The organism is Kitasatospora sp. NPDC057595 (genome assembly GCF_042800875.1).
Classification (GTDB): Bacteria; Actinomycetota; Actinomycetes; order Streptomycetales; family Streptomycetaceae; genus Kitasatospora.
Genome location: NZ_JBHVGL010000009.1, coordinates 170,681 through 227,277 on the forward strand (window position 1 = coordinate 170,681; position 56,597 = coordinate 227,277).

Annotated in this window: 49 protein-coding genes and 2 tRNA genes (2 of these 51 running past the window's edge); 24 read left to right on the forward strand and 27 right to left on the reverse strand. The window is 73.7% G+C overall.

All coding sequences use genetic code 11. The features are described 5' to 3' along the window. Both ACFU9E_RS16475 and ACFU9E_RS16480 read left to right on the forward strand, forming a co-directional pair. Nucleotides 1–1,358, forward strand: the 3' portion of a protein-coding gene (locus ACFU9E_RS16475; protein ID WP_380683321.1) for a protein kinase. It extends 37 nt beyond the left edge of the window; 1,358 of the gene's 1,395 nt are visible here — the last part of the coding sequence; its start codon lies off the left edge, out of view; its stop codon occupies nt 1,356–1,358. Nucleotides 1,359–1,468: 110 nt separating this feature from the next. Next, nucleotides 1,469–3,295, forward strand: coding sequence for a protein kinase (locus ACFU9E_RS16480; RefSeq protein ID WP_380715088.1), 1,827 nt, complete (start codon nt 1,469–1,471; stop codon nt 3,293–3,295). Nucleotides 3,296–3,304: 9 nt separating this feature from the next. Here ACFU9E_RS16480 and ACFU9E_RS16485 read toward each other — a convergent pair whose 3' ends face one another. Both ACFU9E_RS16485 and ACFU9E_RS16490 read right to left on the reverse strand, forming a co-directional pair. After that, complete coding sequence (locus ACFU9E_RS16485; protein ID WP_380688785.1) at nt 3,305–4,393, reverse strand: phosphotransferase enzyme family protein; 1,089 nt, start codon at nt 4,391–4,393, stop codon at nt 3,305–3,307. A 62-nt stretch (nt 4,394–4,455) separates the two neighbouring features. Further along, a complete protein-coding gene (locus tag ACFU9E_RS16490; protein WP_380688787.1) occupies nt 4,456–5,118 on the reverse strand; it encodes a response regulator in 663 nt (220 codons plus the stop codon). Nucleotides 5,119–5,498: 380 nt separating this feature from the next. Here ACFU9E_RS16490 and pdhA point away from each other — a divergent pair, with 380 nt between their 5' ends. Genes pdhA through ACFU9E_RS16505 form a run of 3 tightly spaced genes read left to right on the forward strand, consistent with a single transcriptional unit; the run spans nt 5,499 to nt 9,109 of the window. After that, a complete protein-coding gene (gene pdhA, locus ACFU9E_RS16495) occupies nt 5,499–6,665 on the forward strand; it encodes a pyruvate dehydrogenase (acetyl-transferring) E1 component subunit alpha (RefSeq protein WP_380688789.1) in 1,167 nt (388 codons plus the stop codon). Beyond that, nucleotides 6,665–7,639 (forward strand): alpha-ketoacid dehydrogenase subunit beta, encoded by a 975-nt coding sequence (locus ACFU9E_RS16500; RefSeq protein WP_380688791.1) that lies wholly within the window; start codon nt 6,665–6,667, stop codon nt 7,637–7,639. The genes pdhA and ACFU9E_RS16500 overlap by 1 nt, the downstream gene beginning before the upstream one ends. A 15-nt stretch (nt 7,640–7,654) precedes the next feature. Further along, on the forward strand, nt 7,655–9,109 hold the full coding sequence (locus ACFU9E_RS16505; protein ID WP_380715090.1) for a dihydrolipoamide acetyltransferase family protein: 1,455 nt from the start codon (nt 7,655–7,657) through the stop codon (nt 9,107–9,109). 79 nt (nt 9,110–9,188) lie between these two features. Here ACFU9E_RS16505 and ACFU9E_RS16510 read toward each other — a convergent pair whose 3' ends face one another. Further along, nucleotides 9,189–9,860, reverse strand: coding sequence for a hypothetical protein (locus ACFU9E_RS16510; protein WP_380685165.1), 672 nt, complete (start codon nt 9,858–9,860; stop codon nt 9,189–9,191). A gap of 387 nt (nt 9,861–10,247) precedes the next feature. On the opposite strand from ACFU9E_RS16510, the gene ACFU9E_RS16515 reads away from it, so the two are divergent. Together ACFU9E_RS16515 and ACFU9E_RS16520 are read left to right on the forward strand one after the other, a co-directional pair. Continuing rightward, complete coding sequence (locus ACFU9E_RS16515; RefSeq protein WP_380685163.1) at nt 10,248–11,483, forward strand: M64 family metallopeptidase; 1,236 nt, start codon at nt 10,248–10,250, stop codon at nt 11,481–11,483. 109 nt (nt 11,484–11,592) lie between these two features. Beyond that, entirely contained in the window at nt 11,593–12,945 is a 1,353-nt protein-coding gene (locus ACFU9E_RS16520; protein ID WP_380685161.1) for a nitrate/nitrite transporter, read from the forward strand. On the opposite strand, the gene ACFU9E_RS16525 is transcribed toward ACFU9E_RS16520, so the two are convergent. Then, nucleotides 12,834–13,190, reverse strand: coding sequence for a hypothetical protein (locus tag ACFU9E_RS16525; protein ID WP_380685159.1), 357 nt, complete (start codon nt 13,188–13,190; stop codon nt 12,834–12,836). The genes ACFU9E_RS16520 and ACFU9E_RS16525 overlap by 112 nt on opposite strands. Nucleotides 13,191–13,340: 150 nt before the next feature. Then, nucleotides 13,341–14,162, reverse strand: coding sequence for a maleylpyruvate isomerase family mycothiol-dependent enzyme (locus tag ACFU9E_RS16530; RefSeq protein ID WP_380685157.1), 822 nt, complete (start codon nt 14,160–14,162; stop codon nt 13,341–13,343). Nucleotides 14,163–14,336: 174 nt separating this feature from the next. Between ACFU9E_RS16530 and ACFU9E_RS16535 the strand changes: the two genes are divergently transcribed. The 3 genes from ACFU9E_RS16535 to ACFU9E_RS16545 all read left to right on the forward strand — a co-directional run bounded on the left by ACFU9E_RS16535 (nt 14,337) and on the right by ACFU9E_RS16545 (nt 17,211). Then, a complete protein-coding gene (locus ACFU9E_RS16535) occupies nt 14,337–15,134 on the forward strand; it encodes a carbon-nitrogen family hydrolase (RefSeq protein ID WP_380685155.1) in 798 nt (265 codons plus the stop codon). 238 nt (nt 15,135–15,372) lie between these two features. After that, complete coding sequence (locus ACFU9E_RS16540) at nt 15,373–16,446, forward strand: GntR family transcriptional regulator (protein ID WP_380685153.1); 1,074 nt, start codon at nt 15,373–15,375, stop codon at nt 16,444–16,446. A 117-nt stretch (nt 16,447–16,563) separates the two neighbouring features. After that, on the forward strand, nt 16,564–17,211 hold the full coding sequence (locus ACFU9E_RS16545; protein ID WP_355362592.1) for a hypothetical protein: 648 nt from the start codon (nt 16,564–16,566) through the stop codon (nt 17,209–17,211). 73 nt (nt 17,212–17,284) lie between these two features. Here ACFU9E_RS16545 and ACFU9E_RS16550 read toward each other — a convergent pair whose 3' ends face one another. After that, entirely contained in the window at nt 17,285–18,070 is a 786-nt protein-coding gene (locus ACFU9E_RS16550) for an SLATT domain-containing protein (RefSeq protein WP_380685151.1), read from the reverse strand. A 470-nt stretch (nt 18,071–18,540) separates the two neighbouring features. Here ACFU9E_RS16550 and purD point away from each other — a divergent pair, with 470 nt between their 5' ends. The 4 genes from purD (at nt 18,541) to ACFU9E_RS16570 (ending at nt 24,752) form a co-directional block, all read left to right on the forward strand. Next, on the forward strand, nt 18,541–19,788 hold the full coding sequence (purD, locus tag ACFU9E_RS16555; RefSeq protein WP_380685149.1) for a phosphoribosylamine--glycine ligase: 1,248 nt from the start codon (nt 18,541–18,543) through the stop codon (nt 19,786–19,788). 621 nt (nt 19,789–20,409) lie between these two features. Next, nucleotides 20,410–21,978 (forward strand): hypothetical protein, encoded by a 1,569-nt coding sequence (locus ACFU9E_RS16560; RefSeq protein ID WP_380684314.1) that lies wholly within the window; start codon nt 20,410–20,412, stop codon nt 21,976–21,978. Nucleotides 21,979–22,206: 228 nt separating this feature from the next. Further along, entirely contained in the window at nt 22,207–23,745 is a 1,539-nt protein-coding gene (locus ACFU9E_RS16565; protein ID WP_380684315.1) for a N,N-dimethylformamidase beta subunit family domain-containing protein, read from the forward strand. Between the two features lie 107 nt (nt 23,746–23,852). Next, nucleotides 23,853–24,752, forward strand: a complete 900-nt coding sequence (locus ACFU9E_RS16570) for a phosphoribosylaminoimidazolesuccinocarboxamide synthase (protein ID WP_380684316.1) — start codon at nt 23,853–23,855, stop codon at nt 24,750–24,752. Nucleotides 24,753–24,786: 34 nt separating this feature from the next. On the opposite strand, the gene ACFU9E_RS16575 is transcribed toward ACFU9E_RS16570, so the two are convergent. The 7 genes from ACFU9E_RS16575 to ACFU9E_RS16605 all read right to left on the reverse strand — a co-directional run bounded on the left by ACFU9E_RS16575 (nt 24,787) and on the right by ACFU9E_RS16605 (nt 29,511). Then, nucleotides 24,787–25,407: a response regulator gene (locus tag ACFU9E_RS16575; protein WP_380684317.1), complete on the reverse strand. Its 621-nt coding sequence runs from the start codon at nt 25,405–25,407 to the stop codon at nt 24,787–24,789. A 130-nt stretch (nt 25,408–25,537) separates the two neighbouring features. Then, a complete protein-coding gene (locus tag ACFU9E_RS16580; protein ID WP_380684318.1) occupies nt 25,538–26,785 on the reverse strand; it encodes a sensor histidine kinase in 1,248 nt (415 codons plus the stop codon). Nucleotides 26,786–26,893: 108 nt separating this feature from the next. Beyond that, nucleotides 26,894–27,721 (reverse strand): ABC transporter permease, encoded by an 828-nt coding sequence (locus ACFU9E_RS16585; protein WP_380684319.1) that lies wholly within the window; start codon nt 27,719–27,721, stop codon nt 26,894–26,896. Continuing rightward, the gene (locus ACFU9E_RS16590) at nt 27,718–28,722 is read right to left on the reverse strand and encodes an ABC transporter ATP-binding protein (protein ID WP_380684320.1); all 1,005 of its coding nucleotides are present in this window, start codon (nt 28,720–28,722) and stop codon (nt 27,718–27,720) included. Before ACFU9E_RS16590 ends, ACFU9E_RS16585 begins: the two co-directional genes overlap by 4 nt. A gap of 150 nt (nt 28,723–28,872) precedes the next feature. Further along, nucleotides 28,873–28,948, reverse strand: a tRNA-Gly gene (locus ACFU9E_RS16595). 40 nt (nt 28,949–28,988) lie between these two features. Next, nucleotides 28,989–29,061: transfer RNA gene (locus tag ACFU9E_RS16600), tRNA-Gly, on the reverse strand. Nucleotides 29,062–29,193: 132 nt separating this feature from the next. Next, complete coding sequence (locus ACFU9E_RS16605) at nt 29,194–29,511, reverse strand: Lsr2 family protein (protein ID WP_030304494.1); 318 nt, start codon at nt 29,509–29,511, stop codon at nt 29,194–29,196. 468 nt (nt 29,512–29,979) lie between these two features. Here ACFU9E_RS16605 and purS point away from each other — a divergent pair, with 468 nt between their 5' ends. From purS to ACFU9E_RS16625, 4 genes are all read left to right on the forward strand, one after another. After that, a complete protein-coding gene (purS, locus tag ACFU9E_RS16610; protein WP_030304493.1) occupies nt 29,980–30,234 on the forward strand; it encodes a phosphoribosylformylglycinamidine synthase subunit PurS in 255 nt (84 codons plus the stop codon). Continuing rightward, nucleotides 30,231–30,908 carry a phosphoribosylformylglycinamidine synthase subunit PurQ gene (gene purQ / locus ACFU9E_RS16615; RefSeq protein ID WP_380684321.1) on the forward strand — a complete coding sequence of 226 codons (678 nt, stop codon included), beginning with the start codon at nt 30,231–30,233 and terminating at the stop codon, nt 30,906–30,908. The genes purS and purQ overlap by 4 nt, the downstream gene beginning before the upstream one ends. Beyond that, nucleotides 30,908–33,163 carry a phosphoribosylformylglycinamidine synthase subunit PurL gene (gene purL, locus ACFU9E_RS16620; RefSeq protein WP_380684322.1) on the forward strand — a complete coding sequence of 752 codons (2,256 nt, stop codon included), beginning with the start codon at nt 30,908–30,910 and terminating at the stop codon, nt 33,161–33,163. Before purQ ends, purL begins: the two co-directional genes overlap by 1 nt. A 72-nt stretch (nt 33,164–33,235) precedes the next feature. After that, a complete protein-coding gene (locus ACFU9E_RS16625) occupies nt 33,236–34,048 on the forward strand; it encodes a sterol carrier family protein (protein WP_380690161.1) in 813 nt (270 codons plus the stop codon). Between the two features lie 24 nt (nt 34,049–34,072). On the opposite strand, the gene ACFU9E_RS16630 is transcribed toward ACFU9E_RS16625, so the two are convergent. From ACFU9E_RS16630 to fbaA, 3 genes are all read right to left on the reverse strand, one after another. Further along, nucleotides 34,073–34,987: a DUF3152 domain-containing protein gene (locus ACFU9E_RS16630; protein ID WP_380690159.1), complete on the reverse strand. Its 915-nt coding sequence runs from the start codon at nt 34,985–34,987 to the stop codon at nt 34,073–34,075. Between the two features lie 201 nt (nt 34,988–35,188). Continuing rightward, nucleotides 35,189–35,602, reverse strand: a complete 414-nt coding sequence (locus tag ACFU9E_RS16635) for a DUF3151 domain-containing protein (RefSeq protein WP_380689886.1) — start codon at nt 35,600–35,602, stop codon at nt 35,189–35,191. 66 nt (nt 35,603–35,668) lie between these two features. Then, nucleotides 35,669–36,691: a class II fructose-bisphosphate aldolase gene (gene fbaA, locus ACFU9E_RS16640; RefSeq protein ID WP_380689888.1), complete on the reverse strand. Its 1,023-nt coding sequence runs from the start codon at nt 36,689–36,691 to the stop codon at nt 35,669–35,671. A gap of 355 nt (nt 36,692–37,046) precedes the next feature. Between fbaA and ACFU9E_RS16645 the strand changes: the two genes are divergently transcribed. Continuing rightward, nucleotides 37,047–37,769, forward strand: coding sequence for a DedA family protein (locus tag ACFU9E_RS16645; RefSeq protein WP_380689890.1), 723 nt, complete (start codon nt 37,047–37,049; stop codon nt 37,767–37,769). Between the two features lie 95 nt (nt 37,770–37,864). Here the strand turns inward: ACFU9E_RS16645 and pyrE are convergent, their stop codons facing one another. The 5 genes from pyrE to ACFU9E_RS16670 all read right to left on the reverse strand — a co-directional run bounded on the left by pyrE (nt 37,865) and on the right by ACFU9E_RS16670 (nt 43,824). Beyond that, entirely contained in the window at nt 37,865–38,401 is a 537-nt protein-coding gene (gene pyrE, locus ACFU9E_RS16650; protein ID WP_355360886.1) for an orotate phosphoribosyltransferase, read from the reverse strand. A gap of 30 nt (nt 38,402–38,431) precedes the next feature. Further along, on the reverse strand, nt 38,432–39,511 hold the full coding sequence (locus ACFU9E_RS16655; RefSeq protein ID WP_380686760.1) for a hypothetical protein: 1,080 nt from the start codon (nt 39,509–39,511) through the stop codon (nt 38,432–38,434). Nucleotides 39,512–39,885: 374 nt separating this feature from the next. Further along, on the reverse strand, nt 39,886–41,451 hold the full coding sequence (locus ACFU9E_RS16660) for a polyamine aminopropyltransferase (protein ID WP_380686770.1): 1,566 nt from the start codon (nt 41,449–41,451) through the stop codon (nt 39,886–39,888). 221 nt (nt 41,452–41,672) lie between these two features. After that, nucleotides 41,673–42,200, reverse strand: a complete 528-nt coding sequence (locus ACFU9E_RS16665; RefSeq protein ID WP_380686762.1) for a DUF2617 family protein — start codon at nt 42,198–42,200, stop codon at nt 41,673–41,675. 454 nt (nt 42,201–42,654) lie between these two features. Next, nucleotides 42,655–43,824, reverse strand: coding sequence for a pyridoxal phosphate-dependent aminotransferase (locus ACFU9E_RS16670; RefSeq protein WP_380686764.1), 1,170 nt, complete (start codon nt 43,822–43,824; stop codon nt 42,655–42,657). A gap of 227 nt (nt 43,825–44,051) precedes the next feature. On the opposite strand from ACFU9E_RS16670, the gene ACFU9E_RS16675 reads away from it, so the two are divergent. After that, on the forward strand, nt 44,052–44,567 hold the full coding sequence (locus tag ACFU9E_RS16675; RefSeq protein ID WP_380686766.1) for a hypothetical protein: 516 nt from the start codon (nt 44,052–44,054) through the stop codon (nt 44,565–44,567). Beyond that, nucleotides 44,560–45,618, forward strand: a complete 1,059-nt coding sequence (locus tag ACFU9E_RS16680) for a peptidase (RefSeq protein ID WP_380686768.1) — start codon at nt 44,560–44,562, stop codon at nt 45,616–45,618. The genes ACFU9E_RS16675 and ACFU9E_RS16680 overlap by 8 nt, the downstream gene beginning before the upstream one ends. A gap of 86 nt (nt 45,619–45,704) precedes the next feature. Here ACFU9E_RS16680 and ACFU9E_RS16685 read toward each other — a convergent pair whose 3' ends face one another. The 3 genes from ACFU9E_RS16685 to ACFU9E_RS16695 all read right to left on the reverse strand — a co-directional run bounded on the left by ACFU9E_RS16685 (nt 45,705) and on the right by ACFU9E_RS16695 (nt 50,157). Beyond that, entirely contained in the window at nt 45,705–46,268 is a 564-nt protein-coding gene (locus ACFU9E_RS16685; RefSeq protein WP_380687849.1) for a YbjN domain-containing protein, read from the reverse strand. 181 nt (nt 46,269–46,449) lie between these two features. Further along, nucleotides 46,450–49,056 carry an ATP-dependent chaperone ClpB gene (gene clpB / locus ACFU9E_RS16690; protein ID WP_380687847.1) on the reverse strand — a complete coding sequence of 869 codons (2,607 nt, stop codon included), beginning with the start codon at nt 49,054–49,056 and terminating at the stop codon, nt 46,450–46,452. A 72-nt stretch (nt 49,057–49,128) separates the two neighbouring features. Next, entirely contained in the window at nt 49,129–50,157 is a 1,029-nt protein-coding gene (locus ACFU9E_RS16695; RefSeq protein ID WP_380687845.1) for a LysR family transcriptional regulator, read from the reverse strand. Nucleotides 50,158–50,228: 71 nt separating this feature from the next. On the opposite strand from ACFU9E_RS16695, the gene ACFU9E_RS16700 reads away from it, so the two are divergent. From ACFU9E_RS16700 to ACFU9E_RS16710, 3 genes are all read left to right on the forward strand, one after another. Continuing rightward, the gene (locus tag ACFU9E_RS16700; RefSeq protein ID WP_380687843.1) at nt 50,229–51,347 is read left to right on the forward strand and encodes a TDT family transporter; all 1,119 of its coding nucleotides are present in this window, start codon (nt 50,229–50,231) and stop codon (nt 51,345–51,347) included. Nucleotides 51,348–51,956: 609 nt separating this feature from the next. After that, nucleotides 51,957–52,988, forward strand: coding sequence for a LuxR C-terminal-related transcriptional regulator (locus ACFU9E_RS16705; RefSeq protein WP_380684794.1), 1,032 nt, complete (start codon nt 51,957–51,959; stop codon nt 52,986–52,988). Then, nucleotides 52,975–53,904, forward strand: coding sequence for a helix-turn-helix domain-containing protein (locus tag ACFU9E_RS16710; RefSeq protein WP_380684795.1), 930 nt, complete (start codon nt 52,975–52,977; stop codon nt 53,902–53,904). Before ACFU9E_RS16705 ends, ACFU9E_RS16710 begins: the two co-directional genes overlap by 14 nt. Nucleotides 53,905–53,911: 7 nt before the next feature. Here ACFU9E_RS16710 and ACFU9E_RS16715 read toward each other — a convergent pair whose 3' ends face one another. The 3 genes from ACFU9E_RS16715 to ACFU9E_RS16725 all read right to left on the reverse strand — a co-directional run. Further along, entirely contained in the window at nt 53,912–54,538 is a 627-nt protein-coding gene (locus ACFU9E_RS16715; RefSeq protein WP_344335757.1) for a hypothetical protein, read from the reverse strand. Nucleotides 54,539–55,103: 565 nt separating this feature from the next. Continuing rightward, the gene (locus ACFU9E_RS16720; RefSeq protein WP_380684796.1) at nt 55,104–56,105 is read right to left on the reverse strand and encodes a LuxR family transcriptional regulator; all 1,002 of its coding nucleotides are present in this window, start codon (nt 56,103–56,105) and stop codon (nt 55,104–55,106) included. A gap of 216 nt (nt 56,106–56,321) precedes the next feature. After that, a protein-coding gene (locus ACFU9E_RS16725) for a heat shock protein transcriptional repressor HspR (protein WP_380684797.1) crosses the window boundary here: on the reverse strand, nt 56,322–56,597 show its 3' portion. Its footprint extends 240 nt past the window's final position; the window shows 276 of its 516 coding nt (coding positions 241–516); its start codon lies beyond the right edge, outside the window; it ends in the stop codon at nt 56,322–56,324.

The following is a 56,597-nucleotide window of genomic DNA, read 5'->3' on the forward strand; positions in this document are numbered from 1 at the left end:
CCCTGGGCAACGGGCGGTACGTGCTGCAGCGGGTGCTGGGCGAGGGCGGCATGGCCTCGGTCCACCTCGCGTACGACAGCGTGCTGGACCGTCAGGTCGCGCTCAAGAGCATGCACGCCGAGCTGGGCCGGGACGACTCGTTCAAGGAGCGGTTCCGCCGCGAGGCGCAGGCGGTGGCCCGGCTGGAGCACCCCAACATCGTCACGGTGTACGACAGCGGCGAGGACATCGCCCCGGACGGGTCCAGCACCCCGTACATCGTCATGCAGCTGATCGACGGCAAGGGCCTGCGGGACGCCATCAACGAGGCGGTCGCCCAGCAGGGCGCGATCCCGGCCGAGGAGGCGCTGCGGGTCACCGTCGGCGTGCTGAACGCGCTGGAGGCCTCGCACGACATGGGCCTGGTGCACCGCGACATCAAGCCCGGCAACGTCATGTTCGACCGCAAGGGCAACGTCAAGGTCATGGACTTCGGCATCGCCCGCGCGCTGGAGAGCGGGGTCACCTCGATGACCCAGACCGGCATGGTGGTCGGCACCCCGCAGTACCTCTCGCCCGAGCAGGCGCTCGGCAAGCCGGTGGACGCCCGCTCCGACCTCTACTCGGTCGGCGTGATGCTCTTCGAGATGCTCACCGGCCAGCTGGTCTTCGACGGCGACTCGGCGTTCTCGATCGCTTACAAGCACGTGCAGGAGGCGCCGCCGGCGCCGTCGACGCTCAACCCGCGGATCACCCCGGCGGTCGACGAGTTCGTGGCCAGGGCGCTGCGCAAGGACCCGGCGCACCGCTTCCCGAGCGCGGCCGCGATGCGCGACGAGGCGGAGCGGCTGATCGGCGCGGCCAAGGGCGGCGGCAGCCCGCTGGCGGCCAGCAACCCGCTGGTGATCACCGACGGTCCGCGTTCGGTGCACGCGGCGCCGCAGGTCCCGCAGACCCCGCAGCCGTTCGCGGCGCCGCAGCAACAGCCGTTCCAGACCCCGCCGCCCGCCTTCCAGGCCCCGCAGACCCCGCAGCCGTTCGCGGCGCCGCAGCAGCAGCCGTTCCAGACCCCGCCGCCCGCCTTCCAGGCCCCGCACACCCCGCAGCCCTTCCCGCAGCAGGCGCACACCCCGCCGCCGCACCCGATGCCGGCGCCGCCGTTCCAGCCGGCCCCGGCCTCCAGCGGCGGCGGCTGTTCGACCGCGCTGGTCATCGTCGGCATCATCGTCGGCGTGATCGTGCTGGCGGTGATCATCATCGCGATCGTGGTCAACCGGGCCGAGCGGGACACCAAGACCGGTCCCAACTCGCGGGTCTCGGGCCAGACCACCACGGTGCTGCGCCTCGACGGTCCGGCCGACCGGAATGGCCTGCTCTGACGCGTTCCGTCCGGATCGCGCGTGCCACAGGGGTCGGTCGGAGACGGTAGCGTTCGGGGATACGAGCGACAGGGCACCGCGATCCGAGCGAAGGCCCGGGGCGAGGAGCGATGGCACAGACGCAGCATCCGGGCGACGACGACGGGGCCTGGGCGACCGGTCCGGCCGGCGGGGCCCCGAGGCCCGAGCCCGGTAGCGACGCCGCCACGACCGCACTTCCGCCGTACGGCGGCCCGCAGACGCCCGGCCGGGGCACCGCGGCCCCGCTGGGCACGGTCGGCGACGGCCGCTACCGGCTGACCCACCGGCTCGGCCGGGGCGGCATGGCCGAGGTGCTGGCCGCCCAGGACGTCCGGCTCGGCCGGACCGTCGCGGTGAAGCTGCTCCGCGGCGAACTGGCCCAGGACGAGATCGCCCGGCTGCGCTTCACCAGGGAGGCGCACGCCGTCGCGGCGCTCAACCACCACGCGATCGTCTCGGTGTACGACACCGGCGAGGAGTACGTCGGCGAGGAGTCGACGCCGTACATCGTGATGGAGCTGGTCGAGGGCCGGACCGTCCGCGAGCTGCTGGTGGACGAGACGGCGCCGCCGCCGGTCGACCAGGCGCTGATCATCATCGCCGGGGTGCTGGAGGCGCTGTCCTACAGCCACCGGCACGGCATCGTGCACCGCGACATCAAGCCGGCCAACGTCATCATCACCACCAACGGCGCGGTCAAGGTGATGGACTTCGGCATCGCCCGGGCGCTCACCGGCACGGCCTCGACGATGACCCAGACCGGCATGGTCATGGGCACCCCGCAGTACCTCTCGCCGGAGCAGGCGCTGGGCAAGCCGGTCGACCACCGCTCCGACCTGTACGCGGCCGGCTGCATGCTCTACGAACTGCTGACGCTGCGCCCGCCGTTCACCGGTGACACCCCGCTGTCGGTGGTCTACCAGCACGTGCAGGACCAGCCGGTGCCGCCCTCGCAGGCCAACCCGCGGGTGCCGGCCGGCCTGGACCCGCTGGTGCTGCGCTCGCTGGCCAAGAACCCGGACGACCGCTTCCAGGACGCCGACGAGTTCCGCGCGCACATCGAGCACGCGCTGCGCGAGCTGACCGGCGGCACCGGCGGCTGGGCCGTCGGTGCCGCGCCGGTGCACGGCGGCGGGCTGCCGCCGGTCGGCACGGACGAGACGGCGGTGCTCGGAGCCGGCGTCCCGGGCGATTCGACGACGGTGCTGCCCTACCAGGTGCCGGGTGGCCCGCACACGCCGGCCTCGCCCTACCCGGCGGCCGGCGGGCCGTACGGCGGCGACTCCGGTGACGGGCACGAGGGCGGCGGGCACGGGCACGGCTCCGGCAAGCGCGGGCCGTGGCGCTGGGTGGCCGGGATCGTGGCGGTGGTGGTCGCGGCCAGTGCCGGCATCGCGCTGGCGCTCAGCGGCGGCGACGACGCCCCGAAGGGGACGCCGGGCGGGACCAGCCCGTCCGCCGGGGTGGTCTCGACGGCGCCGGAGACCACCGCGCCCAGCTCCGGGACGACCACGCCCCCCGCCCAGGGCGGCCAGAACAGCAAGCGTCCGCAGCAGCCGACGGACACGAACAACAACAACGGCAACAACAACAACGGCGGCGGCAACCAGAACCAGCAGCCGAGCCAGCCGGGCGGCAAGCACAACACGCCTAGCCCGACGCCGACGCCGACCATGACCGGCGGCAAGCCGACGACCGAGCCCACGACGCCGACCGGGGCGGCCACCGCCCCGCCGACCAACGCCCCGACCACGGGGACGGGCGGCGGCGGGACGACGGCCACGGCCACGGCTCCGGCGACCAACCCGCCGCAGACCGGGGGCGGCGGCGCGGGCACGACGCCGCCGGCGGGCGGCGGCGGCACGCCGAAGCCGCCGGTGCAGCCCACGACCCAGCCGACGGCCACCACCGGCTGACCCGACGGGTCAGTTGGCGAAGGCGTCCAGGACCTGCTCGTACTCCTGGCACCACCACGCCAACTGGCCCGCCGAGGCGGGGTAGAGCGGGTCGGCCCGGTGGTCGGCCCGCTGGTAGCGCCACTGGAGCATCCAGAAGTCGTTCAGCCGCTCCCACCAGACCCGGTGCGCCGCGGCGGCCAGGTGCTCGGCGGTGGCGGCGCCGGTGGCCCGGTAGGACTGCGACCAGTGCCGGACCCGGACGAGGTCGAGCACTCCGGTGACACGGTCGTTGAAGAGCAGGGTGGCCGCGCGGACGGCCTCCTCGGCGCGCGGCTGCGGCCCGAGCTTGTCCCAGTCCAGGACGGCGGTGATCCGCTCGTCGTGGTGCAGCAGGTTGAGCCCGTGGAAGTCGCCGTGGGTCCAGCCGGTGGGCGGGGCGGCCTGCGGGAGCGGACGGCGGTGGGCGTGCTCGGTGAGCAGCTCCAGCCGTTCGGTCAGCCGGCGTTCGACCAGGACGTCCAGCTCGCCGTGCGGCTGGTGCTCACGGGCCCGGCGGCGCAGCTCGCGGGCGAGCACGGCGCTGTCGAGCGGGTCCGCGCTGCGGTAGCCGGAGGGTTGTGCGGCCGGCGCGCAGACCTCGTCGAGCGCGCCGTGCAGCCGGCCGAGCAGCGCGCCCAGCGAGGCGCACTGCGGCAGGGACAGCTCGGTGCCGTGCCGGTGCCGGCCGTCCACCCAGGGGAAGAGCGCGAAGAGCCGGCCGCCGAACGCGGCGATGGTGGCGGTCCGCCCGGCGAGGGCCAGCGGGGGCGCGACGGGCAGGCCCAGGGCGGCGAGCGCGTCCATCGCGCGGTGGTGGGCGGCGACGGCCTCGCGACCGGCCGTCGCGGCGTCCACGTAGCACTTCAGGAAGTAGCCGCCGGCCTCGGTGGTGACCCGGTAGCCGCGGTTCAGCAGGCCTTCGGCGACGGGTTCGGCGGTGAGCAGGCGGCCCACCCGGTAGCGGCGCAGGACCTCGGCGAGCGCCGTGCGGGGGACGGGCGGGCTGAGGGTTCCTATCGGGGGAGCGGTGAGGTCGGGACGGGCTGGTGCGAGGGCAAGGGTCTGGCTGAAAGTCACAGCCAGAGGTTAGGACCTCTCGGCGGGTGGCATTGACAGCTCGTCAGTTCTGTGCATCGGCCCTATCCGTGCTGGTGGTCCGCCTGGTGCCGGGCGACAAAAGCGGCCGCCTGGGTCCGGCGCTCCATCCCCATCTTCGCGAGCAGACTGGAGACGTAGTTCTTCACCGTCTTTTCGGCGAGGTGCAGCTCGTTGCCGATCTGACGATTGGTCATCCCTTCGCCGATCAGGTCCAGGATGCGGCGCTCCTGCTTGGTGAGCTGGGCGAGCCGCTCGTCCTCCTTCTCGCCGCCGTCCCGCAGCCGGGCCAGCACCCGGCTGGTGGCGACCGGGTCGAGCAGCGAGCGGCCGGCCGCGACGTCCCGGACGGCGGTGATCAGGTCGGTGCCGCGGATCGCCTTCAGCACGTAGCCGGAGGCGCCCGCCATGATCGAGTCGAACAGCGCCTCGTCGTCCGAGAACGAGGTCAGCATCAGGCACTTGATCTCCGGCAGCCGGGAGCGGATCTCCCGGCAGACCTCGACCCCGTTGCCGTCCGGCAGCCGGACGTCCAGGACCGCGACGTCGGGGTGGACGGCGGGGATCCTGGTCAGCGCCTCGGCGGCGGTGCCGGCCTCGCCGACCACCTCGATGTCGTCCTCGACCGAGAGGAGTTCGTGAACGCCCCTGCGGACCACCTCGTGGTCGTCGAGGAGGAATACCCTGATTTGTCCCGTGTCAGTCACGCGCAAAGCCTCCCATATCACCCTACGAGAGACCTTCCGCCCGCACCGGACCGGGGTCACGTTCCGGCCAGAGCGGGAGAAACCGATGCCGGTAACCCCCTTACGCGAGAGCCTTTGCCCGGATAACGTGCGCAGGTGTCCTGAAGGCGACCGAATTGAGAGCTGCGCCACACGCGCGTTTGTAGACCCCGAACAAGTAGGACGTCCTAGCGCAGACGCGCCGAGGGCGGACGCTGGGTAACGTTCTCGTGAGGGACGCCGTCGGAACAGGATCACCACCTGCCCCGCAGATGGGAGCGCACACCCACGCGCGCCCCGCGAGGCGGTGACCGGACCGGTCACCGGCGACCCCGGGCGGCCGGACAGACCGAGGAGTGAACGTGACCGTCAAAAGCACGGCCAAAAGCACGGCGAGGGCGCGCAAGAAGGCGGCCCCCGGCGTCCCTGGCACCCTCCGCACCACGGGTCAGGACGCCCAGCCGGAGCTCGTGCAGCTGCTGACGCCGGAAGGCGAGCGCGTCGAGCACCCGGAGTTCCCGCTCTCCGTGGAGCCGGACGAGCTTCGCGCCCTCTACCGCGACCTGGTGCTGGTGCGCCGGTTCGACGCCGAGGCGACCTCCCTGCAGCGCCAGGGCGAGCTCGGCCTGTGGGCCTCGCTGCTCGGCCAGGAGGCCGCGCAGGTCGGCTCCGGCCGCGCGCTGCGGCCCGGCGACTACGCCTTCCCCACCTACCGCGAGCACGGCGTCGCCTGGTGCCGGGACGTCGACCCGCTGAACCTGCTCGGCATGTTCCGCGGCGTGAACCACGGCGGCTGGGACCCGAACGAGAAGAACTTCCACCTCTACACCATCGTGATCGGCGCGCAGGCCCTGCACGCCGCCGGCTACGCGATGGGCATCACCAAGGACGGCGCCGACGACGCGGTGATCGCGTACTTCGGCGACGGCGCCTCCAGCCAGGGCGACGTCAGCGAGGCCTTCACCTTCGCCTCGGTCTACAACGCCCCCGTGGTGTTCTTCTGCCAGAACAACCAGTGGGCGATCTCCGAGCCCACCACCACCCAGACCCGGATCCCGCTGTACCGCCGCGCCTCGGGCTTCGGCTTCCCGGGCGTGCGGGTCGACGGCAACGACGTGCTGGCCTGCCTCGCGGTGACCCGCTGGGCCCTGGAGCACGCCCGCAGCGGCAACGGCCCGGTGCTGGTCGAGGCGTTCACCTACCGGATGGGCGCGCACACCACCTCCGACGACCCGACCCGCTACCGGCTCGCCGAGGAGACCGAGGCCTGGAAGGCCAAGGACCCGATCACCCGCCTCCGCGCCCACCTGGAGAAGGAGGGCCTGGCCGACGAGGCGTTCTTCGCCTCGGTCGAGGCCGAGAGCGAGCAGCTCGGGCTGCGGGTGCGCGAGGGCGTGCGCGGCATGCCGGACCCGGACCCCACCCTGATCTTCGACCACGTCTACGCCGAGCCGCACGCGCTGGTCGATGAGGAACGGGCCGAGTACGTCGAGTACGCGGCCTCCTTCGAGGCGGGGGAGAACCTCTGATGGCCGGTCAGCTCAGCATCGCCAAGGCGCTCAACGGGGCGCTGCGCAAGTCGCTGGAGAGCGACCCCAAGACCGTCCTGATGGGCGAGGACATCGGCAAGCTCGGCGGCGTCTTCCGGATCACCGACGGCCTGCAGAAGGACTTCGGCGAGGACCGGGTGATCGACACCCCGCTCGCCGAGTCCGGCATCGTCGGCACCGCGATCGGCCTCGCGCTGCGCGGCTACCGCCCGGTCGTGGAGATCCAGTTCGACGGCTTCGTCTACCCGGCCTTCGACCAGATCGTCTCCCAGCTGGCCAAGATGCACGCCCGTGCGCTCGGCCACGTCAAGCTCCCGGTCACCGTCCGGATCCCCTTCGCGGGCGGCATCGGCGCGGTCGAGCACCACAGCGAGTCGCACGAGGCGTACTTCGCGCACACCGCGGGTCTGCGGGTGGTCAGCCCGTCCAACGCGCACGACGCGCACTGGATGCTGCGCCAGGCCATCGCCTCGGACGACCCGGTGATCTTCCTGGAGCCCAAGCGCCGCTACTGGGACAAGGGCGAGGTCGGCGAGGCCGCCGACCTGGGCCTGCACGACGCGCGGATCGTGCGCCCCGGCGCCGACGCCACGCTGATCGCCTACGGGCCGATGGTCAAGGTCTGCCTGGAGGCCGCCGCGGCCGCCGAGGAGGACGGCCGCCGGCTGGAGGTCGTCGACCTGCGCTCGCTCACCCCGGTCGACTTCGCCGCCCTGGAGGAGTCGGTCAAGCGCACCGGGCGCGGCATCGTGGTGCACGAGGCACCGGTGTTCCTGGGCATGGGCGCCGAGCTGGCCGCCCGGCTCACCGAGCGCTGCTTCTACCACCTGGAGGCACCGATCCTGCGGGTCGGCGGCTACTACGCCCCGTACCCGCCGTCCCGGGTCGAGGAGGCCTTCCTCCCCGACCTGGACCGCGTGCTCGACGCCGTCGACCGCGCCTTCGCGTACTGATCCCGGGGAGCGCTGATGACCACCGAAGTTCGCTCGCTCCGCGAGTTCAAGATGCCCGATGTGGGCGAGGGCCTCACCGAGGCCGAGATCCTCAGCTGGTACGTCAAGCCCGGTGACACCGTCACCGACGGGCAGGTCGTCTGCGAGGTCGAGACCGCCAAGGCCGCCGTGGAGCTGCCGATCCCGTTCACCGGGGTCGTCGAGCAGCTGTTCTTCCCGGAGGGCGCGACGGTCGACGTCGGCACCGTGATCATCTCGGTCGCGGTGGCCGGCGCGGCGGGGGCGCCCGCGGCTCCGGCCGCCGCGCCGGCACCCGCCGCCGCCCCGGCGGAGGCCGCCGAGCCCGAGCGGCGCGAGGTGCTGGTCGGCTACGGTCCGCGGACCGGCGGCAGCCAGCGCCGGGCCCGGCGCACCACGGCCGCGGCTCCGGCTCCGGTCGTGGCTCCGGCTCCCGTCGTGGCTCCGGCTCCCGTCGCGGCCCCGGCCCCCGTGGAGGCTCCGGTTCCGGCCGCGGCGCCCGCGCCGGCCGTCGCGGTGACCGGTGACCGGCCGCTGGCCAAGCCGCCGGTGCGCAAGCTCGCCAAGGACCTCGGGATCGACCTGCGGACCGTCACCCCGACCGGTCCGGACGGCGTGATCACCCGCGAGGACCTGCACGCCCACGCGGCGGCCGCCGCGGCCCCGGCTCCGGCCGTGACGCCGGTCGCCGAGCAGGCCGTCGAGTCGGCCGTCGAGCCGGTGACCGTCCCCGTGGCCGTTCCCGGCGCGGGCGACGTCCGGGTGCCGATCAAGGGCGTCCGCAAGGCGACCGCGCAGGCGATGGTGGCCTCGGCCTTCACCGCCCCGCACGTCACCGAGTTCGTCCAGGTCGACGTCACCCGGACGATGAAGTTCGTCCGCCGCCTCAAGGAGAGCGGCGAGCTGGGCCGGGACGTCCGGGTCAGCCCGCTGCTGCTGGTCGCCAAGGCGCTGCTCACCGCGGTCAAGCGCAACCCCGGGATCAACGCCCAGTGGGACGAGGCCGCCCAGGAGATCGTCATCAAGGGCCAGGTGAACCTCGGCATCGCCGCGGCCACCCCGCGCGGCCTGATCGTCCCCAACATCAAGGACGCGGGCGCGAAGACCCTCTCGGCGCTGGCGGTCTCGCTCGGCGAGCTGGTCGACACCGCCCGCCAGGGGAAGACGGCGCCCGGCGACATGCAGGGCGGCACGGTCACGATCACCAACGTCGGCGTCTTCGGCGTCGACAGCGGCACCCCGATCCTCAACCCCGGCGAGGCGGCCATCCTCGCCTTCGGGGCGGTCCGAGAGATGCCCTGGGTGCACAAGGGCAAGGTCGTCCCGCGCCAGGTCACCACGCTGGCCCTGTCCTTCGACCACCGGCTGGTCGACGGCGAGCTGGGCTCCAAGGTGCTGGCCGACATCGCGGGCATCCTGGAGCACCCGAAGCGCCTGATCACCTGGGGCTGACCCGTCCCCGGCCACGTCGAAGGGGCCCTGCCCGCGCACCGCAGTGCGTCGGCAGGGCCCCTTCGTTCCCCCCGGAGTGTCAGCCGTGGGTGCGCGGGCTGCCGGCCGCGGCCTTGCCCGGCGTGCCGGCGGCGCGGACGACCTTGACCGTCCGGGTGCTCTTCGCGCCGCTGCCGGACTCCGACCAGGCCGACAGCGTGACCGACACGGCGGACTGGCCGGCCGGGGCCTTCGCCGACAGGCCGATCCGGAAGAGCAGGCGGCTCGCGCGTCCGTCCTTGAGCGGCTGGAGCAGCGGGGAGGTGTCGACCCGGACGGCCTCGCCGCCGCAGCCGCCGTCGACGCCGAGCTTCTTCCAGGCGCCGTTCACGAACACCTCGACCGTCACGTCCTGGGCACGCAGCCGCGCACCCTTGCCGGTCAGGGTGAGGGCCGGTGCGGCGAGGGAGAAGTCGCCGCCGGTGAAGTTGCCGATCTGGGTGCCGACCTCGATCTTCGATCCGCGGGTGAGCGTGCCCGGGGTCGAGAGGAACACGCTGTTGATCGGGCCCTTGTGCTGCACGGCGCGGGCCGCCGCCGGAATCTGGGGGTTGTTCGCCCGGTACGGGCCGGCGCAGGCCGAGGAGGACTCGGCGGCCAGCAGCTGGACCGAGCCGGCGATCAGGAGGGTGGCGGCGACGGTGGCGATCCGGCGGCGACGGGTGGCGGAGGAGGAGCCGGAGTTCTTGGTGGAAGCGGACAGAACGGACATGCGCATGACAGGACCCCCGAGGTCTGGTGATGGTGCTGGGTGAGTGGATGACGAAGGTGTACCGGCCTGCTCCTGCCGAGCAGTTGCGCCCCCCGGCCCGGCCGGTCTCGCTTCCCGCTTCCTTCGTCCGTACAGACAGCGATCGCGGCCGAAGGGTTGCGGTCGATCCGAAGTTCTTTCCAGATTTTTTTCTGGCGGCGTCGAGGCCCTCATGGTGGAGATCATCCAAACGGTCCGACTCATGGGGACGACTGGTGGGATTCCTGTCGTTCGGCCAGGTCAGTGACATTTCCGCCGTTCGGTGAGGACGACACGCCGCCCGGGGTACGTCTTCGCGTCCACCACCTGGGCGACGCCGGGTGACCGGAACGTCGAGGACACACCCGTATGCCGCCTGGCAACCCTGGCCGGATCGTCCGGAGTCTGGCCGCGCTCGTGCTGGTGTCCACCGCCGTGCTCCCGGCCGCGCTCGAACTGGCCGGACCCCCGCCGTTCGGGGTGATCGGCCCCGGCGCCCCCGCCGACCGCGCGGTGCCGCCGCACACCGCGGTGCAGCGCGCCGACCTGCCCGCCGACGGCGGCGCCCCGACCGTCGACATACGGCGGACCGGGGACCCGGCCAACCGGATCACCCTGGTCCTGCTCGGCGACGGCTACGGCGCCGGGGAGCAGGACCTGTTCCGCACGCAGGCGGACCGGGCCTGGCGCGCGCTGATGGACATCGAGCCGTTCCGCAGCTACCAGGGGTTCTTCAACATAAGGCGGGTCGAGGTGGTCTCCCCGGTCTCCGGCATCGCCGAGACCGAGAACCGAGGCCGCCGCCCGGCCACCCCGCTCGGCATGCACTTCTGGTGCGAGGGCACCGCCCGGCTGCTCTGTGCCGACGAGGAGGCGACCGCCCGCTACGCCGGCCGCGGCCAGGGCCCGCAGTACCTCATCGCGCTCGCCAACTCCACCGAGTACGGCGGCGCCGGCGGCACCGGGGTGACCACCCTGGCCGGCGGCAGCCCGGACGCCGGGCGGATCATCCAGCACGAGATAGGGCACACCGTCGGGGACCTCGGCGACGAGTACGACAGCGCGCCGGACGACGCCGACTACCCCAACCTCTCCACCGACAACGCCGAGGAGATGCGCCGCAAGCAGACCAAGTGGTGGCGCTGGCTGGGCGCGGAGTCCCCGGACGGCGCCGGGACGATCGGCGCCTACCGCAGCGCCAACGGCGTCTACCGGCCCACCCGGGACTCGGTGATGCGCACCCTCGGCGGGGCGTACAACCTGCCCTCCCGGGAGGCGATCATCGAGGAGGTCTACCGGCGGGTCCGGCCCACCGACGACCCCGTCCCGCCGCCCGGCGAGGTCACCGGCCGGCCCCGGCTGGAGGTCCGGCCGCTCCCGCTGGCCGGCGCCCGGCAGCTGCGGGTGGACTGGACGGTGAACGGCGCCCCGGTCGAGCCGCAGGCGCCGGACCGCAGCTGGCTGGACACCGCGCGGCTGCCACTGGCCGCCGGGCAGAGCGCGACCGTCACGGCGACCGTCCGGGACACCACCGACTGGGTCCGCGACGAGGCCTTCCGGGACCGCTACATGACGCGCTCGGTCTCCTGGACGGTGGTGGGCTGAGACCCCGTTCGGGCGCTCCCGGGGCCCGGGGACGGAACGGATGGTTCGTATCCGTCCCCGGGACCCCGCTCTGTCCGTTCAATGATGGGATGACTAATCTGGGGCCACTATGACCGTGGAGCCCGCCAGTTCAGTCCGCCCCCTGTCCGCCCCCGCTCCCCGTGCCGGCGCCGGCCCCACCACCGGCCCCACCACCGCCCACCACCCGCCCGGCGGGCGGGCCGCCTGGTTCGCCTGGTCCATCGGCGTCAGCGTCTACGTCCTGGCCGTCATCCACCGCACCAGCCTCGGCGTCGCCGGACTGGACGCCGCCGACCGCTTCGGCATCGGCGCCTCCGCGCTCTCCACCTTCTCGATCCTCCAGGTCCTCGTCTACGCGGCCATGCAGATACCCGTCGGCCTGCTGGTCGACCGGTTCGGACCGCGCCGGGTGCTGCTGGTCGGCGTCGTGCTGCTCAGCGCCGGCCAGCTCGCCTTCGCCTTCTCCGGCTCCTTCGGCCCCGCCCTCGCCTCCCGGGCCGTGCTCGGCTGCGGCGACGCGATGACCTTCATCAGCGTGCTGCGGATCGCCGCCCGCTGGTTCCCCGCCGCCAAGAACCCGCTGGTCGCCCAGCTCACCGGCCTGGCCGGGATGAGCGGCAACCTGGTCACCACCGTCGTCCTCGCCCAGGCCCTGCACAGCGAGGGCTGGACGCCGACCTTCACCGCCATCGCGCTGCTCGGCGTCGCCGTCTTCGCCCTCGTCGCGCTCTTCCTGCGCGAGGCCCCGGACGGGCCCGCCACCGCGACGGCGTCGCCCGCCGCGGCACCCCGGCCGGGCGTCGGGCGGCAGATCCGGGAGACCTGGCGCGAGCCGGGCACCCGGCTGGGGCTCTGGATCCACTTCACCACCCAGTTCCCGGGCAACGCCTTCGGCCTGCTCTGGGGCCTGCCCTACCTCGTCGAGGCCCAGGGCATGACCCGCGCCGCGGCCGGCGGGCTGCTCACCCTGCTGGTGCTCTCCAACATGAGCTTCGGCTTCCTCTTCGGCCGCGTGCTGTCCCGCACCGCCCGGGCCCGGATGCCCATCGTGCTCACCGTCATCGGCGCCACCGCGCTGCTGTGGGCGGTGACGCTCGCCTGGCCCGGCGGCCACCCGCCGCTCTGGCTGCTGGTCACCGTCGTCCTGGTGATGGGCAGCAACGGCCCCGCCTCGCTCGTCGGCCTCGACTACGCCCGCGCCCGCAACCCCGTCGAACGCCTCGGCACCGCCTCCGGCATCGTCAACATGGGCGGTTTCATCGGCACGATGATCACCCTCTTCGGCATCGGCGTCCTCCTGGACACGCTCAGCCCGTCCGGCGCCGACACCTACGCGGCGAGCGCCTTCCGCTGGGCGTTCTGCTGGCAGTACGTGCCGCTGGCGGTGGGGACGCTGATGATCCTGCGGCTGCGGAAGAAGCTCGCGGAGGCGCCGGCGTAGGGTTTCTCACCTGCGGAAACGGGATTAGCCTTCCCTTTGGGAAGGTTAATCGTGCGCGAGTTGACGACACGGGTGTGTTCGATTCCGACGATGTGGCGGACGCGGCTCGGGTTGACCCGACCCAGCACCGTGCACACGTCCGCCGTGACGAACCACGGCTCGCCGTCGATCATCACGACCCTGATCGGCCGGCCCGTGACCGGGAAGCTCGACCGGACCAGCACCATCGTCTGTTCGTCGTCCATTGGGACGCCCCTCCTTCTTCCGGGTGACACTGCCCGGATCAACGAGGCCGAACGGACGGGGCTACTGGTCCCAACGTGACGCACGGGAGCACGAGGCGCACTCGCCCGGCGTGCACTCGTACGTGTAAGCCGGGCGGGTGAAGGCGACCCCTATCGGGTGACAGAGAAGTTGGCGAGGACGCGGTCGGCGAGCTCCTTGTCGCCGTCGACGACCACGTGGCCCGGGCGGCCGCGGCCGCAGGCGAGGCGGACGTAGGTCTCCCAGTCGAGGGTGAGCTGGACGTCGGGGGCGAGGCTGATCGACTCGTCGACGGTGCCGCGCCCGGCGGAGTCGACCCGCACGGTGCGCAGGAACTCGACGGGTCCGGTGACGTCGACGACCAGCGCGGTGCCGGCCGGGGCGCCGGCCTGGTGGGCGACCGCCTCCGGCAGGCCCTCGAGCAGGACGTCGCGGGCGACGAGGGCTCCGGCGGAGTCGAGGTTGCCGGGGACGCCGAGGGCGCGGCGGAGGTCCTGCTCGTGGACCCAGACGTCGAAGGCGCGCTGGCGCAGCAGCTCGTAGTACTTGATCTCGCCGCTCTGTGGGCCGCCCGGCCGGCGGACCGGCTCGTTGGGCATCTGCTTGGCGTTCCGCAGCGCGCGGGAGCGGCGGATGATCGTGTACTCCAGCTCGCTGGTCATCTCCAGCGCGGTGTGGCAGCGGCGCTTGTCGACGGGCAGTTCGAGGTAGCGGGCGGCTTCGGTGGTGACGTGGCGCAGGTCGCGCGGGAGGGAGTGGATCGGACGGGGGTCGCCGAGCAGTTCGGACTCGACGGCGATCACGTGCGAGACGATGTCGCGGACCGACCAGCCGGGGCACTCGGTGGCCCGGTTCCAGGAGCCCTCGGGCAGGGGGGTCACCAGTTCGGATATCGCCTCGATGGACCGGGTCCACGCCTCGGTGTAAGCCTGCACGGTCTGGTTGTCCGTCACGGGAATCTCCGGCCCTCCGTCAGCTGCCTTGCCACGCGTGCCCGCGGTTTCCTGGGTCGGCCGGGAATTCCGGCTTCCGGGCGCACACGCTAACCGCACGTTACGCTGCCGGGTGAGAGCAGGGCAGCGCTTTCGGGTGACGATCGTAGGACTCTTGCCGTGGACGGTGGTACTGTGCGCGCTTCATTGATCCAACTCGCGGTCTCCGACGCCGAGCCCCCGGCCGAGCGGAGGGCCCGCGCGGCCGCGCTGGTGCGGTCGCAGCGGGGATCGGACCTGGTGGTCCTGCCCGAGCTGTGGCCGCTCGGCGGCTTCGCCCACGACCTCTGGTCGGACGGCGCGGAGTCGCTGGACGGGCCGACCTCGGACGCGATGGCGGCGGCCGCCAGGGCGGCGGGGGTGTGGCTGCACGCCGGTTCCATCGTCGAGCGCGACCCGGACGGGCCGATCTACAACACCTCGCTGCTGTTCGCCCCGGACGGCGAGCTGGTGCACACCTACCGCAAGATCCACCGCTTCGGCTTCGACAGCGGCGAGGCGGTGGTGATGGGGGCCGGTCAGGAGATCGTGACCGCGGCGACCGACGTCGGCACGCTGGGCCTGGCGACCTGCTACGACCTGCGGTTCCCGGAGCTGTTCCGGGCGCTGCTGGACGCCGGCGCGCAGGTGCTGGTGGTGCCGGCGGCCTGGCCGGAGCGGCGGCGGGAGCACTGGACGCTGCTGAACCGGGCACGCGCGGTCGAGGAGCAGGCGTACGTGCTGGCCTGCAACACGGCGGGGACGCACGGCGGGGTCGAGCAGGCGGGGCACAGCATCGCGGTGGACCCGTGGGGCCGGGTGCTGGCCGAGGCGGGGGCGGGGGAGGAGGTGCTGACCGTGGAGTTCGATCCGGCGGAGGTGGTGAAGGCGCGCGCCGAGTTCCCGGTGCACCGGGACCGGCTGCTCGGCATCCCGGCGCCGGTCCAGCGCTGAGGCGGCCGGCCCCGGGGCGGCGGGCGGAAGGCCGTCCGGGGGCGCCGGTCGCACGGTCGTCCGGCGCTCGACCGGCGCACGTTCGGCGGTCGGGAGCGTACGGGGGCGCGCGGAGAGTATGGGGGGCTTGTACACGTCGGTGTCCAATTTGAGAAGATGAGCCCTCGTCGTGTTACCAGTCCGTACACCGCCGGTCTGTCCCGTCAGGCCGTCCCGCCCGCCCGAGGAGGTCGCGCGCATGTTCGGGACCGACGCGGGCGACCCCCGTCCGGTGATCCAGCGCAACAGCCTGCGCGAGCAGATCGCCGGCGCGCTGCGCGAGGAGATGATGGCCGGCCGGCTGGCGGCCGGGCGGAACTTCACCGTCAAGGAGATCGCCGAGCTGTACGGGGTCTCGGCGACTCCGGCCCGGGAGGCGCTGGTCGACCTCTCCGCCCAGGGGCTGCTCCGCGCCGAGCACCACCGCGGCTTCACCGTCCCCGAGTTCGGCTGGGACGACTTCCTGGAGATCTTCGAGACCCGGGTGCTGATCACCGACAGCTACTACCGCCGGCTGGCCAGCGACCCCGGCCGCCAGGACGAGAGCCGGCTCACCTCGCTGCGCCGCCGGGCGGACGCGGCGGCGCGGGCGGCCCGGGCGGGCAACCTCGACGTGATGGTGGGCTGCGACCGCCGGTTCTGGCAGGAGGTCGGCGGGCTGATGGGCAACCGCCGGATCGCCGACTACCTGGACTGGCTGCGGGTGCAGTCGTGGATGTTCGCCGCGCGGTTCCTGCGGTCGACGCACCAGCTGGCCGGGGTCTGCTGGGACGGCCACCTCGACCTGGTGGAGGCGATCGAGGCGCGCGACGTGCCGCGCTCGCACCGGGTCATCTGCGAGTACAACCTCTTCACCGTCGGGCTGCTGGCCGAGCTGGCCGGCGAGTCGGTGGAGACGGTGAAGGTGCTGCCGCTGCTGACCGGCGGCCTGCCCGCCGCCCGGGGCGGCCAGGGCGCCCCGGCCGCGCCGCCCGACACCCCGGAGGACGCCGCGCCGGGGAAGACCGGGGCGGGCACCGGGACCGCCGCCACCGAGCAGCCGCGTCCGGGGGAGCCCGCCCGACCGGCGGATCCGGGCCGTGCGACCGGCGGCGCCCGGGGACGGGAGCGCGAGCTGGGCCGGGAGCTGGGCCGCGAACTGGGCCTGGGACTCGGCCTGGTGCCGCAGCCGCGCTCGGTGCCGTACGGGCGGTTCGGCCGCCGGCCGTCCGATCCGCCGCCGGACCAACTGCCCGGGGGACGGCCCGATCCGCATCGCTCGCCGGGCCGGTAGGGTGGGCGGTCGTCCGTCCCGGCCGCGCCTCGTGGCGGTGGTCCGGGCACCGACCCGCCCATCCGCCGTCCGCCGCCGCGCGGCCGGTTCCCCGCGTCCGGAGAGGAAGAGCCGGCCATGGCCTGCGACCTCTGGCTCGTCCCGCTGGTGGACGTGCTGAGCCACAGCCCCGACAACCCCTTCCGGGACGACCTCGCGCTGTACAACCAGGTGCTGGCCTCCCGCGGCCTGCCCGAGATGCCGGTCTACCGGTTCGTGCCGGGGCTCAGCGGGGCGGTCGAGCCGATAGCCGCCTTCGACTACGACTCGCTGCACTTCCTGCGCCGGGCCTACCTGTTGGGTCTGACCGGCCTGGACATCACGCCGGTGGACGCGCTCGGCGGCGACTACGAGCAGCTGCTGGAGATGTTCGAGAGCAGCGCCGAGCAGTCGCACCTGGTCTGGCACTTCGACCACGCCGGCGCGTACGTGCCGATCGAGTTCGCCGCCCCGCTGGTGGAGGAGTCGCTGCTCGCCGCGGGCGGTCCGCTCGGCTCCAGCCACGGGCTGCTGCGCGAGCTGCAGGCCGTCGCCCCGGCACTGGGCATCGACCCGCTCGACCCGCCGGCGCCGACCCGGCCGCTCGGCCCGACCGGCCTGGAGCAGCCGTTCGGCCCGCCACTGGACGACCTGCACCCGTTCGCCCGGGAGCGGCACGCCTGGGCGGGCCTGTACGCGGCGGCGACCCGGAGCCTGCACCAGGGCTCGATGGTCGTCTTCGCCTGAGCCCGAGCCCGGGGCCCGGGCCCGAGCCTGAGCGCGGGCCCGAGCCCGGCCCGAGCCCGGGGCCCGGCCCGCGCTACCGCAGCGGCCCCTCCGGCGGCCGCTGGCGCGGCATGGTGGGCCTGGTCCCCGGCGGCGGCAGCACCCGCACCTGGGCGCCGACGCCCGGCTCGGTGCGCCCGCCCCAGCTGCCGGCGACCTGGGTGGGCAGCTGGGTCATCCCGGCCCGGAACTCCAGCATCCACTCCGAGGTCTCGGTGCGGACCATGTCCGAGACGTCCTCGCAGAACCGCCGCAGCACCCCGAGGCACCGCTCGGCGGCCTCGCCCGCGGTGCCCTCGGTGGGGCCGAGCACCTCCCGGACGCACTCCGAGGCCCAGTCGAACTGGAAGGCCTCCAGGCGGCGCTGCAGCGCCTGCGCGGTGGAGACGTCGCGCATCCAGCCGGAGGTCAGCCCGAACACCCGGTCCGCGCCGTAGCAGGCGGCGGCGAGCGCCAGCCCGACGTAGCCCCAGCCGGTGGCGTTGTCGACGGCCCCGGTGAGGTCGACCAGCGGGGCGGCGATGCCGCCGACCGCGAAGCCGGCCGAGGCGAACCTCAGCAGCCGGGCCCAGCGGCGCTTCCAGACCCGGTCCCTGCGGTACCACTCGACGGCCTCGACCGCCCGCTCCTCGGACCAGCGGTACAGCTCCTCCAGCCGCTCCGCGGGCTCGCCCCAGTCGCCCAGGGGGAACTGGCGGGTGCTCAGATCGGACCGGCGGCGGGTCGAGGGCCGGCGCGCCACCGTCGTGGCGGGCTGGTCCTCCTCACCGATCTCCTTGCCCCAGGCACTCTCCTCGGGCTGCATTTCCGGCTGGCTCACCTGTGGGGCTCCCTGTGGCGGGCGGACTGCTGGTCTCGCTGGTTCCGACTCTGCGCGGACCGACGTGTCCTCGGCCTGACGACCCGTGGAACGACGGACAACGCGCCGGCCACACCGCCGCTCCGGGGCGTGCTGCGGATGCCCGGGGCGGCGTCACCGGCGGCCGCCGGCGGTGGTCCAACAGCACTTCTTACCGCCAAATGGCTTACCGTGTGGGCGCTTCGCCAATGATCGTTACGGGATTCGGTCATCGGATCCCAAGGTGAGAGGGTTGCGGCGGTCGGCGGGATTTCACCCGTCCGAGCGAGGGCCCGGTGACCCGCTGTCCTGACCCGGACACCGTGCGCCGATCCCGGGGGGTTCTGATTGGAGGATCCTCCCAGGCCGCGCGGGCGCCGGATCCGCTCCGCTGTCTCTTCCTACGGGACCGGAGAGCGGCCGGAACCGGCCACCGACTACCCTTGCCCAGCGTGAAGGTCCTCGTCATCGGCGGCGGCGCCCGCGAACACGCCCTGTGCCGCTCTCTGTCCCAAGATCCCGCCGTGACCGAGCTGCACTGCGCCCCGGGCAACGCCGGGATCGCGCAGGTGGCGACGGTCCACCCGGTCGACCAGCTCGACGGCGCCCGGGTCACCGCGCTCGCCACCGCGCTCGGTGCCGAACTGGTCGTGGTCGGCCCGGAGGCCCCGCTGGTCGCGGGTGTCGCCGACGCCGTGCGCGCGGCCGGCATCGCGGTGTTCGGCCCGTCCGCCGAAGCCGCCCGGCTGGAGGGCTCCAAGGCCTTCGCCAAGGACGTGATGGCCGCCGCCGGGGTGCCGACCGCCCGCTCCTACGTCTGCACCACCGCCGCCGAGGCCGCCGAGGCGCTGGACGCCTTCGGCGCCCCGTACGTGGTCAAGGACGACGGCCTGGCCGCCGGCAAGGGCGTCGTGGTCACCTCCGACCGCGACGAGGCGCTGGCCCACGCCGCCGCCTGCGGGCAGGTGGTGATCGAGGAGTACCTGGACGGCCCCGAGGTCTCGCTGTTCGCGATCACCGACGGCAGCACCGTCCTGCCGCTCCAGCCGGCCCAGGACTTCAAGCGCGCCCTGGACGGCGACCAGGGCCCCAACACCGGCGGCATGGGTGCCTACTCGCCGCTGCCCTGGGCGCCCGAGGGCCTGGTCGAGGAGGTCCTGGCGACCGTCCTGCAGCCCACCGTGGACGAGCTGCGCCGCCGCGGCACCCCGTTCTCCGGCCTGCTCTACGCGGGCCTGGCGCTGACCTCGCGCGGAACCCGGGTGATCGAGTTCAACGCCCGCTTCGGCGACCCGGAGACCCAGGTCGTGCTGGCCCGGCTGCGCACGCCGCTGGCCGGCGTCCTGCACGCCTCGGCGACCGGCACGCTGGACCAGCTGGAGCCGCTGCGCTGGGACGAGGGCGCCGCGGTCACCGTGGTGATCGCCTCCGAGGGCTACCCGGCGGCGCCGCGCACCGGCGACCCGATCGAGGGCCTGGCCGAGGCGGAGGCCGCCGACGGCACCGCGTACGTGCTGCACGCCGGGACGAAGGCGGCCGAGGACGGCCGGGTGCTGAGCGCCGGCGGCCGCGTCCTGTCGGTCACCGCCACCGGCGCCGGGCTCGCCGAGGCGCGTGAGCGGGCCTACCGGTCGGTGGAGCGGATCTCGCTGGCGGGCGGCCAGCACCGCGGCGACATCGCGCTGAAGGCCGCGCAGTAGCGGCCGCGCACCCCCTCCTCCCCCTCCGGGCCCCCGGCGAGCGATCCGCGCGCCGGGGGCCCGGGCGTTCGCCGGCCCGCGGGCGACCCCCGGTGCGGTCCGCGAGCCCCGCGGACCCCGTGGACAACCCCCATGGACGCAGCGCCGCCGGGCGTTTCGGGGCCGAGCGGGGCCGGAGCGCTCTTCGGGCGCGGCACACCGTTCGGCGGCCGGAATCCAGCCCATCGAGTGACAGCGGCCGCATCCGGCTGACGTAACCGGGTGCCCGGCCTTATGGTGCGCTGGACCACGGCACCACAGGTCGGGCCGCTTCCGCCCGCCGCCGGGTAGCGGCGGTCGTGCGGGGGGATGCTGGACGGCGTCCGGCCGGACCGGACACGCCCGGCCCGTCCGATGCCGCCCCGGGCGGCCGTCCGGAATTCGGGCGGCGTCACCGGGACGAGTGGAACCGGGGCGATCCGGAACACCACCCGGACACGGGCGTCGAAAATGTCAGAAGCGCCACGCAGCATGTACTACCGGGGCTCGGACGCCACCGTTTCCCGGTCGGAACCGATCGTTTCGAACGGCCCAGGGGCCCTCACCGGGCACCCGAGGGCTCCGAAGGGGGTGCCGCACCGTATGGCCGCTGTCGACACCGCGCGCGCTCACGCCCACGCGGTCCTGCGCATCCGAGGGCTCGCCCTGGCCGCCGCCGCGCTGCCCGCCGCCGCCGCGGTGGTCCTGCTCGCCGGCCGGTTCACCGGCCGGATCGGCGCCCCCGGCTCACCCGACGCCGCCGGCTGGGACATCGCCCGCTGGACGGTCTGCGCGGTGGCCGCGCTCACCCTGCTGGTGGCCGCCGCGGCCGCCCGCGGATACCGCCGGGCCGTTCCGCCGCAGACCCCGGCCGTCCCGCTCGGCCGCGCCCAGGCCCCCGAGCTGTACCGGCTGATCGACGACCTGGCCGACCGGCTGGAGGTCCCCGCGCCCTCCGCCGTCGCGCTCACCCCGGACTGCGACAGCTGGCTGGAGGACGTCCCCGCGGCCCGGCCCCGCCGCCGAGCGCGCGCCGCCCGCGCCGAACCGCCCGCGCCGGTCCTGGTGATCGGCTCGCCCTTCCTCTGGTGGATGCGGGCCGGTGAGCTGCGCGCCCTGCTCGCCCCGGTGGTGGCCGGCACCGCCGCCGCCGCGGACCCCGAGATCGCCGCCGCCCGCCGCTTCCTGCGCGCCCTCGACGCCAGCCTGGACGCCGGTTCCGTCGCCGGCCCGGCCGGTGTCCCCGGCCCCGGCACCCCCCGCCCGCCCCGGCGCGGCCCGGCCGCGCTCACCGACCGGATCACCCGCCGGCTGCTCGGCGCCTGCCGTGGCCACGCCGCCGAGCTGGAGCGGTCGGTCGCCGGCTGGGCCTCCGAACAGGCCCGCGGGGTGGACTACGGCCTGCGGATCGCCGCCCAGGAGCAGGTCGGCCTCGCCTACGCGGGCTGGGACCGGCTGCTCACCCGGGTCGCGCTGCCCGCCTGGCGGATCGGCCGGCACCCCGCGCACCTCAACGCCGGCGTGGTCGCCGCACTCACCGAACTCTCCCGGCGCGACCGGCTGGCCGACGGCTACGGCAGCCGGCTCGGCGACCGCCCGGCCTGCGACCTGCTGGAGGAGCCCGGCACGGTGGACGCCGCCGTCTCCCGGCTCGCCGCCGAACTGTTCTTCGGCACGCCCGCCTCCGGCGGCCGGCGCGAGCTGGAGTGGGCCGACTACCCGGCCGACGTCGTGGACGCCGGCTGGCGGGCCCGCGCCGCCGCCCTGCAGTCCGCCCTGGACCTGCTCGCCCCGCAGGCCCGCCCCGGCGCCCCGACGCTGACCCGGCTGCTGAACCGGCTCGCCGACGGCGACGGCGAGCGGCTGGCCGCCGCGCTGGTGGCCCAGCCGGCCCGCACCGCCGCTCCCGCACCGCTGCTCGAACCGGTCCGCACCGCGCGGGACGTGCTGGTCGACCACGTCACCGCGATGGTCTGCTGCGCCGCCGTGGACACCGCGGGCGCCGTCCCCGGCCTCGACTGGCTGGACGGCCCGGTGCTGCTGCTCGGCGGGGTGCGCCGCACCGACCTCGCCGAGCCGGTCGCCCAGGCCGTCGAGCAGGGCCAGGACGGTCCGCTGCGGGCCTGGCTGGACGCCGCCGACGTCCGGCTGGAGAAGCCCGTCCGGCTCTGACCGGCACCGCCGGGAGGGGCGCGCAGCCCCTGCGCGAGCGCCCCCGGTCGAACCGGCCGCCCCGGGTCTTCGCAGGCCGGAGGCCATCCGTCCGCCGGCCCGGAAGATTCCCGCCACTAGTTGCTACCGTAGGGTGACGCAGCGCCAGCACGGTGTGGTGTATTAGTCCGCACGCACATCCGGGAGGCACATGCCAGCCCGGCGGAGGTGCACCTGGGAGGGGCGCGCGTGGGGACCGAAGTCAACCGCCGCTGGGAGTCCGGGACGCACGCGCACAGCGTCTCCGACCCCTTCGGCCAGGGCCCGCTGCCCTGGCTGCGCAGCCCGGACCAGTACCTCGCCGGCGCCGAGGGCGACGTCCCCTGGTACGTCTCGGTGGACGCCCCCGGGCAGCGTCCGCTGGCCGCCGGGGTGCGCGGCAAGCCCGCGGTCGGCACCCCGCTGAGCGCCAACGACGAGGAACAGCAGATCAAGGGCTTCGCCTCGGCCGGCGTGGTCCGCCCCGGCGGCTCGGTGGACCTGCGGGTCACCGTCAATCCGCCCCGCGAGTTCACCGTCGACGTCTTCCGGATCGGCCACTACGCGGGCGACGGCGCCCACCACATGACCTCCAGCCCGCTGATCGCCGGCATGGTCCAGCCGGCCCCGATGGTGGCCGGCCGGACCGTCTCCTGCCACCACTGGTGGCACACCTGGCGGCTGCAGATCCCGAACCACTGGCGGCCCGGCGCGTACGTCGCCGTGCTCACCACCGCCGACATGCTGCACCGCAGCCACATCCCCTTCACGGTCCGGGACTTCGAGGACCAGACCCGCGCCGCCGAACTGCTGCTGGTGGTCCCGGACGTCACCTGGCAGGCGTACAACCTCTTCCCCGAGGACGGCCGCAGCGGCGCCAGCCTCTACCACGCCTGGGACGGCGGCCGGCTGGTCGGCGAGACCGAGGCGGCCGTCACCGTCTCCTTCGACCGCCCGCACGCCACCGCCGGGCTGCCGCTGCACGTCGGCCACGCCTACGACTTCATCCGCTGGGCCGAGCGCTACGGCTACGACCTCTCCTACGCCACCGCCACCGATCTGCACGCCGGACTGGTCGACGCCTCCCGGCACCGGGCGCTGGTCTTCCCCGGCCACGACGAGTACTGGTCCGAGCCGATGCGCCGCGCCGCCGAGGGGGCCAGGGACGGCGGCACCTCGCTGGTCTTCCTCTCCGCCAACACCATGTACTGGCGGGTCGAGCTGAGCCCCGGCCCCTCCGGCGAGCCCAACCGGATGCTCAACTGCCGCAAGCGCCAGAAGGTCCGCCCCGACGACCCGGCCGCCGGGGCCGCGGGCGCCGCCAGCGCGCTGTGGCGCGACGCCGGCGAGCCGGAGCAGGGGCTGCTCGGCCTGCAGTACTCCGGCCGGGTCGCCACGGCCGTCCCGCTGGTCGCCCGGCACACCGCGCACTGGTTCTGGGCCGGCACCGGCCTCCACGAGGGCGACGGGCTGCCCGGACTGGTGGCCGGCGAGGCGGACCGCTACTACCCCAAGGTCGCCCTGCCCGGGCACACCGAGCGGGTGCTGCTCGCCCACTCCCCGTACCAGGACCCGGCCGGGCGCACCCGCTACCAGGAGACCTCGCTCTACCGGGCGCCCAGCGGCGCCTACGTGTTCGCCTCCGGCACCTTCGCCTGGTCGCCGGCGCTGGACCGTCCTGGGCTCACCGACGAGCGGATCCAGCGCGCCACCGCCAACCTGCTGGACCGCCTCTGCAAGAACGACTGAGCGGCCCTCGGGCCGGTCCGCCCCGGCGGTCGTGACAGACTCGACCCCAGTGACCTCCCCTTTCGCGCCGCACCGCCCGCGAACGACCCCTGAGGACTGAGACGACCTTGAGCGGATTTGTCACCAAGCCCGAGCCGGTCCAGGTACCCGGCCTGGTCCACCTGCACACCGGCAAGGTGCGCGACCTGTACCGCGCCGAGTCGGGTGACCTCGTGATGGTCGCCAGCGACCGCACGTCCGCCTACGACTGGGTGCTGCCCAACGAGATCCCGGACAAGGGCCGCATCCTCACCCAGCTCTCGCTGTGGTGGTTCGAGCGGATCGCGGACATCGTGCCCAACCACGTGATCTCCACCGAGGTCCCGGCCGGCGCCCCGGCCGACTGGAAGGGCCGCACCCTGATCTGCCGCAGCCTGGACATGGTCCCGGTCGAGTGCGTGGCCCGCGGCTACCTGGCCGGCTCCGGCCTGGAGGAGTACCGCGCCTCCCGCACCGTCTGCGGCATCGCCCTGCCCGAGGGCCTGGACGACGGCTCCGAGCTGCCCGCCCCGATCTACACCCCGGCGCTCAAGGCCGAGGTCGGCGAGCACGACGAGAACGTCCCCTACGAGGAGACCGCCCGCCGGATCGGCGCCGAGCTGGCCGCCCAGCTGCGCCAGACCACCCTGGCCGTCTACTCCCGGGCCCGGGACATCGCCCGTGAGCGGGGCATCATCCTGGCCGACACCAAGTTCGAGTTCGGTCTGCTGGACGGCGAGCTGGTGATCGGCGACGAGGTGCTGACCCCGGACTCCTCGCGGTTCTGGCCGGCCGACGCGTGGGAGCCGGGCCACTCGCAGCCCTCCTTCGACAAGCAGATCATCCGCGACTGGCTGACCTCCCCGGCCTCCGGCTGGGACCGCCGCAGCGAGCAGCCGCCGCCGCAGCTGCCCGCCGAGGTGGTCGAGAAGGTCCGCGGCAAGTACGTCGAGGCCTACGAGCGGCTGACCGGCCTCAGCTGGTCCTGACGCCCGCGGCGCGAACGCCCGCGGGCCCGGCCGGTCAGATCCAGCCGTGCTCGCGGGCGATCCGCACCGCCGCGTGCCGGTTCTCGGCGCCCAGCTTGGCGGCGGCCGCGGACAGGTAGTTGCGGACGGTGCCCTGGGAGAGCGAGGCCCGCTCGGCGATCTCGGCGATCGAGGTGCCGTCCGCGGCGAGTTCCAGGACGTCCGTCTCGCGCGGCGTCAGCGGGCTCTCCCCGGCGGCGATGGCGTCCGCCGCCAGTTCCGGGTCCACGTACCGGCCGCCGGCCCGGACCGTCCGGATGATCCCGGCGAGGTCGGCCGCCGAGACCGTCTTCGGCAGGAAGCCGCGGATGCCGACCTCCAGGGCCCGCTTCAGGTATCCCGGGCGGCCGTGGCCGGTGACGATCATGCAGCGGCAGTCCGGCAGCAGCGTGCGCAGGCTGGTGGCCACCTCGATGCCGTCCAGACCGGGCATCTGGAGGTCGAGCACCGCGATGTCCGGCCGGTGGGCCTGGGCCATGGCCACCGCCTCCGGGCCGGAGGCGGCCTGGGCGACCACCACGATGTCCTCCTCCAGCGAGAGCAGCGCGGCCAGCGCGCCGCGGATCAGGTGCTCGTCGTCGGCGAGCAGGACGCGGACGGGCGCGGTGTCGGTCATCGGCGGGGGCCTTCCGTGCGGTCTTCGCGGGGCTTCGCGGGAAGCGGAGTCCCGGGGCATCAGAGTCTCAGGGCCCCGGCGCCGCGAACCGCCCGGGGCCGCGAACCGCCCGGGGCCGCGCAGCGGCCGGTCAGGACCTCGGGGCCGGGGCGTTCCCGGCGCCCCGCAGCGGGACGCTGGCGATCAGCCGGAAGCCCCCGGGCCCGGCGTCCGGCAGGGCCAGCTCGCCGTCGTGGGCGGCGAGCCGCTCGCGCAGTCCGCGCAGCCCGGTGCCGCTGCCCTGGGAGGGCAGCGGGACGGCCGGCACCCCGTCGTTCTCCAGCTCCAGCACCGCCCGGTCGTCCTCCCGCCGGAGCCGGATCGCGCAGCGGCCCGCCTCGCTGTGCCGCAGGACGTTGGTGGTGGCCTCGCGGATCACCCAGCCGAGCACCGACTGGACCGGGGCCGGCAGCCGGTCGGCGTCCTCGCCGAGGTCGATCTCGCAGAGCACGTCGGCGGAGCGGAGCACCGCGCGGGCGCCGATCGCCTCCGCGTGCAGGTCCGCCGTGCGGTAGCCGCGCACCACGTCGCGGACCTCGCGCTGGGACTCCTGGGCGATCTGCTGGACCTCGGCCATCTGGTCGGCGGCCTCCGGACGGCCGCGCCGGGCCAGCTGGACGGCCAGTTCGCTCTTGAGCGCGATGGTGGTGAGGTTGCGGCCCATCACGTCGTGCAGGTCGCGGGAGAACCGCAGCCGCTCCTCGGCGACGGCCAGCCGGGCCTGGGCCTCGCGGGCGGTGTCCAGCTCCCAGACCACCGACTGGAGCCAGGCGAAGCTGCGGCAGCTGGACCCGACCAGGAACATGACCAGCGCGGTGCCGCAGAGTGCCGCGACGGCCGTCCCCGGGGCGGCGCCGACCAGCAGCATCGCGGGCAGGACGGCCAGCAGGCCGGCGGTCCCGGCGAGGGCCGCCCGGCGCGGGGGCAGTCCGACCGAGGCCGGGCCGAAGGCGGAGAAGAGGAGGGTGCTGGCGATCGGGAAGGTGAAGACCACCGGATCGGTGCCGACCCGCGGGCCGAGCAGCAGCACCGCCCAGGAGCCGGCCACCGCGACGCCGCCGTTGAGGGCGAGCCAGCGCAGGTGGTCGGAGGGCCGCTTCAGGTAGTGGTCCAGCGAGGTCCGGTAGGCCCGCAGGCTGAGCAGGGTCTGGGCCAGTCCGACCACCATGGCCACCCGGCTGGCCGGGTGGGCCCGGAGGTCCGGGTCGGCGGAGTTGATCAGCAGGGAGAGCGGCAGCGGGGCCAGCGCCATCAGGTAGAGCGACCAGCGGAGGTAGAGCTCGGAGCGCTGCGGCTTGGAGTAGTCCCTCCACGCGCGCACCGGATTCACGACGCCCATCTGCTCTGCTCCCCGTTCGATCATGATCGTGCTGCTGCCTTCCTATCAGAGGAGGAACGGGGAGCGGACCTTCGGTTCGAAATCACCTGCCGGGAAAACAGCCGGTGGTCAGCGGCGCGGCTCCCAGCGGAAGTAGCGGACGGCTCCCCAGACCGCGAGGGCGAGCCAGATGCCGCCGGTGACCAGGTGCGGGGCGGCGGTGGCCCAGCTGCCGGCGAAGCCGGTCGGGGCGGCGGAGCCGTCGGTGCCGAACCAGCCGACCCGGACCAGCTGGAACGCCGGGGTGGTGGGCAGCAGCCGGCAGATGTCGGCGAGCCGGTCCGGCATGACCTCCAGCGGGATGAACAGGCCGGAACCGAACTGGGTGAGCAGCAGGACCGGCATGGTGGTGATGCCGGAGCTCTCGACGGTGCGGGTGAAGGCGCTGGAGAGGGCGGCCAGCGCCATCAGGGTCGCGATGACCATGACCAGGCCGCCGGCCAGCAGGATCGGGTTGACCGGGGCGGTCAGGTCCAGGGCGGTGGCGCCGACGACACCGATCACGGTGCACATCACCAGGGCGAGGCCGACCGAGGGGACGGCGGTGCCGGCCAGGATCTCCAGGTCCCGGGCCTCGCCGGTGCGCAGCCGCTTGAGCACCAGCTCGCCGCGGCGGGCCACGTAGGCGGCGGTCAGGTTGTAGTAGACGACGAAGGCCAGCACCATGCCGACCGCGCCGTTGACCAGCAGCGAGTCGACGTCGAGGCCGGGGTTGCTCTTGGCCTGCTGCTTGAGCACGCCCTGCAGCCCGAAGATCAGGAACAGCGGCAGCAGGACGGCGGTGAACAGGGCGGTCCGGTTGCGCAGCAGCAGGATCCCCTCGGCCCGGCCCAGGGCGAGCAGCCGGCGGACGGAGGTGCTCTTCGGCCCGGTGGCGGTGGCGGTGGCGGTGGTCATCGGGCGAGTCCGATCAGCTTGCGGCGGGCGGGGGGAGCGGCGGGGGAGTCGGCCGGGGGCCGGTGGGCGGCCTCGGAGGCGATGGCCAGGAAGGCCTCCTCCAGCGAGGCGCTGCGGGCGTCGAGGGCACCGAGCGCGATGCCGTGCCGGCCGGCCCAGCCGAGCAGCTCGGTCAGGGTGGCCTGGAGGTGCGGCGTCTGGACGGTGACCTTGCGGCCCTCGGCGGTCAGCGTGGCGCCGGCCAGCGGCGGGATCGAGGAGCCGGTGAACTCGGGGAGTTCGAAGGAGATCCGGGACGGCCGCCCGGCGATCACCTCGGCCACCGTGCCGGCGGCGACGATCCGGCCGCCGTGCATGATCGCCAGCCGGTCGGCGAGCTCCTCGGCCTCCTCCAGGTAGTGCGTGGTGAGCAGCACCGTGGTGCCCTGGGCGCGCAGCTCGCGGACCAGCCGCCAGACGGCGGCGCGGGCCTCCGGGTCGAGGCCGGTGCTCGGCTCGTCCAGGAACAGCACCTCGGGCCGGCCGAGCAGGGCCATCGCCAGGTCGAGGCGGCGGCGCTCGCCGCCGGAGAGCTGCTTGACCCGGACGTCGCGGCGGTGCTGCAGGTCGACCAGTTCCAGCGCCTCGTCCAGCGGGCGGGCGTGGCTGGTGGCGCCGGCCCAGGAGCGGCCGGTCTCGGCGACGGTGAGGTCACCGGGGAAGCCGCCCTCCTGGAGCATGATGCCGATCCGGGGCCGGACGGCGGCCCGCTCGCGGTACGGGTCGCGGCCGAGCACCCGGACCCGGCCCTCGTTCGGGGCGGCCAGTCCCTCGATCAGTTCCATGGTGGAGGTCTTGCCGGCCCCGTTGGTGCCCAGCAGCGCGAACAGCTCGCCGCGGCCGACGGTCAGGTCGACGCCGCGGACGGCGTGGTACCGGCTGCTGCCGGTGCCGTAGTGGCGGTGCAGCTCGGTGACCTCGATCACATGGTCGCCGGGGCGGTGGGGCTGGCTCGTTTCCATGCCCCAAGCCTCCCGTCGCCCGGGGGACGGGGGCAGTGCGCGCCTTCATGAGAACCCGGTGCGGATCCATGGGCCGGCGATGACGAATGTCATGGGCAGCGGAACGGGAGAACGCCGAAGGGCCCTCTCGATCGAGAGGGCCCTTCGTACTGGAGCGGACGACGAGATTCGAACTCGCGACCCTCACCTTGGCAAGGTGATGCTCTACCAACTGAGCCACGTCCGCAGGGTGGAACTATGTAATTGTGCTGTGCTCGCGCACTGCGAGCGGACGACGAGATTCGAACTCGCGACCCTCACCTTGGCAAGGTGATGCTCTACCAACTGAGCCACGTCCGCGCGGTGCCTTGCGGGGCACCTGCCGCCTCTTCGGATCTCTCCGTTGCGGCGACGAGGAATACTCTACAGCATCCGGAGGGGTGGTCGTCCCGCCCTCCGCGGGCGGACGGGACGACCGGTGACCGCGGGAGTTCAGTTCGCCTCGGCGAACGCCTCGTACACGTGCTTCGGGATGCGGCCGCGGGCCGGCAGCTCCATGCCGCGGGACTGGGCCCAGGCGCGTACGGCGGCCGGGTCCGGGGTGAGGGCGGTACGGCGGAAGGACTTCCCGGTACGGCTCTGGCGGCGGCCGGCGGCGACGAACGGGGCGAGGGCCTCCCGCAGCTTTTCCGCGTTGTCCACGGACAAATCGATCTCGTACGACTTCCCGTCCACGCCGAAGTGGACGGTTTCCGCGGCGGCGCCGCCGTCCAGGTCGTCGGAGAGCGTGACAACTACACGCTGAGCCATGGGTGTCAATCCTCTCGGGCAATTCGGCCGACAAGGGCGCGGGTGCGCTCCCGGGCCTGATGTGCACCACTCGCGCAAGTGCATACGGGCAGGCCGGATGGCCGTGCCGGATACGCAGCACTCACCGCGGCAGGTGGCCCTATTCTGCACCCGAAGCGGGGAGAAATCGAAGAGTCCGGCTTTCTTTTCCGGATATTCACGTGTCTTCGCCGGGGTGCCGGATACCGGGCGCACTCGGCTGGCCGATCTGTCCGGAGTGCCGGTATTCGGGTGCTCTTCGGCCGTTCCCGCGGCGGCCGCGGAATCCGCCGAAAAGGGGCGTGCGGCGGGGGGTCCCGGGCCGATGGAGGCCTTGCCGCGTAAGGGGCGTGAGTCTACGCGCGTCGCTACGCCCGGCCAGCAATCCCGCCCGAAACCCCTTGTAGTCTGGAGTTCCCCCGCCTCACGAAGACACCACCGGGAGTGCCAGTGGCACGCGTCGTAGTCGACGTCATGCTCAAGCCGGAGATCCTCGACCCCCAGGGACAGGCGGTGCAGCGCGCACTGCCCCGTCTCGGATTCACCGGGATCGCCGACGTCCGCCAGGGCAAGCGTTTCGAGCTGGAGCTGGAGGGCCCGGTCGACGACGCCGCGCTCGCCCGTATCCGCGAAGCCGCCGAGACCTTTCTCGCCAACACCGTGATCGAGGACTTCACGGTCCGCGTCGAGGAGGAGGGCAAGTGACCACCCGCGTCGGCGTCGTCACTTTCCCCGGCTCCCTCGACGACCGCGACGCCCAGCGCGCGGTCCGCCTCGCCGGCGCCGAGCCGGTCGCCCTCTGGCACCGTGACAAGGATCTCCACCAGGTCGACGCGGTCGTCCTGCCGGGCGGATTCAGTTACGGCGACTATCTGCGCTGCGGTGCGATCTCCCGCTTCTCGCCGGTGATGGACACCATCATCGAGCAGGCCAGGGCGGGAATGCCGGTTCTCGGTATCTGCAACGGCTTCCAGGTGCTGTGCGAATCGCACCTGCTGCCCGGCGCGCTCACCCGCAACGACTCGCTGCACTTCATCTGCCGCGACCAGAAGCTGCGGATCGAGAACAACGGCACCGCCTGGACCCGCGATTACGCGGTCGGCCAGGAAATCGTCGTGCCGCTGAAGAACGGCGAGGGCCGCTTCGTCGCCGACCAGCACGTCCTGGACGAGCTGGAGGCCGAGGGCCGGGTGGTCGCCCGCTACCTCGACGTCAACCCCAACGGTTCGTACCGCGACATCGCCGGCATCACCAACGCGGCCGGCAATGTCGTCGGCCTGATGCCGCACCCCGAGCACGCCGTGGAGCCGCTCACCGGTCCCACCACCGAGGGCCTGGGCTTCTTCACTTCCGTCCTGAAGCAGCTGGTGAACGCCTGATGAGCCTCGACACCGTCAAGAACGCCGAGCAGACCCCGGACGCCGCCCAGCCGTGGGCCGAGCTCGGCCTCAAGGAGGACGAGTACGCGCGCATCCGGGAGATTCTCGGCCGCCGCCCGACCGGCGCGGAACTCGCGATGTACTCGGTCATGTGGTCCGAGCACTGTTCGTACAAGAGCTCCAAGACCCACCTGAAGCAGTTCGGCGAGAAGAAGCCCGAGACGGACGCGATGCTCGTCGGCATCGGCGAGAACGCCGGTGTGGTCGACGTCGGCCAGGGCTACGCGGTCACCTTCAAGGTCGAGTCGCACAACCACCCGTCGTACATCGAGCCCTACCAGGGCGCGGCCACCGGCATCGGCGGCATCGTCCGCGACATCCTGGCGATGGGCGCCCGTCCGGTCGCCGTGATGGACCCGCTGCGGTTCGGCGCGGCCGACCACCCGGACACCCGGCGCGTGCTGCCCGGGATCGTCGCGGGCATCGGCGGCTACGGCAACTGCCTGGGCCTGCCGAACATCGGCGGCGAGGTCGTCTTCGACTCCTGCTACCAGGGCAACCCGCTGGTCAACGCGCTGTGCGTGGGCGTCATGAAGCACGAGGACATCCACCTCGCGCAGGCCTCGGGCGCCGGCAACAAGGTCATCCTGTACGGGGCCCGCACCGGCGGCGACGGCATCGGCGGCGTCTCGGTGCTCGCCTCCGAGACCTTCGACGACAGCAAGCCGGCCAAGCGCCCGGCGGTCCAGGTCGGGGACCCGTTCCAGGAGAAGCTCCTCATCGAGTGCACCCTGGAGATCTTCCGCGAGAAGCTCGTCAAGGGCATCCAGGACCTTGGCGGCGCCGGTCTGTCCTGCGCCACCTCCGAGCTGGCCTCGGCCGGCTCCGGCGGCATGCGGATCGACCTCGACACCGTGCACCTGCGCGACCACACGCTCTCGCCGGAGGAGATCCTCATGAGCGAGTCGCAGGAGCGCATGTGCGCCATCGTCGAGCCCGAGAAGGTCGCCCGCTTCCTGGAGATCTGCGAGAAGTGGGACGTCATCGCGAACGTCATCGGTGAGGTCACCGACGGCGAGCGGCTGGAGATCTTCTGGCAGGGCGAGCTCGTGGTGGACGTGCCGCCGCGCACCGTCGCCCACGAGGGCCCGACCTACCAGCGTCCGTACGCCCGCCCGAGCTGGCAGGACGCGCTGCAGGCCGACGCCCCGACCGCGGAGCGGCTGGCCCGCCCGACCACCGGTGAGGGCCTCAAGGCCGACCTGCTGAAGGTCGCCTCGCACCCGAACCAGGCCTCCAAGTCCTGGATCACCGACCAGTACGACCGCTACGTGCTCGGCAACACCGTGCTCTCGCACGGCGAGGACTCGGGCATGATCCGGATCGACGACGAGACCAACCTCGGCGTCTCGGTCGCCACCGACGGCAACGGCCGCTTCACCAAGCTGGACCCGTACACCGGTGCCCAGCTGGCCCTCGCCGAGGCGTACCGCAACGTCGCGGCCGGCGGTGCCAAGCCGCTCGCGGTCTCCGACTGCCTCAACTTCGGCTCCCCCGAGGACCCGGACGTGATGTGGCAGTTCGCCGAGGCCACCCGCGGTCTGGCCGACGCCTGCCTGACCCTCGGCACCCCGGTGACCGGCGGCAACGTCTCGCTGTACAACCAGACCGGCGAGGTCGCCATCCACCCGACCCCGGTGGTCGCGGTGCTCGGCGTCATCGACGACGTCACCCGCCGCACCCCGGTGGCCTTCGCCGAGGAGGGGCAGCTGCTCTACCTGCTCGGCGACACCGCGGACGAGCTGGGCGGCTCGGCCTGGTCGCAGGCGGTCCACGAGCACCTGGGCGGCCTGCCGCCCAAGGTCGACCTGGAGCGCGAGCGGCTGCTCGGCGAGATCCTGATCTCCGGTTCGCGCGACGGCATGATCGACGCCGCGCACGACCTGTCCGACGGCGGCCTGGGTCAGGCCCTGGTGGAGAGCTGCCTCAAGGGCGGCCGCGGCGCGCGGATCGTCGTGCCCGAGGGCATCGACCCGTTCGTGTTCCTGTTCTCCGAGTCGGCCGGCCGCGCCGTGGTGGCGGTGCCGCGCAGCGAGGAGCTCCGGTTCAACGACATGTGCACCGCGCGGGGCCTGCCGGCCACCCGGATCGGTGTGGTCGACGGCGACGCCCTGGACGTCCAGGACCAGTTCACCGTCACGCTGGCGGAGCTGAAGGACGCCCACACCGGCGTCATCGAGGTCCTGCTGGGCTGAGTGTTCGAGCACGTCCCCGGGGGCGGACGGTTCCGAGCGGAACCGTCCGCCCCCGGGCGTATGTTGGGGGCCATGCCTGCCAAGTCCCGTACCTACCAGCCCGCCAAGGTGCGGGCCGCGCTGTCGGCGCAGAGCGAGGCCCTGCGCGCCGCCGTCCACCGGCTGACCGCCGCCGAGCTGGACCGCCCGACCCGGCTGGGGGAGTGGCGGGTGCGCGAGCTGCTGGCGCACCTCGCCGTCCAGATCGCCTGGCTGCCCGCGCACCTCGACGATCCGCTGGAGGGCCGGCCGCCGCTGGACCTGCCGCAGTGGACCGCCCGGCTCGGCGCGCTCGCCCCGTTGCTCGACGAGCAGGCCAGGGCGCGGACGGCGGAGGAGTTCGCCGGTGACCCGGCCTCGGTGGCGGCGGCCTTCGACCGGGCCGTGGAGGCGCTGCTGGCCGCCCTGCGGCGGCCCGAGACGGCCGATCCGGCCCGGCGGTTCGAGATCCGGCTCGGCTCGATGCCGCTCACCGAGTTCCTGGTGACCCGGCTGGTCGAGACGGTGGTGCACGCCGACGACCTGGCCGAGGCGCTCGGCCCCGAGCCCTTCCCGCACGACCGGCAGGCGGTGGCCACCGTCACCCGGATGCTCGCCGACGCCTTCGCCGAGCGGGTGCCCGGCGGCGCGGTCGAGCTGCGGGTGCCGCCGTACGCGGTGGTGCAGGCCGTCGAGGGGCCGCGGCACACCCGGGGCACCCCGCCGAACGTGGTCGAGACCGACCCGCTGACCTGGATCCGGCTGGCCACCGGCCGCACCGGCTGGGCGGACGCCGCCGAGGGCGCCGCGCTGTCCGCGAGCGGCGAGCGCAGCGACCTGCGGGCCCACCTGCCGCTGCTCGGCTGAGCCAGGACGCCCGGGCAAGCCGGTTCAGGGCACCGACGGTCCGCCCAGGTAGTGGCCGTCGGTGCCGTACGGCCAGGCGTTGGGCTTGCAGCCCTTGAGCCCGTAGATCTGCTGCATCATCGCCGGTGCGGGCTTGCCGGGGCCGGGGCAGGACTCGTGGCCGTGGCCGATCCGGTGGCCGACCTCGTGGTTGACCACCAGCGCCCGGTACTCGTCGATCGGGCCGTCGAACTGGGGTGAGCCGGTGGTCCAGCGCTTGACGTTGACCAGCACCTGGTCGCCGACGTTGCAGTTCACCTCACCGCGGGTGTCGAGCCCGGCGGCGCCGCAGATCCGGTCGACGGTGGCGGGGGAGGCGATCTTCACGGTGAAGTCGTAGTCACCGTCGGCGACCAGCTGGAAGCCGTTCCTCCGGTCGTTGGTCCAGCCGCGCCGGTCGGCCAGGATGCCCTGGATCTGGGTGGCGGAGGCGGCGGCGTCGATGCCGATGCCGTTCTCGACCTCGACCCGGTAGCGGCGGATCCGGCCGTGGCCGACCGGGTCGGCGGAGCCGCGGGCGAGGGTGAAGGTACCGGTGCCCTGGGCGGGGGCGCCCTCCGGGCCGCTCGGCTGCGGGGTGGGGGAGGGGCCGGGGGACGTCGGCGCGGGAGTCGTGGCGGCCGGGGTCGTCGGGGTCGCGGGCGGGGTCCCGGACGGCGGCGGGGCGGCGGTGGCCGGCGCCGGGGCGCCCTCGGGCGGGGCGATCCGGGCCGGAGCGGTCCGGCCGGCGTCCGGCAGCGCGTCCGGGTGGTTCAGGACGAAGAGCGTGCCGCCGAGGATCACCACCGCGGTGACCAGGGCGGTGAGCATGCCGGGTCCGAGCCGGCGGCGCGGCGGGCGCCGACGGCGCGGGGAGGCCGTCGCGGTACGGGGCCGGCGGGCGGGTCTGGGTGCGGGCACGCTGGGGGCTCTCTGTCGACCGGTGGGGTCGCGAACCCTCGAACTGATGTGCGCGCCCCCTCGCGGGTTCACCCTGGCACGGCGGAGCGGTGGCTGTCCACGGACCCCGGGGCACGCGCGGAACGGCCGACGCCGCCCCCGGCTGCCCGTCGGGGCACCAGGGGACGGCGTCGGCGGCGGTCCGGCCACCGGGGCCGGGGGTCAGCCCAGCGTGGCGGCGGCGGTCGGCGAGCTGTCCCGCAGGAACTGCAGGCAGCGCTCCGCCTCCTCCTTCTCCTCGATCGCGGCCGCGGCCCGGCCGAGCGCGTGCAGCGCCCGCAGGAAGCCGCGGTTCGGCTCGTGCTCCCACGGCACCGGGCCGTGGCCCTTCCAGCCGCTGCGCCGCAGCGCGTCCAGCCCGCGGTGGTAGCCGGTGCGGGCGTAGGCGTAGGACTCCACGACCCGGCCGGCCGTGTAGGCGTCGTCGGCGAGCTGCGCCCAGGCCAACGAGGAGGTCGGGAACTTCGCCGCGACCTCGGCCGGGGAGGCGCCGCCGGCCAGCAGCTCCAGCGGAGCGGGCTCGGCGGGCAGGTGCGTCGGGGGCGGACCCCCGAGGAGGTTCTCGTGAATGGTCATGCCCCCCAGTGAACCACCGGGGGGCACGGACGCAGGACCTCGTTCACCTCGTTCGAGGTGCGGGCCTCACTTCAGGCGGTTGCCGGCCGAGCGCAGCTGCTGGGCGGCCTCGACCACGCGGGCGGCCATGCCGGCCTCGGCCAGCTTGCCCCAGGTGCGCGGGTCGTAGGTGTTCTTCTTGCCGACCTCGCCGTCGACCTTCAGCACGCCGTCGTAGTTGGCGAACATGTGGCCGGCCACCGGGCGGGTGAAGGCGTACTGGGTGTCGGTGTCCAGGTTCATCTTCACGACGCCGTTCTCCAGCGCGGTGGCGATCTCCTCGGCGCTGGAGCCGGAGCCGCCGTGGAAGACGAAGTCGAACGGGTCGGTCTTGCCGTACTGCTTGCCGATCGCGTCCTGCAGCTCGCGCAGCAGCTCCGGCTTCAGCACGACGTTGCCCGGCTTGTAGACGCCGTGCACGTTGCCGAAGGAGGCGGCCAGCAGGTAGCGGCCCTTCTCGCCCAGGCCCAGCGCCTCGGCGGTGCGGACGGCGTCGTTGACGGTGGTGTACAGCTCGTCGTTGATCTCGTGCGTGACACCGTCCTCCTCGCCGCCGGTCGGGGTGATCTCGACCTCAAGGATGATCTTGGCGGCGGCGGCCTGGGCGAGCAGCTCCTGGGCGATCGCCAGGTTGTCGCTCAGGGTCTCGGCGGAGCCGTCCCACATGTGCGACTGGAAGAGCGGGTTCTGGCCCTTGGCCACGCGCTCGGCGGAGACCGCCAGCAGCGGGCGGACGTAGCCGTCCAGCTTGTCCTTCGGGCAGTGGTCGGTGTGCAGCGCGACGGTGACGTCGTACTTGGCGGCGACGATGTGCGCGAACTCGGCGAGCGCGACGGCGCCGGTCACCATGTCCTTGTTGTGCTGGCCGCCCAGGAACTCCGCGCCGCCGGTCGAGATCTGGATGATGCCGTCACTCTCGGCCTCGGCGAAGCCGCGGAGCGCGGCGTGCAGGGTCTGCGACGAGGTCACGTTGATCGCCGGGTAGGCGAACTTGCCCGCCTTGGCCCGGTCCAGCATCTCGTTGTAGACCTCGGGAGTTGCGATGGGCATGCGAATCCGCTCCTGTCGGGTGTGCGGCGCACGGACGGTGCTGTCCGACGCTGTGTACGCCTGGTGACGACTCCGGGGTACCGGGGCCGGTGCGCGGCTCTGCGGTGCGGCGGACCGGTACCAAGGTTCGAGGCAGCGGCCGCGGTGCGGCGATGAGGGTGTTCGCCACTGCGGGCCGGACGCCGGTGCCATCTTCCCAGAATGCCCACCGGCTCCACCATGCGGCCCGCCTGTCGGGACGGCGGGCCCGCCGCGCTCCCCGGGGGGTCGGAGAGGAGGTGCGACGAAAGGATGAGCGCGCGCTCGACCCCGGGGGCGAAGCCCCGGAAAAGACGGGACCGCTATCCTGCGCCGTGTGGACTACAACCAGCTGGCCGTCAATCTGCTCGACGCCAAATCACTGATCTCGTCCCTCGGTGCCATCGGGCTGATCGCGATCATCTTCGCGGAGACCGGCCTCCTGGTCGGGTTCTTCTTCCCGGGTGACTCGCTGCTCATCATCGCCGGCGTGGCCTCCTCCAGCGCCGCCTCGTCGGTGCTCGGCGACGGTGCGCGGCTGCCGCTCGCGACCCTGTTGATCGGAGCCCCGGTCGCGGCCGTCGCCGGTGCCCAGCTCGGGCACCAGATCGGCGTGAAGGTCGGACCGAGGATGTTCGACAAGCCGGAATCGAAGATCTTCAAGCGCGAGTACGTGCTGAAGGCCGAGGAGTACTTCAACCGCTTCGGCCCCGGCAAGGCCGTCGTGCTCGCCCGCTTCATGCCGATCGTCCGGACCTTCCTCAACCCGGTCGCGGGCACCCTGGACATGCCGGCCAGGACCTTCTTCCTCTGGAACGTGGTCGGCGGCGTGCTGTGGACCGAGTCGATGCTGCTGATCGGCTACTTCTTCGGTGACGCGCTCGCCCCGGTGATCGACAAGTACCTGATCCCGGCGGTGCTGCTGATCGTGCTGCTCTCGATCTCGCCGATGATCTTCGAGGTGCTGCGCGAGCGCAAGAAGAAGAAGGCCGGTGGCGCGCAGGCCGCCGAGGGCGGCGAGGCCGTCCAGGCCGGTGGCGGCCGGCACCGGCGCGACTGAGCCCGTCCCCGTTCCGCACAACGGCCGGGGCCGGTGTGTTCCACGTGAAACACACCGGCCCCGGCCGTTCGCCGTGCGGGGGAGGAGCGGCGGGCTCAGAGGCCCAGGTCCTCCAGGGTGTACGCGGTGACGTACGGCAGGCCCTGGGCCTCGACCGCGGCGGCGCCGCCACGCTCGACGATCACCGCGACGCCGACCACCTCGGCGCCCGCCTCGCGCAGCGCCTCGACGGCGGTCAGCACCGAGCCGCCGGTGGTGGAGGTGTCCTCGACGGCCAGCACCCGGCGGCCCTTGACCTCCGGGCCCTCGATCCGGCGCTGCAGACCGTGCGCCTTGCCGGCCTTGCGGACCACGAACGCGTCCAGCTCACGGCCGCGCGCGGCGGCGGCGTGCAGCATCGCGGCGGCGACCGGGTCGGCGCCCAGGGTCAGCCCGCCGACGGCGTCGTACTCCAGGTGGGCGGTGGCGTCCAGCATCACCCGGCCGACCAGCGGAGCGGCCTGGCCGTCCAGCGTGATCCGGCGCAGGTCGACGTAGTAGTCGGCCTCCTTGCCGGAGGAGAGGGTGACCTTGCCGTGGACGACGGCCTTGTCCTTGATCTGTGCCAGCAGGGCGTCGCGGTCGTTGCTCATGAGCGTCCAGTCTAGGGGGTGAACGGGACGCTAGCGCCGCCGCAGGGCCCTGACCAGCACCACCGCGCCGCCGAGCAGGGCCACCCCGCCGCCGGCGATCACCCACGGCACCGCGCTGCGGCCGCCGGTTCCCGGCACCACGATGCCGCCGGCGTCCCCGCCCCAGCGGGTGGCCGCCCGGGCCCGGGCGCTGCGGGCCGGCAGGGCCGGCGCGTACGGGCCGCGCGGCGGGGCGTGGTCGACCTCCTCGGCGGAGCGCCCGACGATGCTGCGCCGCACCGGGCCGCCGAGCACCGGCTCCTGCTCGTAGCCGAACGGCAGCTCGGCGGGGAGCTCGGCGGACACCTCGTCCTCGGCCGCGGCGGCGGGCTCCTCGGCTCCGGCGGCCGCGGCGGGCTCGTCGACGTCGTCGGCGTCCTCGCCGGCGTTCCCGAGCGGGAGGCCGAAGCGCTCGGCGTCGGCGTCGGAGAAGGCGATGAGGTCGGAGAGGTCGTCGTCGAGGTCGTCGCCGGGCTCGTCCTCGCGGTCCTCCTGGCGGTCCTCCAGGAACACCACGGTGGCCTCCGCGGCGGTGTCCTGCTCCGCCGCGGTGGCGTCCTGGTCGCCCTCGCCGTCGGTGTCGCCCTCGCCGTCGGTGTCGCCCTGGGCGTCGGTGTCGGCCTCGGCGTCCAGGGAGGTCAGGGCGGCGGTGAAACGGTCCAGCAAGCGGCGGCCGGCCGCGGCGAGCGTCTCCCCGTCGAACTCGGTGAGCCGCCCGGTGACGCTCAGGTCACCGGTGAAGCGGACCACCGCGGTCCCCTCCCCGGCGCCCTCGGTGACGCTGATCCGGACGGTCGCGGTGGCCTCGCCGCTGCCGCGCGCCTCCTGCCCCTCGGCGAACGCGGTCAGCACGCCCTCGCGGCCCTCGATCAGCGACAGCACGCCCTTGTAAGTGATGGTGGAGGCACCGATCCGCAGCTTCAACCGCCCGCTGATCTCCTCCGCCCCGCCACTGCCGACGGCAGCCGGTTCGGTGCTCAGCCCCGGCACGGAACGCGCCAGCAGCGCCGGATCCTGCAGGGCCTGCCGGACCTGCCCGGCCGGGATCGGGACGACAACCTCATGCTCCATGTCACGGAGCCTACCGACCGAACCCCCTTCCGGCCCCGCCCTGTCCCCTACCTGCCTCCGCCGCACCCCACCCCCGGGCGGGTCGTTCCCACCCCCGAACCCCCGCCGCCCCGCCCCGGCCGACGTGCCGCCGCCGCACGGCGCGGACGGCCCCGGCGGCCCAGGGCGCACTCGCCCGTGCTGCGCTTGGCGTGTCGGCCTGCTGTCGGTCGGGGGGCCACCGTGTGCGGTCCCCCGGCCCCGCAGCCCCGGGCTGTCCCCGGACCGGTGGGTCACCCGGGGCGTCCCTCCGGTTGCCCGCCGCCGCCCCCGGCCAGGGCGCGGCGTACTCGTCCGGCCTCGCCGGCTCTCCCGGCGGGCCCGCCCCGCCCGGGTCAGTGCGGGCCGAGGAGGGTGAGGGCGGCGGGTGGGTGGAGGGGGCGGAGGGCGGTGAGGCGGGCGGCGGAGGCGCGCAGGTCGTCCGCGGTGAGGGCGCGGGGCGGCGGGGCGTCGGGGGAGAGGGTGAGCGGCGGTTGGGCGGCCGCGGCGAGCAGGAAGCTCTGGCTGCCCTCCGGCCCCGGACGGCAGCCGGCGGTCGCGCTGCCCGCGACCGCGTACGGCACGGTCCGCAGCCCGGCGGCCCGCAGTCCCGACTCCGCCTGCCACAGGCCCTGCCGCCCGTGCTGCTCGTCGCCGGCGCGGACGGCGAGCCGCCCGCCGGGGGCGAGCAGCCGGGTGGCGAGGCCGTAGAACTCCTGGGAGTGGAACGTCACCGGCCCGCCGTCGGCGGGCGCCGGCAGGTCGGCGAGGACGACGTCGAAGGACTCGCCGGGGGCGGGGCGGACGGTGCGCAGCCACTCCAGTGGGTCCGCCTGGACGATGCGGACCCGGGGGTCGTCCAGCGAGCGGCCGGAGAGCGCGGCGAGGCCGGGGTCGGTGCGGGCGAGCCGGGGGAGCGCCGGGTCGCGGTCGACCAGCAGCACGGAGCGCACCCCGCGGTGCCGCAGCACCTCCCGCAGGGCCAGCCCGTCGCCGCCGCCGAGCAGCAGCACCCGGGCGTCCGGCCCGGCGGCCATCGCCGGGTGGACGAGGCCCTCGCTGCCCCGGTACTCGTCGGGCCCGCAGACCGCGAGCCGGCCGTCGAGGTAGAGCCGCAGCGGTCCCTCGGCGGGGCCGGTGAGCACGATCTCCTGGTACCGGCCCTGGCTGACGGCGCGGACCTGCCCGCCGTACAGGGCCTGCCGGGCGGCGCGTTCGACCGCGCCGGACCAGGCGGCGGCCGCGGCGAGCAGTGCGAGGACGAGCCCGCAGCCGCCCCAGAGCAGCCGCCGCACCCGGGGTGCCGGTTCCTCGCGGAAGAGCCAGAGCACCACCGCGGCCCCGGCGACGGCGTTGACCGCGCCGGTGAGCAGCGCGCCGCTGCCGGGGCCGAGCAGCGGCAGGATGAGGAACGGGAAGGCGAGTCCGCCGATCAGCGCGCCGACGTAGTCCGCGGCGAACAGGTCGGCCGCGGCGTGGCCGGCGTCCTCCCGGCGGATCCGCTGGATGAGGGTCATCAGCAGCGGGATCTCGGCGCCGATGAGGACGCCGATGAGGCAGGTCAGCCCGACCATCACGGCCTGGTGGTGGCCGATCCAGGCCCAGCAGGAGTAGATCGCCAGGACGGAGAGGCCACCGGTGAGCGCGAGCGCGCACTCGACCAGGGCGAAGGCGGTGGCCGGCCGGCAGGTGAACCGTTTGGCGAGCAGTGAGCCGAGGCCCATCGCGAACACCATGACGGAGAGCACGACCGAGGTTTGGGTGACCGAGTCCCCGAGCAGATAGTCGCCGAGGGCGACGAGTTCGAGCTCGTAGACGAGCCCGCAGGCCGCGCAGACGAACGCGGCCAGCAGGACCACCAGCCGGGCCAGCTCGGGGCGGGCGCGCAGCCGGGAGCGGCGGCGGGCGGGCAGCGGGGTCAGGCTCCGCCCGGGCCGGGGCGGACTGCCGTCGTCGAGGTCGAGGCTCGGCTGTGCGGGCGGCGGACCGGCCGGATGATTGATCACGAACAAACGCTAGGCGACGTGCGGGACGGACGGCTGCGCCCATTCGACGGACAGCGCGGTACGACAGGTTGACGAATCGTTCCTGCGTGCGAATGCCAGGCCGGTGGGCCGGGTTATGGACGGCTCGTCGGCCTCGGTCACCGGGACACCACCAGCGAGGAGCGGGTGCAGACCAGCTGCCCCTCCTGTGGATAGGCGTGCCAGGTGCGCCAGAGCAGCCGGTCCGCGCCGCCCTGGGCGACCAGCGCGGTGAAGGCGCTGGGGTCGCCGGGGAAGACGCCGGCCAGGCCGCGCGGATGCCCCTCGACCAGGGCCAGCAACTCCTGTGCGCGGGCCGCGAAGTCGTGCGGCGGCAGCGCCTCGATCCGGGCGGCGAACTCGTACTCCCAGCCGTCCACCTGTTTGGCCACCCGGGCGGGCAGCGGCGTGCGGCGGCCGGGCAGGCAGGCGACGGTCTCCAGGCAGTGGCCCGGCCCGGCGGCGATCACCACCTGGTGGGAGGCGCCCAGCAGGCGCAGCTGGAGGGTGCCGGGCGGGCCGGGGTGGCCGGGGACGTCGAGTCTCAGGTCGCGGACCGCGAGGGCGGGCAGCGGGTCGCCGCCCAGGCACCAGGCCAGGTCACCCGCGCGGGTGTCCGTGTAGGAGGTCTGCAAAGTGGTGAGCATGTTCGGCTCCGCGTTTCAGCTCCGTGCGTGCCCGCCGAGCAGCAGCGAGTAGGCCTAGGCAAGGGCGAGGCTGTTCGGCGCTGTGCGGTCCAGGGCGCGGCCGACCGTGGAAGGAAGGATTCCGGCTGGAGATTCAGCAGCAGAGAAGCACGAATACGCCGGGTCCGTCGGTGATTTACCCAACTTTGTCAAGCATTCACCGTTTCGAGCACATCTGCTTCCCTGCTCTGATCGACCCGGTGTGCGACTATGCACAGCGCGCGCCCCTCACCCCGGCCCACGCGCCGTGTGCGCCGTCCACACGCCGCCCGCGCGTCCTGCACGCCCCCACCCTCCCCGTCCCGGGGCACGCCGTGTCCCGGGGGCGGCACGAATTGCCCGGGAGGCCGCAAATCCACTGCCCATCGGGCGAATTGACGAATCGTCAGGACGTGCGAGAGGTTCCGCCGATGGGTCAGGGGCGGGACAGCCGGGAGAGCCGGTCGACCGCCTCCTCCAGGACGGCGGTCTGCTTGCAGAAGGTGAAGCGGACCAGGGGTCGTCCGGCCTCGACGTCGTCGTAGAAGACGGCGTTGGGGATGGCGACGACGCCGCAGCGCTCGGGGAGGGTGCGGCAGAAGGCGATGCCGTCCTTCTCGCCCAGCGGGGTGATGTCGGTGGTGATGAAGTAGGTGCCCTCGGGCCGGAAGACCCGGAAACCGGCGGCGGTGAGACCCGCGGCGAGCAGGTCGCGCTTGTGCCGCAGATCGGCGCGCAGGTCCTCGAAGTAGCCGTCGGGCAGGTTCAGGGCCTCGGCGACGGCGTACTGGAAGGGGCCGGCGCTGACGTAGGTGAGGTACTGCTTGGCGGTGCGGACGGCGGCGACCAGTTCGGGGGTGCCGGTCACCCAGCCGACCTTCCAGCCGGTGAAGGAGAAGGTCTTGCCGGCCGAGGAGATGGAGACGGTGCGCTCGCGCATGCCGGGCAGGGCGGCGACCGGGTGGTGGGCGCCGGTGAACACCAGGTGCTCGTAGACCTCGTCGGTGACCACCAGCAGATCGTGCTCGACGGCGAGTTCGGCGATGGCGGTGAGCTCGTCGGGGGTGAGGACGAGTCCGGTCGGGTTGTGCGGGGAGTTGAGCAGCAGCAGCCGGGTGCGCGGGGTGACCAGGGCGCGCAGCTCGTCGAGGTCCGGGCGGAAGGCGGGCGTGCGCAGGGTGAGCGGCACGCGGACGGCGCCCGCCATGGCGATGCAGGCGGCGTAGGAGTCGTAGAAGGGCTCGAACGCGATCACCTCGTCGCCCGGCTCCAGCAGCGCGAGCAGGGCGGCGGCGATGGCCTCGGTGGCGCCGGCGGTGACCAGCACCTCGGTGTCCGGATCGTACCCGAGGCCGTAGCGGCGCAGCTGGTGCCCGGCGATCGCCTGCCGCAGCTCGGGGACGCCGGGGCCGGGCGGGTACTGGTTGCCGCGCCCCTCGCGCAGGGCCCGGACGGCGGCCTCGCGGACCTCCTCGGGGCCGTCGGTGTCCGGGAACCCCTGGCCGAGGTTGATCGAGCCGGTGGCCGTGGCCAGGGCGGACATCTCCGCGAAGATCGTCGTTCCCATGCCCGCCAGCCGGCGGTTCAACAGCGGCCTCGCACCCATCACGGCTCCTCACAGATTGTGGTCGGGCCAATCCTCCGACGGCTGCGGGGCGCGGACAAGCTCTCGGGCCGCCGGTCCGGTCCGGCCGGCGGGCCTTCCGGCTGAAACGCGGCATTCCTCCGGCGCAGCGCGGCGGCCCCCGCCTTGCGGGAACGGTCCGCGCCGGTTTGCCTGACATCACGTCAACCTGCTGGCCCGCCGTTGGGCGGCTGTCTCCGGGAGTCACTGTGCGTTTACGAACACTTTCCGTCGCGGCCGCGGCCGCCGCCCTCGTGGTGGTCCAGCCGGGCCTGGCCGTCGCGGCCTCCGACCCCAGCACCACGCTCACCTTCGTCGTCACCTCCGGCGCGCTGACGATGTCGGTGCCGGTCAGTGCCGCCCTCGGTTCGGGAGCGCCCGGCACCCAGATCAGCGCGCCGATCGGTCCGGTGACCGTCGTCGACAACCGGGCCCTGCTCTCGGCCTCCTGGACGGTCACGGCATCGGAGACGGACTTCGCCAACGGCCCGTCCACGATTCCCGCCACCGACGCGACCTACACGGCCGGGACGGTGACGACGACCGGCGTCATCACCGTCACCACGACCAGCGTGACGCTGACCAACTCCCCGCAGACGGTGGTCACCGGGTCGGCCGGCATCGGCGACAACACGGCGACCTGGGACCCGACGGTCACCGTCAGCGTGCCCGCCAGTGCCGTCGGCGGGCTCTACACCGGAACGCTGACCCAGTCCGTTGCCTGACCGGACGAGGGGTGCGCGCCGGTACTGGGTCCTGCTGACGGTGCTGGCCGTCGTCCAGGCGGTCGCGGTGCTGCCGGCGGCGGCGGACGGCACACCCGGGACGCCCTCCCCGCGGCCGGGTGCCGCCGGGAAGGCCGCCGCGAGGACCATCGGCATCAGACTGCTCGACGCTCCGGAGGACCGCCGTGACGATCCCAGGGCGCAGGCGTACATCGTCGACCACGTCGCCCCGGGTTCGACCATCGAGCGGCGGGTGGAGGTCTCCAACGAGTCCTCGGCGCCGATGCGCGTCAGCCTCTACGCCGGGGCGGCCGCCGTCGCGAAGGGGCAGTTCGCCTTCGCGCCGGACCGCACCCCCAACGAGCTGACCGGCTGGACGTCGCTGGAGAGGACGGAGCTCCAGCTGGAGCCCTCCGGGACGGCGCGGGTGCAGGCCACCGTCCGGGTGCCCAAGGAGGCCGCCGCGGGGGAGCGGTACGGCGTCATCTGGGCCCAGACGGCCGACCCCCCGGACCGCTCGCAGAACCTGACGATCCTGGGCCGGGTCGGGGTCCGCATGTACGTCGACGTCGGTCCCGGTGGTGAGCCGCCCGTGGACTTCGCGATCGAGCGGCTCCGTCCCGCCAAGGCCCGCGACGGGCGGGGGGAGGTCCACGCCCGGGTCCGCAACACGGGGGGCCGCGCGCTGGACATCGGCGGGACGCTCTCCCTGGTCAACGGTCCGGGCGGACTGCGTGCCGGGCCCTTCCCGGTCAGGACGGGCACCACGCTCGCTCCGGGTGACGTCGGGGAGGCGGTCGTCCCGCTGGACAAGGGGCTGCCGGACGGGCCGTGGAACGCGGAGCTCACGCTGCGCGGCGGAACGGCCGAGCACACCACCCGGGTCACCGTCACCTTCCCGGCGGAGCCGGACGGTGCCGGAGCCGTCGAGGCCTCGGCCGCCGGGTCGGGGGACCTCCCGACCCCCGTGACCGCCGGGCTCGCGGCCCTCGTCCTCGCCGGCCTGTGCCTGCTGCTCCACCGGTACCGCCGGCGGCGCCGCCGCTGGTGACCGCGGCGGGCGTGCGGGAACGAGCGCGGCCCGCCACCGGGATGCCGGTGGCGGGCCGTACGGGGGAGTCGGAGACTCCCCGGGGGTCAGTTCCGGTCGGTGCCGTCGGACGGCTTGTCCTCGCCGTCCTCGCCCTCGATGTCGTCCTGCAGGCCGAGGCGCTCGACGATCCACTGCTCGAAGCCCACGGCGGCCTGGGTCCAGTTGGCGGTGGTGGTGACGAAGTAGTCCAGGTTGACGCCGGTGCCGACGATCATCTGGGCCTCGCCGATCAGGCGGACCACGCCGTCCTCGTGGGTGTGGGTGTAGACCTTCGGCCAGAGGGTCTCACGGTTCCACTCGTCGATCAGGTCGAGGATCTCGCCCTTCTTCTCCAGCGGGTACGGGCGGTCGTAGAACGCCCGGACCGCGAAGAGCTCCTTCTGCTCGCCGCGGAACATGTAGTAGACGCGGAAGCCCTCCCAGGGGGCGGTGAGGTCGCCCTCCTCGTCCACGCCGTGCTTGAGCTGCATCTGGTCGAGGAGCTGTCCGACCAGGTTCTGGTCCGGGACGATGATCGGCGGCGGGCCGGCCGGACGCCCGCCCTGGCCTCCGGGCTGGCCGCCCTGGGGCATGCCGAACGACGGGATGGACGACGGGTCGATGCTCATGGGGTCCTCTTCCTCAGTGCACATGGTGGTCGGCAATGAGAGGCCGCCCTTCCGAGTCCATCCTGCCTCATCCGGGGCTCGCCTCACAGGGGTGGCAGCCACCGGGAGGGGCATGGCCGGATCAAGGCCCGCCCCGTGAATTCCGGGGGCGGGCCATGATCGTTCCGGTCGTGACGGGCGGCTACTTCTCCAGCGGCCCACGGGCACGGACGGTGAGGCGGTCGCCCTCCTCGTCCCGCTCGACCAGCACGGTGTCGCCGTCGTGCACCTGGCCCGCGAGGATCGCCCGGGCCAGCTGGTCGCCGATCGCGGACTGCACCAGCCGGCGCAGCGGCCGGGCGCCGTAGGCGGGGTCGTAGCCGGTGAGCGCCAGCCAGTCCCGGGCCGCCGCGGAGACCTCCAGGGTGAGCCGGCGGTCGCGCAGCCGGTCGCCCAGCCGGGCGATCTGGAGGTCGACGATCCGGGTCAGCTCGGCGGTGCCCAGCGGGTCGAAGACCACGATGTCGTCGAGCCGGTTGAGGAACTCCGGCTTGAAGGCGGCCCGCACCGACTCCAGCACGAGGTCCTTCTTCCGCTCCTCCGGGGTGGTCGGGTCCACCAGGAACTGACTGCCCAGGTTGGAGGTGAGGATCAGGATCGCGTTGCGGAAGTCCACGGTGCGGCCCTGGCCGTCGGTGAGCCGGCCGTCGTCGAGCACCTGCAGCAGCACGTCGAAGACCTCGGGGTGGGCCTTCTCCACCTCGTCCAGCAGCACCACGCTGTACGGGCGGCGGCGGACCGCCTCGGTGAGCTGGCCGCCCTCCTCGTAGCCGACGTACCCGGGCGGGGCGCCGACCAGCCGGGAGACCGAGTGCTTCTCGCCGTACTCGCTCATGTCGATGCGGACCATCGCCCGCTCGTCGTCGAAGAGGAAGTCGGCCAGCGCCTTGGCGAGCTCGGTCTTGCCGACCCCGGTCGGGCCGAGGAAGAGGAACGAGCCGGTCGGGCGGTCCGGGTCGGCGATGCCCGAGCGGGTGCGCCGCACGGCGTCCGAGACGGCCTGCACGGCCTCCGACTGGCCGATCAGACGGCGGCCCAACTCCTCCTCCATGCGCAGGAGTTTGGCGCTCTCGCCCTCCATCAGCCGGCCGGCCGGGATGCCCGTCCAGGAGGCCACCACATCGGCCACGTCGTCCGGGCCGACCTCCTCCTTGACCATCGAGGCGGAGGTGTCCTCGCCGGCGGCGCGCTCCTGGGCGTCGGCGAGCTCCTTCTCGGCGGCCGGGATCTCGGCGTACATCAGCTTGGACGCGCGCTCGAAGTCGCCGTCCCGCTGGGCTCGTTCGAGGGTGCCGTGCAGGTCGTCCAGCCGCTCCTTGAGCTCGCCGACCCGGTTCAGGCTCTTCTTCTCCTGCTCCCAGCGGGCCGTGAGCACGCTCAACTGCTCGTTCTTGTCGGCGAGATCGCGGCGCAGCCGGGCCAGCCGGTCGACCGAGGCCGGGTCCGACTCCTTCTCCAGGGCCAGCTCCTCCATCCGCAACCGGTCGACGGCGCGCTGGAGTTCGTCGATCTCGACCGGGGAGGAGTCGATCTCCATCCGCAGCCGGGAGGCCGCCTCGTCGACCAGGTCGATCGCCTTGTCGGGCAGGAAGCGGGAGGTGATGTACCGGTTGGAGAGGGTGGCCGCGGCGACCAGGGCGGCGTCCGCGATCTGCACCTTGTGGTGCGCCTCGTAGCGGCCCTTGAGGCCGCGCAGGATGGCGATGGAGTCCTCGACGCTGGGCTCGCCGACCAGCACCTGCTGGAAGCGGCGCTCCAGGGCCGGGTCCTTCTCGATCCGCTCGCGGTACTCGTCCAGGGTGGTGGCGCCGACCATCCGCAGCTCGCCGCGGGCCAGCATCGGCTTGAGCATGTTGCCGGCGTCCATCGCGGAGTCGCCGCCGGCACCCGCGCCGACCATGGTGTGCAGCTCGTCGATGAAGGTGACGACCTGGCCGTCGCTCTGCTTGATGTCGTTGAGGACGGCCTTCAGCCGCTCCTCGAACTCGCCGCGGTACTTGGCACCGGCCACCATCGCACCGAGGTCCAGGGCGACCAGGCGCTTGCCGCGCAGCGACTCCGGCACGTCGCCGGCCACGATCCGCTGGGCCAGGCCCTCGACGACGGCGGTCTTGCCGACGCCGGGCTCGCCGATCAGCACCGGGTTGTTCTTGGTCCGGCGGGAGAGCACCTGGACCACCCGGCGGATCTCCTGGTCCCGGCCGATCACCGGGTCGAGCTTGCCGTCCCGGGCGGCCTGGGTGAGGTCGGTGCCGTACTTCTCCAGCGCCTTGTAGGTGCCCTCGGGGTCCGGCGAGGTGACCCGGCCGCTGCCCCGGACGTCCTTGAAGGCGGCGAGCAGCGCCTTCGGGGTGGCGCCCTGCTGCACCAGCAGCTCGGCGACCGCCCCGCCCTCGGCGGCCAGGCCGACCAGCAGGTGCTCGGTGGAGACGTACTGGTCGTCGAGGTCGTCGGCGCGCTTGCCGGCCTCGGTCAGCACGGCCAGGGTGTCGCGGGCCAGCTGCGGCGCGGCGACGGTGGCGCCCGAGGCGCTGGGCAGTCCGGTGAGCTGGCGGCGGGCCTCGGCGTCGATCCGGGACACGTCCGCGCCGACCGCCTCCAGCAGCGGCCTGGCGATGCCCTCGGGCTGTTCCAGCAGGGCGATCAGGATGTGCACCGGCTTGACGTCCGGGTTGCCGACGGCGCCCGCCTGCCGGATCGCGGCGGACAGGGCGTCCTGCGTCTTGGTGGTGAACTTGCTGGCGTCCACTGCTGGGGGGTCCTCCCTCGTCGTGCGTGATGTCTGCCGTCTACAGCATGCACTAAGTTGAGTCTATTCCGCTCAACTTTTGGATGAACGGTCGGGTCGGGTCCGCAACGCGGGGCGTTCGGCCGGTCCGGCGGGCTTGCGGTCCGTCCGCGGTGGGAGGGCGCGCGCCTGCGCCATCCTCGCCTGGTGGGTCCCGGCCGTCCGCCGGGTCAGCGCCAGCAGCTCCCGGGCCGGGCCGGTCGGCCGCTGTCCGGCCGGCCAGACCGCCCGCAGCGGCCGTCGCAGGTCCAGCTCCTCCGCCAGCCCCACCGCCACCAGCCGACGGGTCGCCAGCTCCTCCACCACCGCCAGCTCGCTCAGGCAGACCGGCCCGGCCCCGGTCATCGCCGCCGCCTTGAGCGCCGTCGAGGAGGCCAGCTCCAGCCGCGGTGTGGTGGTGCCCCCGAACGGCGCCAGCGCCATCTCCAGCACCTCCCTGGTCCCCGAGCCCGGTTCGCGCAGCACCAGCGGGGTCGCCGCCAGCTCCCGCCCGGACAGCGGCGAACGGCGCCGCGCCCACGGATGGTCCGGCGCCACCACGACCACCAGCCGGTCGGCCGCCACCACCGCGCCCGCCAGCCCGGCCGGGGGCAGCGGCCCCTCGACGAAGCCGAGGTCCGCGTCCCCCGCCAGGACGTGGCCGGCCACGTCCGCCGAGTTGGCGGTGCGCAGCGTCACCGCCAACCCCGGGCTGACCGCGTGCAGCGCCAGCAGCCAGCCCGGCATCAGGTACTCGGCGACGGTCAGGCTGGCCACCACGGTCAGCCGGGCGTCCCGGCGCTCGCGCAGCGCGTCGATCCCGGCGTCCAGCGCCTGCGCCGCCTCCACCACATGCCGCGCCCACTCGACCACCAGCCGGCCCGCCTCGGTGGGCCGGGAGCCGCGCGGGGAGCGCTCCAGCAGCGGGACGCCGATCTGCCGCTCCATGCCCTTGATCCGGGCGCTCGCGGTCGGCTGGCTCACCCCGAGCTCGGCGGCCGCCCGGCCGACGCTGCCGAGCCGGGCCACCGCGAGCAGTAGCTCCAGCGCACCGAGTTCGGGGACGCGCGGAGAGAGGGCCATAGACTCAGGCTATGCCCTCATAGAGTGCGCGGCGCTACCGGCACCGGCCGCCGCGGGCGACGGTGGGTGTCATGGCCACCTTGCTCAGCACCGCCCCCGACGCCCGCCCGCGGCCGTCCGCCCGGCTCCGCCGCCTCGACCTCGCCCAGCTCGGCCCGAACTGGTACGCGGTGGTCATGGGCACCGCGATCATCGCCAACGGCGCCGCCGCGCTGCCGGTCCGGTGGCCCGGGCTGACCGGCTTCGCCGAGCTGATGTGGGCGCTCGGGCTGGCCGGCCTGCTGCTGATCGGCGCCGCCCGCGGCGTCCACCTCACCCGGCACCGCGCGGCCGCCCGCGCGCACCTGCTGGACGACCCGGCCACCGCCGTCTTCTACGGCTGCCCGCCGATGGCGCTGCTCTCGGTCGGCCTCGGCACCCTGACCGTGGGCTCCCGGGTCATCGGCACCGGCCCGGCCGTCGCGCTAGACCTCGCGCTCTGGACGGCCGGCACGCTGTACGCGCTCGCCGTCGCGGCCGGCATCCCGTACCTGATGATCACCCGGCACACCGTTTCCCCGCTCGCCGCCAACCCGACCTGGCTGCTGCCCGTGGTCGCCCCGCTGGTCGCCTCCGCCACCGGCCCGGCGCTCGTCCCGCACCTGCCGGCCGGCACCGCCCGCGAGGCGCTGCTGTACGGCTGCGCGGCGCTGTTCGGGATCGGCCTGCTGGCCACCCTGGCGGTGCTGCCGGTGGTGCTCACCGGCCTGGTGCACAGCAAGCTGCCGGCCCTGGCGCTCACCCCGTCGCTGTTCCTGGTGCTCGGCCCGCTCGGCCAGTCCACCACCGCCGTCCACCAGATCGCCGACGCCGCCGGCCCGCTGCTGCCCGGCCTGGCGCCCACCGCGCTCGCCCTGGCCGAACTGTTCGGGGTGGCCGTGCTCGGCGCCGCGATGCTCTGGCTGCCGCTCGCCGTGGTGGCCAACCTGCGCGCCCGGCGGGCCGGGATGGGGTTCGCGATGACCTGGTGGGCGTTCACCTTCCCGGTCGGCACCTGCGTCACCGGGGCGGCCGCGCTCGCCCGGCACACCGGGTTCGCCGGATTCACCTGGCTCGCCGCCGGGCTCTTCGCCCTGCTGCTGGCCGGCTGGGCGCTCGCGGCGGGCGGGACGGCCGCCGCGCTGGCCGGCGGGCGGCTGCTGGCCCGCTGAGCCCGGTCCGCGGGTGCGGTCCGCGGGTGACGGTGGGCCGCGTGGTCCGCCGCGCGGGAACCGGCCGGGTTTCCGGAACACGCGACTCCGCGGCCTACCGGCCGGACGGTCGGAGAATCCCCGGCCCCACCTCGCTGACCTGCGCTTTCGCGGCGGTCGCCGGCGGACCGCAAGCGCACACGCCGGAGCGTCGGTGCAGGTTCCTGCAATTGCGAGAACATGCAGCAGGGTGGCACTTGTTCACCGGCCGTCACGCTGTGAGGGTGGAGTCACGCCAGGTCGTCCGGGCAACCGCAGCCCGAGGAAGGCGACTTGCTCTTCAGTACTGGATGCGACCGGCACGTCCGCACGTGCCTGCATATCGGGGGGGAGAGCGCCGGCCGGGACGCCATGTGTGGTGATGGCCCCCGGGACCGGAGTCGGCGAGGCGTTGCTGCTCCGCCTCGCCGGAAGCGCTGGGACCGCGGCGTACACCGGCGGCCCCCGGATCCGGGTGCGACGGCACCCGGGGTCCGGAGGGCCGCCGGCCACCAGTACGGTGATCACCGCCGCGCGCGGCGCGCGCGGAGCACCACCAGCCCCGAGAGCATTCGGCAGGGAGCGTTCGACGTGACGTTCGAGGCGACGGCGGACCCGACGGTCCTCCCGGGCGGACCGGCCCCGGACGGCTCGGCCGGTGCCACCGCGGCCGTCGGCGAACCCGACGAGCCCGCCCGCCGGCTCTACCTCGCGATCCTCGCCGAGGGCGGCCGCGTCCGGATCGCCGACGTCCCCGAGTCCGACCAGGACGCCGTCCGCCGGCTCGTCTCCGTCGGCCTGCTGATGCTCAATCCGATGGACGCCTGCTACACCGCCGTCAGCCCCCGCTCGGTCAGCGACCGCCTCGGCGCGGAACTGCGCAGCGAGGCCACCCGGCTGCTGGTCCGGGCCGAGAACCTCCCCGGCGCCCTGGACGCCCTCACCCGCGCCTACGACGCGATGCCCCGCCCGCCCGAGCGCTCCGGCGGCGCCGTCTACATCGAGGGCCACATCCACATCCGGCAGCGGATCTCCCAGCTGGTCTCCGACTGCCGCACCGAGGTCCTCACCGCCCAGCCCGGCCCGCGCCCGGCGGACGCCCTCAAGATCGCCATCCAGCAGGACGTCCAGCTCCTCCAGCGCGGCTGCTCGCTGCGCACCATCTACCAGCCGGTCGCGGTCTCCGAACCGCCCGCGCTGGCCTACGTCGAGGAGGTCACCCGGCGCGGCTCGCTGATCCGGATCCTGGACGAGCCCTTCCAGCGGCTGATGATCTTCGACCGCTCGGTCGCGGTCATCTCCGCCAACGACGACCACACCACGGCCGCGTTCATCACCGACCCGGCCGCGATCGCGTTCATCGTCAACGCCTTCGAACGCGACTGGGCGCGCGCCGACGCCACCGACTGGTCCGCCGTCCTCAGCCAGGGTCCCGTCCACAAAGCCCCCGACCGGGTCGGGCGCCTGCTCGCCCGCGGGCTCACCCAGCGCGCCGTCGCCACCCGGCTGGGCCTGAGCGAACGCACCGTGGCCGCCCACATCTCCCGGCTGCGCGACCGCTACGGCGCCCAGACCCTCTTCCAGCTCGGCTGGCTGATGCGGGGCGGCCGTGACGACGGATGAGCCCACGCCGTCCGAGCAGGACCTCTACCTGGCGGCGCTCGCCGGCGGCGGCCGGCTCAGCCCGCCGGACACCGCCGACCCGGTGGCGCTGGCCGGGCTGCTCGCCCGGGGCCTGCTCGTCCGCACCGCCGACGGCTATGCGGCCGCCAGCCCGCGCGCGGCCGGCGACCGGCTCTCCGCCGACCTGTGCAGCGAGGCCACCGGTCTCCTACTCCGCGCGGACCGCCTTGCGGACACCCTTGCGCCGCTCACCGCCGCCTACGACGCCGCCCACCGTCCGGCCCCCGCCACCACCGGGTCCATCCGCGTCGAGGGGAATGCCGACATCCGGCAGCGGATCTCGGAACTCATCTCCGACTGCGGTGACGAGATGCTCGCCGCCCAGCCCGGCCACCGCCCGATCGCGGGCCTGCGGATGGCGTCCGTCCAGGACGTCGCGCTGCTCCGCCGCGGTGGCGCCATCCGCACGCTCTACCAGCCGGTCGCCCTCGCCGACCGCACGGTGGCCGAGCACGCCGCGCTGATGGCCGGGTACGGCTCGCAGTTCAGGGTGCTGCACGAGCCGTACCCGCGGATGCTGGTGTTCGACCGCGCGGTGGCCGTCATACCGGACGCCGCCGACGAGGCCGGCGCCGTCTTCGTGCACAACGCGGCCACCGTCGCGTACCTGGTCCGCCTGTTCGAGCGCGACTGGGCCCGCGCCTGCCCGGTCGACCGGTCCGCCGACGCCCCGCACCCGACGTCCGCCCGGATCGGCCGCCTCCTCGCCCGCGGCCTCACCCAGCGGGCCATCGCCGCCCGGCTGGGGCTGAGCGAGCGGACGGTGGCCGGGCACATCGCGCGGCTTCGGGAGCTCTACGACGCCGAGACGCTGTTCCAGCTCGGCTGGCAGATGCGGGGGGCCCGCGATGACTGAAACGCGGTCAGCCGGTGGCGGCGCCGGTGGGCCAGTAGCCGGACGGGCCGACGGCGGGGGGCTGCTGGCGGGGGACGGTGAACTGCTCGCCGGGGGCGGTCCAGAAGCCCTCGCGCAGGGAGAGCGCCATGCCGGCCCAGTCGAGGGCGGTCTCCACGGTGTGGTGGAGGGCCTCCTGGGACCAGGTGTCGTCGAAGACCAGCGGCAGGACGGGGGCGACCTGCTCGATGGTGGCGATCAGCGGGTTGTGGGTGATGGCCTCGTCGACGAGCAGGACGATCGGCTTGCGCAGCGCCGACGCCCAGCCCAGCTCCAGGCTCACGCCGGCGGAGAGCGGCGCGCCGACGTAGGCGAAGACCAGGTCCGCGGACTGCAGCGCGCGGAAGTCCGACGGCACACGGGGCTCGGGGGCGCGCCCGGCGACGGTCCAGGCGTCACTGTGGTGGGCGCTGTACACGGCGGCGCCACTGCGGAGGAGGGTGGTGCGCAGGGTCGTCAGCCGCGTCCGGCTGGCGAGGGTCACCACACTGTCCGCGGGCCCGGTCAGCCGCATCAGCGGCGCGGCCAGGAACACGCGTGCACGCCGGCCCTCATGGGCCTGGCTGTCGTGGTGACGCAGGTAGGGCTCGGTCATGTCGACTCCGGGGGAATGGCCGACCGGGGTGGTTGGTGTCGGCAGATGCTGTTGGTGAGGGCTGCTCAGCTGACAGGGCTTGGGGAATCGTTGGTTGAACAGAGAATTTGAAGGTACATTGGCAAGTTTGGCGAGCCTGCAATGGACCATCGAGAGCGAACTGATCGTCCATCGGTGACCGCTGCCCCGTCCAGGTTTGCGTGGTGTCATCTGGATGCCTGGCAGGGAGATGACGCACTGGGCGGCGGAAGCATGGTGACACCGGGCCGTGTTGTACGGCACCATGAGTGGACGTTCGTTCTAGATGTCCGGTGGCTGATCCATTCAGAGGAAGTGATGTGCGTATGTCTCGTATGCGCCGATCCGGCCGGAAGGTTCTGCTTCCGCTCGTCATGGGTGTGGCGGCCCTGGTGATCGCCTGGGCCGGCGTGCCGCAGGGGCAGTCCGCCGAGACCGGGCGGAGCGAGCATGTCGCGGCCCTCACCGACGCCGACATCAACTGGACCTGAGCCGCCCGCGGTTCCGGTGCCGGCGCGTGGACGCGCGGCCGGGAGCGGTGGACGCGCTACGCGTGGGGGTCGTCCTCGTTGGCGGCCCGTCCGAGAACGTAGCCGAGCTGGAACAGGGAATCCACGTTGTAGTCCTCGCGCATTTCGGCGATGTGCCGGGCGAGCGTTCTCTCGCTGATCCCCAGGCGGCGCGCGATGACTCGGTGATTCGTTCCCGAGAGCAGCAGTTCGATGATGGTCTGCCGTAGCCTCGATACCACTTGGCGCGGTACTGCCGGGTGGCCGTCGAATTCGAGTGCGCGGCCCCAGTTCCGCTCGAACACTTCCTCGGCCAGGTATTCGATGACTGATTGGTCGTGTATGAAGGCAGCCAGGCTCATGTCATCATCGACCGGGATGACGGCGATGCGCCGGTCGATGATGATGAGCCGGGTGTAGGGCTCGTCGAGCGTTCTGAACTGCCACCCGGCGGCGGCCAGCGTGGTGACGTAGTCGCGGGTGGGCTGGTGGTACCGCGTGCTGGCGTGATAGATCGTCCGCATCGTCGCGCCGCGCCGGAGGACCTCCAGGTCGCTCTCCAGGTTCGCGGCCAGGACGTCCGGTGGTCGCGGGCCGCCGGGTTGCATCGCCAGCGCCTCCTCCAGCCCGCCGGCCGTGGACTGCCGCACCCGCTGGTTGATGAGGGCCTTGCCCCGGACGTACTCGATCTGCCCGCCGCTCTGGCCCGGCGAGTGGAATTCCTCGGCCAGTTCGGCCAGTTCGGTCGGAAGCGAGACGGCGCGGGACAAATGTTCCAGGGCCTGCCGCTGCCAGGTGAGGCTCAGACTGGCGGACAGCTGGGCCGGATCGGCCGCGATCAGCATGCGCGGTTCGTCCAGATCCGGAACCAGGAGACCGATCGACAGGAGTTCGTCGAACACCTGTGATTCGTCCGGGTCGTTTCCTTTCCGGGCAATTCTGCCGTCCTTGCGGAGGACGGCCAAATAGAGTTCCCGGGCATCGGTCGAGAGAATCCGCGGCGCTCCGGCCGCGGCGCCGCTCTGCTCCCGACCGTTCATTCTCGTCTCCTTGTCATCGACCGGCGGAAGCGGTCAACAGGGGCACGGGCCACGCCGCCTCATCGGCGATCCTAGAGGTACGGCGTGTCGCGGCGGCCGGGATCCGTTGACCGGCGGTTCGGTCCAGGTCCTCAACACTCTCTCACCAACGCCGTGCCGCCGGCACCCCCCGGCCAGGGGGAAACCGGCGGCGGTGCGCGGTGGCGACAGGGGCCGTCAGCGCTTGGGACGCCAGACGACGAGGGCGCTGGAGTGCGGGGTGGGCGGCTGGTAGGGGACGAGGTCGCGGCGGTAGGAGGCGTGGATGGTGGCCTCGCGCTGCTGGAGCGCGGTGGCGGCGCCCTCCAGGGAGTCGACCAGCTCGGTTATCCGGGACTGGAGCGCGGTGACCTGGTTCTCCAGTTCGATGATCCGCTTGATGCCGGCCAGATTGATGCCCTCGTCCTGGGAGAGCCGCTGGACCTCGCGCAGCTGCTGGATGTCGCGCGCGGA

What these genes read in the sequence shown, in the direction of transcription:
- ACFU9E_RS16585 (WP_380684319.1), bottom strand. Translation starts at nt 27,721, where the DNA reads ATGACCACCGCCACCGCCACCGCCACCGGGCCGAAGAGCACCTCCGTC.
- ACFU9E_RS16635 (WP_380689886.1), bottom strand. Translation starts at nt 35,602, where the DNA reads ATGACCATTCACGAGAACCTCCTCGGGGGTCCGCCCCCGACGCACCTG.
- ACFU9E_RS16575 (WP_380684317.1), bottom strand. Translation starts at nt 25,407, where the DNA reads ATGACCGACACCGCGCCCGTCCGCGTCCTGCTCGCCGACGACGAGCAC.
- ACFU9E_RS16525 (WP_380685159.1), bottom strand. Translation starts at nt 13,190, where the DNA reads ATGGACGACGAACAGACGATGGTGCTGGTCCGGTCGAGCTTCCCGGTC.
- fbaA (WP_380689888.1), bottom strand. Translation starts at nt 36,691, where the DNA reads ATGCCCATCGCAACTCCCGAGGTCTACAACGAGATGCTGGACCGGGCC.
- ACFU9E_RS16715 (WP_344335757.1), bottom strand. Translation starts at nt 54,538, where the DNA reads ATGACCGAGCCCTACCTGCGTCACCACGACAGCCAGGCCCATGAGGGC.
- ACFU9E_RS16700 (WP_380687843.1), top strand. Translation starts at nt 50,229, where the DNA reads ATGGCCACCTTGCTCAGCACCGCCCCCGACGCCCGCCCGCGGCCGTCC.
- pyrE (WP_355360886.1), bottom strand. Translation starts at nt 38,401, where the DNA reads ATGAGCAACGACCGCGACGCCCTGCTGGCACAGATCAAGGACAAGGCC.
- ACFU9E_RS16605 (WP_030304494.1), bottom strand. Translation starts at nt 29,511, where the DNA reads ATGGCTCAGCGTGTAGTTGTCACGCTCTCCGACGACCTGGACGGCGGC.
- ACFU9E_RS16580 (WP_380684318.1), bottom strand. Translation starts at nt 26,785, where the DNA reads ATGGGCGTCGTGAATCCGGTGCGCGCGTGGAGGGACTACTCCAAGCCG.
- ACFU9E_RS16540 (WP_380685153.1), top strand. Translation starts at nt 15,373, where the DNA reads ATGTTCGGGACCGACGCGGGCGACCCCCGTCCGGTGATCCAGCGCAAC.
- purL (WP_380684322.1), top strand. Translation starts at nt 30,908, where the DNA reads ATGAGCCTCGACACCGTCAAGAACGCCGAGCAGACCCCGGACGCCGCC.
- ACFU9E_RS16510 (WP_380685165.1), bottom strand. Translation starts at nt 9,860, where the DNA reads ATGTCCGTTCTGTCCGCTTCCACCAAGAACTCCGGCTCCTCCTCCGCC.
- ACFU9E_RS16480 (WP_380715088.1), top strand. Translation starts at nt 1,469, where the DNA reads ATGGCACAGACGCAGCATCCGGGCGACGACGACGGGGCCTGGGCGACC.
- ACFU9E_RS16685 (WP_380687849.1), bottom strand. Translation starts at nt 46,268, where the DNA reads ATGAGCATCGACCCGTCGTCCATCCCGTCGTTCGGCATGCCCCAGGGC.
- ACFU9E_RS16665 (WP_380686762.1), bottom strand. Translation starts at nt 42,200, where the DNA reads ATGCTCACCACTTTGCAGACCTCCTACACGGACACCCGCGCGGGTGAC.
- ACFU9E_RS16500 (WP_380688791.1), top strand. Translation starts at nt 6,665, where the DNA reads ATGGCCGGTCAGCTCAGCATCGCCAAGGCGCTCAACGGGGCGCTGCGC.
- ACFU9E_RS16545 (WP_355362592.1), top strand. Translation starts at nt 16,564, where the DNA reads ATGGCCTGCGACCTCTGGCTCGTCCCGCTGGTGGACGTGCTGAGCCAC.
- ACFU9E_RS16655 (WP_380686760.1), bottom strand. Translation starts at nt 39,511, where the DNA reads ATGGAGCATGAGGTTGTCGTCCCGATCCCGGCCGGGCAGGTCCGGCAG.
- ACFU9E_RS16560 (WP_380684314.1), top strand. Translation starts at nt 20,410, where the DNA reads ATGGCCGCTGTCGACACCGCGCGCGCTCACGCCCACGCGGTCCTGCGC.
- ACFU9E_RS16520 (WP_380685161.1), top strand. Translation starts at nt 11,593, where the DNA reads ATGACCGTGGAGCCCGCCAGTTCAGTCCGCCCCCTGTCCGCCCCCGCT.
- ACFU9E_RS16720 (WP_380684796.1), bottom strand. Translation starts at nt 56,105, where the DNA reads ATGAACGGTCGGGAGCAGAGCGGCGCCGCGGCCGGAGCGCCGCGGATT.
- ACFU9E_RS16590 (WP_380684320.1), bottom strand. Translation starts at nt 28,722, where the DNA reads ATGGAAACGAGCCAGCCCCACCGCCCCGGCGACCATGTGATCGAGGTC.
- ACFU9E_RS16515 (WP_380685163.1), top strand. Translation starts at nt 10,248, where the DNA reads ATGCCGCCTGGCAACCCTGGCCGGATCGTCCGGAGTCTGGCCGCGCTC.
- ACFU9E_RS16505 (WP_380715090.1), top strand. Translation starts at nt 7,655, where the DNA reads ATGACCACCGAAGTTCGCTCGCTCCGCGAGTTCAAGATGCCCGATGTG.
- ACFU9E_RS16625 (WP_380690161.1), top strand. Translation starts at nt 33,236, where the DNA reads ATGCCTGCCAAGTCCCGTACCTACCAGCCCGCCAAGGTGCGGGCCGCG.
- ACFU9E_RS16670 (WP_380686764.1), bottom strand. Translation starts at nt 43,824, where the DNA reads ATGGGTGCGAGGCCGCTGTTGAACCGCCGGCTGGCGGGCATGGGAACG.
- ACFU9E_RS16695 (WP_380687845.1), bottom strand. Translation starts at nt 50,157, where the DNA reads ATGGCCCTCTCTCCGCGCGTCCCCGAACTCGGTGCGCTGGAGCTACTG.